The sequence below is a fragment of the Anabaena sp. UHCC 0399 genome (assembly GCF_034931465.1).
GTDB classification, from domain to species: Bacteria; Cyanobacteriota; Cyanobacteriia; order Cyanobacteriales; family Nostocaceae; genus Trichormus; species Trichormus minutissimus.
On sequence record NZ_JAYGGZ010000049.1, the window covers coordinates 2,306 to 43,614 of the forward strand.

The 41,309-nt window shown below is 42.1% G+C and carries 30 protein-coding genes; 13 read left to right on the plus strand and 17 right to left on the minus strand.

Translation table 11 applies throughout. From position 1 onward, the window contains the following. Nucleotides 1–325: 325 nt before the first annotated feature. Entirely contained in the window at nucleotides 326–1,123 is a 798-nt protein-coding gene (locus VB693_RS22470) for a metal ABC transporter ATP-binding protein (RefSeq protein WP_323268200.1), read from the minus strand. Nucleotides 1,124–1,220: 97 nt separating this feature from the next. Here VB693_RS22470 and VB693_RS22475 point away from each other — a divergent pair, with 97 nt between their 5' ends. Together VB693_RS22475 and VB693_RS22480 are read left to right on the plus strand one after the other, a co-directional pair. After that, on the plus strand, nucleotides 1,221–2,198 hold the full coding sequence (locus VB693_RS22475) for a metal ABC transporter substrate-binding protein (RefSeq protein WP_323268201.1): 978 nt from the start codon (nucleotides 1,221–1,223) through the stop codon (nucleotides 2,196–2,198). A 163-nt stretch (nucleotides 2,199–2,361) separates the two neighbouring features. Then, nucleotides 2,362–2,709 carry a hypothetical protein gene (locus VB693_RS22480; protein WP_323268202.1) on the plus strand — a complete coding sequence of 116 codons (348 nt, stop codon included), beginning with the start codon at nucleotides 2,362–2,364 and terminating at the stop codon, nucleotides 2,707–2,709. A gap of 117 nt (nucleotides 2,710–2,826) precedes the next feature. Here the strand turns inward: VB693_RS22480 and VB693_RS22485 are convergent, their stop codons facing one another. After that, nucleotides 2,827–3,750, minus strand: coding sequence for a hypothetical protein (locus VB693_RS22485; RefSeq protein WP_416233413.1), 924 nt, complete (start codon nucleotides 3,748–3,750; stop codon nucleotides 2,827–2,829). Between the two features lie 497 nt (nucleotides 3,751–4,247). Here VB693_RS22485 and VB693_RS22490 point away from each other — a divergent pair, with 497 nt between their 5' ends. Together VB693_RS22490 and VB693_RS22495 are read left to right on the plus strand one after the other, a co-directional pair. Then, complete coding sequence (locus VB693_RS22490) at nucleotides 4,248–5,456, plus strand: transposase (RefSeq protein WP_323268204.1); 1,209 nt, start codon at nucleotides 4,248–4,250, stop codon at nucleotides 5,454–5,456. Between the two features lie 136 nt (nucleotides 5,457–5,592). Beyond that, nucleotides 5,593–6,081: a GNAT family N-acetyltransferase gene (locus tag VB693_RS22495; RefSeq protein WP_190704292.1), complete on the plus strand. Its 489-nt coding sequence runs from the start codon at nucleotides 5,593–5,595 to the stop codon at nucleotides 6,079–6,081. A 9-nt stretch (nucleotides 6,082–6,090) separates the two neighbouring features. Here VB693_RS22495 and VB693_RS22500 read toward each other — a convergent pair whose 3' ends face one another. The 8 genes from VB693_RS22500 to VB693_RS22535 form a co-directional block, all read right to left on the minus strand. Beyond that, the gene (locus VB693_RS22500) at nucleotides 6,091–6,585 is read right to left on the minus strand and encodes a DUF427 domain-containing protein (RefSeq protein ID WP_323268205.1); all 495 of its coding nucleotides are present in this window, start codon (nucleotides 6,583–6,585) and stop codon (nucleotides 6,091–6,093) included. Between the two features lie 156 nt (nucleotides 6,586–6,741). Further along, nucleotides 6,742–8,310: an HlyD family efflux transporter periplasmic adaptor subunit gene (locus VB693_RS22505; protein ID WP_323268206.1), complete on the minus strand. Its 1,569-nt coding sequence runs from the start codon at nucleotides 8,308–8,310 to the stop codon at nucleotides 6,742–6,744. Nucleotides 8,311–8,364: 54 nt separating this feature from the next. Beyond that, the gene (locus VB693_RS22510; RefSeq protein WP_323268207.1) at nucleotides 8,365–11,379 is read right to left on the minus strand and encodes a peptidase domain-containing ABC transporter; all 3,015 of its coding nucleotides are present in this window, start codon (nucleotides 11,377–11,379) and stop codon (nucleotides 8,365–8,367) included. Nucleotides 11,380–11,901: 522 nt separating this feature from the next. After that, nucleotides 11,902–12,519, minus strand: coding sequence for a PEP-CTERM sorting domain-containing protein (locus VB693_RS22515; RefSeq protein WP_323268208.1), 618 nt, complete (start codon nucleotides 12,517–12,519; stop codon nucleotides 11,902–11,904). A gap of 114 nt (nucleotides 12,520–12,633) precedes the next feature. Then, nucleotides 12,634–19,215, minus strand: coding sequence for a phytase (locus VB693_RS22520; RefSeq protein WP_323268209.1), 6,582 nt, complete (start codon nucleotides 19,213–19,215; stop codon nucleotides 12,634–12,636). A 570-nt stretch (nucleotides 19,216–19,785) separates the two neighbouring features. Next, nucleotides 19,786–20,583 (minus strand): COP23 domain-containing protein, encoded by a 798-nt coding sequence (locus tag VB693_RS22525; protein ID WP_323268210.1) that lies wholly within the window; start codon nucleotides 20,581–20,583, stop codon nucleotides 19,786–19,788. A 162-nt stretch (nucleotides 20,584–20,745) separates the two neighbouring features. Continuing rightward, complete coding sequence (gene gorA / locus VB693_RS22530; protein ID WP_323268211.1) at nucleotides 20,746–22,098, minus strand: glutathione-disulfide reductase; 1,353 nt, start codon at nucleotides 22,096–22,098, stop codon at nucleotides 20,746–20,748. A 263-nt stretch (nucleotides 22,099–22,361) separates the two neighbouring features. After that, a complete protein-coding gene (locus VB693_RS22535; protein WP_323268212.1) occupies nucleotides 22,362–22,934 on the minus strand; it encodes a peroxiredoxin in 573 nt (190 codons plus the stop codon). 219 nt (nucleotides 22,935–23,153) lie between these two features. On the opposite strand from VB693_RS22535, the gene VB693_RS22540 reads away from it, so the two are divergent. The 5 genes from VB693_RS22540 to VB693_RS22560 all read left to right on the plus strand — a co-directional run bounded on the left by VB693_RS22540 (nucleotide 23,154) and on the right by VB693_RS22560 (nucleotide 26,482). Then, nucleotides 23,154–23,570, plus strand: a complete 417-nt coding sequence (locus VB693_RS22540; protein WP_190704323.1) for a Fur family transcriptional regulator — start codon at nucleotides 23,154–23,156, stop codon at nucleotides 23,568–23,570. A 172-nt stretch (nucleotides 23,571–23,742) separates the two neighbouring features. After that, nucleotides 23,743–23,880, plus strand: coding sequence for a hypothetical protein (locus VB693_RS22545; protein ID WP_323268230.1), 138 nt, complete (start codon nucleotides 23,743–23,745; stop codon nucleotides 23,878–23,880). A 772-nt stretch (nucleotides 23,881–24,652) separates the two neighbouring features. Next, nucleotides 24,653–25,375, plus strand: a complete 723-nt coding sequence (locus VB693_RS22550; RefSeq protein ID WP_323268213.1) for a Crp/Fnr family transcriptional regulator — start codon at nucleotides 24,653–24,655, stop codon at nucleotides 25,373–25,375. A gap of 265 nt (nucleotides 25,376–25,640) precedes the next feature. Beyond that, a complete protein-coding gene (locus VB693_RS22555; protein WP_323268214.1) occupies nucleotides 25,641–26,102 on the plus strand; it encodes a response regulator in 462 nt (153 codons plus the stop codon). A gap of 152 nt (nucleotides 26,103–26,254) precedes the next feature. Then, the gene (locus VB693_RS22560; RefSeq protein WP_323268215.1) at nucleotides 26,255–26,482 is read left to right on the plus strand and encodes a hypothetical protein; all 228 of its coding nucleotides are present in this window, start codon (nucleotides 26,255–26,257) and stop codon (nucleotides 26,480–26,482) included. 36 nt (nucleotides 26,483–26,518) lie between these two features. Here the strand turns inward: VB693_RS22560 and VB693_RS22565 are convergent, their stop codons facing one another. Together VB693_RS22565 and VB693_RS22570 are read right to left on the minus strand one after the other, a co-directional pair. Then, nucleotides 26,519–27,565, minus strand: a complete 1,047-nt coding sequence (locus VB693_RS22565) for a DUF1611 domain-containing protein (RefSeq protein WP_190704329.1) — start codon at nucleotides 27,563–27,565, stop codon at nucleotides 26,519–26,521. Next, on the minus strand, nucleotides 27,549–28,616 hold the full coding sequence (locus tag VB693_RS22570; protein ID WP_323268216.1) for a dipeptide epimerase: 1,068 nt from the start codon (nucleotides 28,614–28,616) through the stop codon (nucleotides 27,549–27,551). Before VB693_RS22570 ends, VB693_RS22565 begins: the two co-directional genes overlap by 17 nt. 136 nt (nucleotides 28,617–28,752) lie before the next feature. Between VB693_RS22570 and VB693_RS22575 the strand changes: the two genes are divergently transcribed. After that, nucleotides 28,753–29,304: an NUDIX hydrolase gene (locus VB693_RS22575; RefSeq protein ID WP_323268217.1), complete on the plus strand. Its 552-nt coding sequence runs from the start codon at nucleotides 28,753–28,755 to the stop codon at nucleotides 29,302–29,304. Nucleotides 29,305–29,396: 92 nt separating this feature from the next. On the opposite strand, the gene VB693_RS22580 is transcribed toward VB693_RS22575, so the two are convergent. From VB693_RS22580 to VB693_RS22595, 4 genes are all read right to left on the minus strand, one after another. Next, nucleotides 29,397–31,103 carry a SulP family inorganic anion transporter gene (locus tag VB693_RS22580; protein ID WP_416233414.1) on the minus strand — a complete coding sequence of 569 codons (1,707 nt, stop codon included), beginning with the start codon at nucleotides 31,101–31,103 and terminating at the stop codon, nucleotides 29,397–29,399. Between the two features lie 73 nt (nucleotides 31,104–31,176). Continuing rightward, nucleotides 31,177–32,040: a universal stress protein gene (locus VB693_RS22585; protein WP_323268219.1), complete on the minus strand. Its 864-nt coding sequence runs from the start codon at nucleotides 32,038–32,040 to the stop codon at nucleotides 31,177–31,179. 45 nt (nucleotides 32,041–32,085) lie between these two features. Further along, complete coding sequence (locus VB693_RS22590) at nucleotides 32,086–33,504, minus strand: SulP family inorganic anion transporter (RefSeq protein ID WP_323268228.1); 1,419 nt, start codon at nucleotides 33,502–33,504, stop codon at nucleotides 32,086–32,088. Nucleotides 33,505–34,487: 983 nt separating this feature from the next. Further along, nucleotides 34,488–34,826, minus strand: coding sequence for a P-II family nitrogen regulator (locus tag VB693_RS22595; protein ID WP_190704343.1), 339 nt, complete (start codon nucleotides 34,824–34,826; stop codon nucleotides 34,488–34,490). 283 nt (nucleotides 34,827–35,109) lie between these two features. Here VB693_RS22595 and recQ point away from each other — a divergent pair, with 283 nt between their 5' ends. Continuing rightward, a complete protein-coding gene (gene recQ / locus VB693_RS22600; protein ID WP_323268220.1) occupies nucleotides 35,110–37,266 on the plus strand; it encodes a DNA helicase RecQ in 2,157 nt (718 codons plus the stop codon). A gap of 195 nt (nucleotides 37,267–37,461) precedes the next feature. Here recQ and VB693_RS22605 read toward each other — a convergent pair whose 3' ends face one another. Further along, nucleotides 37,462–37,641, minus strand: coding sequence for a hypothetical protein (locus VB693_RS22605; RefSeq protein ID WP_190704348.1), 180 nt, complete (start codon nucleotides 37,639–37,641; stop codon nucleotides 37,462–37,464). A 1,060-nt stretch (nucleotides 37,642–38,701) separates the two neighbouring features. Between VB693_RS22605 and VB693_RS22610 the strand changes: the two genes are divergently transcribed. Both VB693_RS22610 and VB693_RS22615 read left to right on the plus strand, forming a co-directional pair. Next, nucleotides 38,702–40,702 carry an AMP-dependent synthetase/ligase gene (locus tag VB693_RS22610; RefSeq protein WP_323268221.1) on the plus strand — a complete coding sequence of 667 codons (2,001 nt, stop codon included), beginning with the start codon at nucleotides 38,702–38,704 and terminating at the stop codon, nucleotides 40,700–40,702. Nucleotides 40,703–40,744: 42 nt separating this feature from the next. Then, nucleotides 40,745–41,197, plus strand: a complete 453-nt coding sequence (locus VB693_RS22615) for a YlqD family protein (RefSeq protein ID WP_190698205.1) — start codon at nucleotides 40,745–40,747, stop codon at nucleotides 41,195–41,197. Nucleotides 41,198–41,309 lie beyond the last annotated feature (112 nt).

Below are 41,309 nucleotides of genomic sequence, written 5' to 3' on the forward strand. Positions count from 1 at the left end.
TGTCGATGTAGCAACTTGTCTCACTTTTCACGGGATCTGGAAAACCCCTCTCCAAACCTCTCCCCGACGCGGGGAGAGGCTTTGATTTTTCCCCCTTCCCTGTCTACGACACGCTCCGCGTTCGCGTTAGCGTCCCGCAGGGAACGTAGAGAAGGTAGGGAAGGGGGTTAGGTTTCGCGTTAGCTTTTCCACATAACGTGAAAAGTCATTTTAAGTAATGAGTAATAAGTAGTGGGTATTTACTCATTACTCATTACTTATTACTCATTTAGTTGAAAGGGTGGGGTTCTTGTACCGCACTAAAGCAAGAACCGCTATACAAACTTTAAGCTGCATCAGTAAAATACATGACTTTACCACCGTAAGCACAACGCAGATTTTCTTCTGTGAGTACCTGTTGTCTCGAACCTGTGGCGACGAGTTCGCGGTTGAGTAAGACTAAATCATCAAAGTGGCTGATAGATTCGCCTAAATCATGGTTAACTACCAAGACAATTTTATTAGCCGCAGCTAATTCATGAAAGACATCAAAAACTACTGCTTGGGTTTTTTGATCAATCCCTACCAACGGTTCATCAAAACAGAAAATCTCGGCTTGCTGCGCCAAAGCACGGGCTAAAAATACCCGTTGCTGTTGTCCCCCTGATAATTGTCCTATGGGGCGATCGCAAAATTCTATCATCCCTACTCTTTCTAAAGCACTTTTGGCTACTTGGCGGCTCACACTAGAGAAACTACGTAACCACCCTGTCTTTTTTACTCGTCCCATCATCACTACATCCCAAACGGTAGCGGGATAAGTCCAGTCAATTTGGCTACGCTGGGGAACATACGCAACCTGATCTAATTGCTGCATCAAGGGTTTACCTTGATACAATACCCTCCCACTACTAACGGGAACTAACCCCAGCATCGCCTTCATTAAGGTACTTTTACCCGCACCATTAGGGCCAAAAATCCCCGTCAGTCGTCCCGGTTTAACAATACAGTTAATATCCCTTAAGGCTTCTTGTGTACGGTAGTGTACCCCTAGATGGGCAATGTTAATGTTTGTTGTGGCTGTCACAGTATTAACCCACACTAGATTGGAATTACCTTCTAAGGAAAAATTAGCAGTTCTCATGGTGTGATTTCCGAGACGGGAAGCAAATAATGAAAAGATTATGAAAATACTGTACCTTAAAAAATGAGAAAAATATGAAAACAAAGATAACAAGTTTATGGCAGCAATAACTCATTCAAAAGCCGGATATTTCGGTAAGGCAATATTCGGGGTATTTTTGGGACTTTTGATAGATGGATGTACTCAAGTGGACTCAACCCGCACCGCATCCGTCACCGATGGTAAGCCGCGAGTAGTAGCAACTAGTACAGTGATTGCTGATTTAGCTGGTGAAGTTGGAGGGGAAGAAATCCAGTTAACGGGGATTCTCCAGCCTGGTGCTGATCCTCATGTTTATGAACCAGTTCCAGCAGATAGCAGGGTTTTGGAAGAAGCTGACTTGATTTTGTATAACGGCTACAACCTAGAACCGGGACTGATTAAGTTAATGAATGCGGCTGGTGGGAAGGCGCGAAAGTTAGCTGTCGGGGAAGTTGTTAAGCCATTAGAGTTAGATAAAGGTAAAGGTGAGATTGTCCCAGATCCCCACGTTTGGGGTAGTGCAGAAAATGCGATCGCAATGGTGAAGGCAATTCGAGATGGTTTAATTGAGTTATCCCCTGAAGATAAAGATAAATTTACCCAAAATGCCGCGCAACTGACAGAAGAGTTAAAACAGTTGCATAGCTGGATTAATCAGCAAATCCAAACGATACCCCCCCAGAATCGCCAACTGGTAACAACTCACGATGCTTTTCAATATTATGGACGAGCTTACGGAATTGCGATCGCCGGCACATTAATTGGCATCAGCACCGAAGAACAACCAAGCGCACAAACAGTACAGCGATTAGTCGAGTCAATTAAAAAAATTGGAGTCCCCGCAATTTTTGCCGAAACTACTATTAACCCAGCGTTAATTACCACCGTTTCCCAGGAAGCTGGAGTCAAACTAGCACCCAATGAACTCTACTCTGATTCAATTGGAGCAAAAGGTAGTGATGGCGATTCTTACATCAAAATGATGGAAGCAAATACCCGCACTATTGTAGAGGCATTGGGAGGGAAATATACACCTTTTCAACTCAAGAAATAAATCTATAGTTAGAACTTGCCTCTAATTATTCGAGGCTTACATATAACCTCCGAAGTGTAATTTGTACTTTCTGAATAAGCTCTCTCTCAAGCAAGAACTATTTAGCCATTTTATTTTCTACATTGTATTAGTAAATACATAAAATTTAATTGTGGAAATAGCCATGACTAAAGAATTAGAAAATCAAAATAATCAATCAGCAGAAATTAGGCAACCAGTCAGTGAAGATTGGCATTCTCGTAAAGAACCAAACGTTAAAGAAAGGAACTTAACAGCAAACCCTGGGGATAGAATTTCTGAACAACCCCAATCTGTGGAAGAGAAATCCAAGCAAGTAGCTGTAGATGTACCAGACATTACAGGCGATCAAATTACAGTTCCGACTTATTTTGTTGTGGAATATCCAGACGGTGAAAAAAAAGCCCTCCATCATGTCAAAGATGCTGAAGAAATTTCTGATGTCATTCGCCAAGCAAGAGTAGATGAAGAAGGCAATCGGATTTGGTGGTAATCGTTGAATCAGTAATTAAACATCACACGACTTGAAGATGCGTGATGGAAAGCTTTAACAATCTCCGTCTGATTTCCTCTCTTGTCTTAAAAGTCTCCGGCGCACTGACGGAGACTTTTAATCGCCTCCTTCAATTAATTTAATTTTTTCTCTGCTTGAGCCATATAATTCCACAAATCTTTTAAAAAGCAACATATTTGCTTGCTTTGATACCCGACTTAATTTAAATAACCGTTCTATATCGATTTCAGCCAAATTACGCAAATAAGGTAAATCTTCAAAGAGAGTTAAGCATGAAGCAAAATGCAAGAAGATTTGTAATATTGGCTTAGGCCATTTGAGATCACTATAAATTTCTATAAACAATCGGTGTTCCTTCTCATTTAAGGGAAAAGCATAAAATATCACAATTATTCTTTTGTTATTATAAACTGGAATACTTAATTCAATAGTATGAGGAGTATGTAATATTAAATCGACCTCAACTATAGGTTGCCTCCAAATTTTGAGAGGATTAATAGGAGAATCTAAAAGAGTTTTAAATTTGATGATTCCACCAATATTGGTTGGTCGAAAATCACTAACATTTAAAACTTTTAAGTTATTTAAACTGAAATTGTGAACAGTTTCTAAATGTTTGAGGTTTAATAGATGATAAATTTGGCAAAGATAAGGAAAAGGTAAAATATACTCTTGACTAATCATATGCCTTTTCTTTAAGTCAAACTTATTACCTTGAGTTTGACACAAATATCTTTGATATTGCTTGATATCAGTACGCTCATCAAATTCTTCTTCTGGTTTTAAATACAGCCAAAATAAAAAGAAAAAAGATGTTGTAAAAATTTGCACTATTTCTGTTGCTGATAAATACCCATCAGCAAATGCTGCCATACTTCTGTCCGTGATTCCGAAAAGCCAAGATGGGATACCAAAGAACCAAACACCTGTTTTAAATTTATTGACAAACTGATAGATTTTAAATTCTACAGATGTTGTTTTATCTGGTATTTCTTGTAATTCATGGCTATTTTTAGGCATCTTAATGGACATAGAGAATCCTTTATGAAGATTCATTACTATACCTATAGTAAAGAGAAATAATATTAGAACACTCTACCTTTAGCTGTAAAATAGAGTCGAAATTATTTCTCTTTAAATCACAAGTAAAATTATAAAATCTAGGACTTTAGAGTGAGGAGGTTATCAATTACTTAGAGAATAAATACTCGACAAAGCAGTTGAAGTTGTTTACTGCATCAACCATTGAATTAAACCAGGAAATAATCGATAAGTAGTTGAACCCACAGCAACTAAACCAACTTACTTGATCAATACCGTGATCAGCACCCTTGATAATTACCTAAAAACAACAATTCATCTCGCCGCCAAGTCTGCGACTGTGGCGGCGAGATGAATTGTTGGCTAAAAACGAAACACCCCTTGACTGAATCAAACCGCAGGTTTGACAGGGAGAGGGGTAGTGGAGTTTTTAGCAATATTCGTGATATTATTACATCAGTGAGTTTGACGTAAAGATGCTGGTATTTGAGGCAAAACTTGAAGGAACAAACGAGCAATATCAATCGCTGGATGAGGCGATTAGAACTGCTCGTTTTGTCCGTAATGCCTGCCTGAAATACTGGATGGATAACCGAAACATTGGCAGGTACGATTTGAGTGCTTATTGTGCTGTGCTTGCTGCCGATGAAAACTTCCCTTGGGTTGCCAAGTTGAACTCTATGGCTCGTCAAGCTAGTGCTGAAAGAACTTGGTCTGCGATTGCTCGATTTTTTGACAACTGCAAGAAAAGCAAGCCAGGGAAGAAAGGTTATCCACGCTTTAAAAAAGAACAGACACATGGTTGTGTTGAGTACAAAACCAGTGGGTGGAAGCTTTCTGTTGACCGGAGATACATCACTTTTAGTGACGGATTTGAAGCAGGAACTTTCAAGCTCTGGGGAACTCGTGACTTGCATTTCTACCAGTTGAAACAGTTAAAACGTGTGCGGGTTGTACGTCGTGCCGATGGGTACTACACGCAGTTTTGCATTGACCAAGACAGAGTAGAGAAGCGAGAACCAACTGGTAAAACTATTGGTTTGGATGTGGGATTGAACCACTTCTATACCGATAGTGAAGGGAATCAGGTTGAAAACCCTAGATACTTGCGTAAAAGCGAAAAGTCTCTCCAGAGATTGCAACGCAGATTGTCTAAAACCAAGAAGGGTTCTAGAAACAGAATCAAGGCGAGAAATCGCTTGAGCAGAAAGCACCTCAAAGTAAGTAGGCAGCGTAAAGACTTTGCTGTGAAATTGGCAAGGTGCGTAGTCCGGTCTAACGACTTGGTGGCCTACGAGGATTTGAAGGTGCGGAACATGGTCAATAATAGACATCTTGCCAAGTCGATTAGTGACGCAGCGTGGACGCAGTTCCGGCAATGGGTTGAGTATTTTGGCAAAGTGTTTGGCGTGGTAACAGTTGCAGTTCCACCCCATCACACCAGCCAGAATTGCTCTAACTGTGGTGAAATGGTGAAAAAGTCTCTTAGTACAAGAACTCATGTTTGCCCTCATTGTGGTCATACCCAAGACAGGGATTGGAACGCTGCACGGAACATACTTGAATTAGGACTACGTACTGTGGGACACACAGGATCTCAAGTCTCTGGAGATATCGACCTCTGTATGTCGGGAGAAATCCCTCCAAATAAGCCGAGTCGTGGAAAGAGAAAGCCCAAAGAGTGATCTTTGGAATCCCCCACTGCATTCGGTACTCCGAATTAGTGGTCGGAGGATGTCAATGTGGGAGACATAGAATTGTGGCGATGAAAGCTGTATTATTTTTGAATCTTTGATCAAAATCTTCTTCAAAACGGCAGTAATGACCATCCGTCATGCGAATGAGACTGACTTATCTGCAATAGTAGCAATTTACAATGCGGCAATTCCTAGCCGCCTCGCCACTGCTGATTTAGAACCTGTTTCTTTAGAAAGCCGCCGGGCTTGGTTTCAGGGGCGATCGCCTGGATTACGTCCTCTTTGGGTGATCGAACAAGAGGGTTTAATTGCTGGCTGGCTGAGTTTCCAATCATTTTACGGACGACCAGCTTATCATGCAACTGCCGAAATTAGTATTTATATCGCCCCAAGTTTCCATCAGCGCGGTTTAGGAAAGCAACTTTTAGCTACAGCAATTCATGAAAGTCCCAACTTAGGTTTAAAAACTTTGTTAGGTTTTATTTTTGCTCATAATCAACCAAGTTTAAAACTGTTTCAATCTTTAGGGTTTGCAAAGTGGGGACATTTACCCCAAGTTGCAGAACTAGATGGAGTGGAACGGGATTTAGTAATTATGGGATTGCGAATTTAGGCTTTTGATTCACCATCCCCAACTACCGGGGACACCTTTAAACGGCCCAACAATATCGCTAGTTACCCAACCACCATAAAAGTTTCCTGGTTGCGGTTCTACTTTTTCACCATCGACATAGCAAGTATCCATCATATGGACATAAAAAGCCACATAATCTTTGATGCTGGCAAAAGCTAGTGTAGGACTGGCGTAAAACCAAGCCGCATTTTGCACTTCTTTCTCACCGACGCGGATTGTGTAGTAACCAGCGCGTCCCTTCCACTCACAAAAGCTAGATTGTGGTGTCAACACCAGATGTTCCATTTTGATATCCGCCGGGGGGATGTAGTAAGAGGGTGGATGACTAGTTTCTAAGACACGTTTGGCGTTGTGGGTTTCTGCGATCGCTACACCATTAAAAATTACTTGAATGTGTTTGTTTGTGTCTTCCAAGCGAGGAGGACGGGGATAATCCCACACTGATTCTTGTCCGGGATTGGGTTCAATACGTTGGGGATACATAATAACAATTCAAAATAGCCTACGGCAAGGCTTGCGCCTACAAAATTCAAAAGCAACCACAAGGAGAAGGGTTTGTACCGAGTGCATTAGTATTGAGGAATTTTTACGTGGTTCATTACTCATTACTCAGCACTCAGCACTCACTACTCACTACTCTTATCGTACTTCTTTCAAACTTTCAACTTGGTTAGTGAACAACTCAGTAAACAGACTCATTACTGTCCGTTCTTCTCTGACTTTGATATTAGCACTGAGGGACATACCTGATTGCAAAGAGACTTTTTTACCTTTAATATCTAGGTATTGTTTGTTTAAGCTAATTCTGGCAGGGAATCGATAAAATTTATGGTTTTCATCTGGCGGTAGCGCATCTGATCCAATGTCAATTAACTCCCCTTTAATATCACCAAACTCACTGAATGGAAATGAGTCAATTCTGACATCTGCTTTCATTCCTTTACGTACAAAACCAATATCTCTATTGGTGATAAAAACATCAGCAATAAATTTATCATTGGGTACAATTTCGAGTATCTTTTGGGTAGGGTTAGCTACAAAACCAGGGGTTTTTGCTTGTAAATTAAAAATAGTTCCTGATGCGGGAGCGCGTAATTCTTGATACTTGAACTCTAACTGGGATTGAGAAATTTTACTGTTGATATCAGCTAAATTTTGTTCATTATTTAGCACAATTTTCATAAATTGGCTATCAATATCAGCAATGCGCTTTTTGTTATCGGCTATCTTTTCTAAAATGGTTTTATCAGTAGTAGCAACAGTATTATACAGTTGTTGTCTTCCTTTCTCTATATCAAATTGCAGGCGTTTAATTTCTTCACCTAATTGTTCTACTTCTGCCGTAAGGTTTTGTACCTGTTGTTGTTGGTTGAGGTACTGTAGCTGGGAAATACCGCCTTCTTCAGAGAGGATTTTTAGCTTATCTAAAATCTTCTGCTGAATAGCTAAACTTGCTTGTGTATCTTGGAGTTTGACTACAGTTTGGGATAGTTGTTTTTGAATTTTAGAAACTTCTAATCGTGCGGCAGATGCACGAGTTTCTAATTCTGTTTGAGCAACTTGTAGCTGTTGTCTCTCATCACGATCTAATCCTATCCCTGTAGTGGCGTTTCTTAGTTGAGTCCGCAATAATTCATTTTCTGATACTAAAGCTACTCGACTTTTTAATAAAAATTCTGCATCTCTAGGCAATCTAACTCTGGAAAATGCTAGTTCAGAATTAATTCCAGAACTAGAATTCATTAATTGACGATAAAGCTGATTTTCCTGAATTAAATTTCTGCGAATCTGATTTAAAGAATTTAGTTGGGCAATGGTGGCAACTGTTTCAAAGGTTATTAATAAGTCTCCTTTAAGAACTTTTTCCCCATCTTTGATATGTACTTCTTTGACGACTCCATTGACTGGTGATTGTACTTCTTTGACTGTTCCTTCTGGCTTTAATTGGCCAGTAGCGGGTACTACCTGTTCGATTTTGGCGAAATATGCCCAAGTAATCCCAAAACAAGCTAACGCTATCAATGTGAGCATGATTGTACGTGACCACACAGGAGATTGACGCAGTACAACCGATTGCTCAAATTCTTCATTGTTGGTCTTAATTAATCCTTGATTATTAGCCTTTGGGGAAGATGTTATCACTTGAGCATCGACATCGATCGCTTTGTCGTGCTTGCCGTTACCATTATTAGCGTTAAGTTGAGTCATAGTAGTTTTGCTTGGGGAATGGGGAATGGGGAATCGGGAATGACTAATGACTACTTACAAATTTACTTCTTGTTGTTGATATAGGTAGAAATAATGACCTTTTGCCGCCATTAGTTCTTGATGGCTACCTTGTTCGATAATTTTGCCTGCATCCATCACCACGATCGCATCTGCATGACTGACGGTGTTAAGACGATGGGTAATAAAGAATACTGTATTACCTTTAAAGGCGTTGGCTAGGTTGAGGCAGACTTGGCGTTCGGTGGGATAGTCTAACGCACTGGTGGCTTCGTCTAAAACTAATAATTTTGGTCGCTGGAGAACGGAACGGGCGATCGCAATTCTCTGTCTTTGTCCACCAGAAAGCCCTGCACCCCGTTCTCCAACTCTGGTATTGTAACCGTTGGGTAAGCCCATAATAAATTCATGGGCAGCAGCAACCCGCGCGGCTTCGATAATCTCTTCGGTGGTAGCATCGGGATTTGTTAGGGCAATATTTTCTTGCACTGTACCGTCAAATAACAAGGTTTCTTGGGGGACAACACCCACTTGGCGGCGCAGGGAATAAAGTTCTACTTTGGCGATGTCGTAACCATCAATCAAAATCCTGCCTGATTCTACGTCATAGAGTCTCAGCAGCAATTTCATCATCGTACTTTTGCCAGAGCCACTTTGTCCAACGATGCCGATAAACTTACCTTGGGGAATTTCGAGGTTGACGCTGGATAGTTGCAAAGGGCCACTATTGGCAAATCTAAAGGAGACGTTTTCGTATTTTATAGATCCTTGAATTTCTGGTAGAGGAATGTTGTAGCGATCGATTTCGGCTTCTTGGGGTGTATCGACAATATCACTTAATCGTTCTAGAGATAAAGCGGTTTCTTGGAAGCTTTGCCAGAGTCGTGCTAGGCGTAAGATGGGGCCGGTAACATAACCAGAAATAATTCTAAAGGCGATTAATTCCCCTAGGGTTAATTCTCCTTGGAGTACCAAATAAGCACCCACCCACAGCACCAATAAACTACTGAGTTTGTTGAGAAAGTCGCCTGTGGAGTTAGCTAGGGTGGAGGTGACAACGGTTTTAAATCCAGCTGCTACATACCGAGCATAGCGTTCTTGCCAAGAAAAGCGCGATCGCAATTCGATATTTTGCGCCTTGACTGTTTGAATCCCAGACATCACCTCGACTAAATAGGATTGAGTAGAGGCGTTGCGTTCGGCTTTGGTACGTAGCTGTCTACTAACAGTAGGGGACGCAATTAAGGTAATAATTATAAAGATGGGAATTGTGCCTAAACCCACCAAGGTCAGTTGCCAACTATAAAACAGCATGACGATGATATAAACCACCGAGAAGACGGCATCTAAGCCGACTGTTAAGGCTGTACCGGTGAGAAACTGACGAATATTTTCTAATTCGTTAATGCGTGTAGACAGTTCACCTACAGGCCGCTTTTCAAAATAGCGCAGTGGTAGCCGTAATAAATGGTCAATAATTTGTGACCCCAACCCCATGTCAATGCGATTGGTGGTATCGACAAATAAGTAAGTTCTTAAGGTGGTGAGTACGGCTTCAAATATGCCTACTACTAACAATAAAGTCCCCAAAATATTCAGAGTGCTGATACTATTTTGGACGATGACTTTATCGATAATTAACTGAATAACTAGAGGATTAGCTAACTGTGCTAACTGGACAAAAAACGAAGCGATAAAGACTTCGATCAAAACTCGTCTATAGCGCGACAAGTAGGGAAGAAACCACCGTAAACCAAAGCGTTCTTGTGGTGTTTCTTTCGTGTGAGTTAATAGTAATACCCTAATTTGGGGAGGGAAACTATTTTCTACAGTCTCTAAATGTTCAACTATTTGCGCTGGTTTGCAGCGAACCATACCTTGGGATGGTACACCTAGAACTACCTGATGTACATCGGCTGCGTATAACACTGCAAAACCATCACCATAGCGTACTATTGCTGGTGTCGGGAGGCGAGAGATAGCCGTTGCAGGTACATCTACTAAGTTGGCTTTGAGTCCGATTAACTCTGCTAGGTATGCACAAGCGGGAAAAGAGATAGTCCCTTGGCGTTTAATTTGCTCACTTAACAGGCGACGTACTACTTCCTTGCGAAAGGGGATTTCTAAATGCTTTGTGAGCATTTGAAAACAGGCAAAGGTGGTATTTAATTCGCCTTTACCGCCGAAGAATGGAAATTTCTGGCGGTTTTTTTGGCCTTTCGCTGAGGAATTATTAGACTGGGGATAGTCTTCTTCTGAAGCGTAGGGAATGTCTAGAGTTTCGGTGATATTGGCTTGACTGGGACTCAGAAGCAGTTGAGATTCCTGGCTAGTGCTATTTAGAAATGATAAATCTGATGGTGCTAAACCCAGCAACCGCGCCGGACTTTCTCCTCTGACTATAATTGCTTCTTGTCCATCCTTCGGTTCTACACGAGAACCAACGGGGAACTCGTTGATTTTCCCGCCACCACTAATAAACCAAACGCTCTCTTTATCTAGTTGATGAAAGTAATTTCTTCCGGGCGCAAGATAGTTTATTTTTGCGCTTTGCCAAGCTTGTTCCGCTAGTTCACCAAGATTAGTGATGACGTTAGCTTGGTTTGCTATCTGTGAACCCAGAATATCGAATACTTCTACTATATGACTAGGATTGAGGCGAGCATTGGCAAAGGCGGGATAAGTAGACAACAGCCGCAAGTATTCATTGGCATCTAAGGTTAAACCGATCATTTCATCGGTAGAGGCGATCGCAGTTTCACAACCCACCTGACGCAACAAACCGATTTCGCCAATAATTTCACCTGGTTGCATCAATTTTAGGGTATTGGGCATTTGCGTTTGCGGGTCAAATCCCAATAACCGCACCTGTCCCTCATAGATAATCGTTAACCGTTCGGGAACGACTTCTTTGCCAATAACTTTTTGCCCAATACGATAGCGAAATGCTTGCAGTCGGTCTAGTAAATTACTAATCTCTGTCGTTGGTAACTGGTCAAACCCTTGCAGGGTCACGAGAAATTCTTGAAAGGTATTTTTAATATAAGTCATAGTTAAAAAAAGGGTTTGATTCGATAAATTTATCTATAGGTTTTTATCCGAACAACGACAATATTTTATATTTATGCCATTAGTAATCAAAACTTGCTCATATATGTACTTCAATTGCATAGTTTTTGCTATGGGGGACGTTCTTAAGTATACAAGTGGTAAACCAACTGGCAAGCTAATGATCAATTTGCTTATTTTATACAACTGCTTGACCAAGTTTTGACACAATCATTTATCTATAATGCAGATAATATAGCTAAGGAAACGTCAATATCCTAAATACAGGGCATAAAATACTGTTTAGAATGTAATTCTTAATAAAAAGACATTCAGAGTAAAAATAGCACATTTTTTCACCCTGATGAATACTTAAGATATTCCAAAGAAAATTTAAAACTGCTATGGTACTTAGTCTCATAACGCCTGTAGAGACGTTGTATCCAACGTCTCTACATATCCATAACGTTAATTAGTTATTCTGTTAGCATTGCCGGCAATATTTCAACGGAATGTTAACTAAATTTAAGCGCTGGCTTTGTTCTGGAATCTGCGCTTGATACTTATACTCAGGCCGAAAGCTGCGATCGCACCCAGGGTAGTAGCAGGTTCAGGAACTTGGGTAAAATTAGCATTCCTGACTATTAACTGTGATTCGCCAATGGTATCGTCTACATCGATAACACCAATACCAACGTTATAGTTTCCAGCAGTTGCAAAAACATAGCTGAAGTTAGAACCACCAGTCAGAGGCATAACTAAATCATTGAATGTGACAAAAGCACTATCACTATCGCTGCTGGAAAAACTCCAGTCGAAATTGAAAACAGCACCAGCTTTGACACCAGCAAAAGTGGTTTTGATTGCAGAACCTGCGGTAGCACCAAAGAATGACCCAACAGGATCTAAACTACCGCCAGGAATACTCAGAAAATCTTCTACACTACCAACACTACCACCAGTAATTACAGTATTGAGAGTACCTGAGTTGAGGGTGGCTTGACCTGATGTGAGGCTAACATCACCAATACTATCCCAAGTAGATAAATCTAGATTAGCCGCGTAACTGGGACTAACTACTGCCAAAGTAGTGATACTCAATACACTTGCGCTCAGAATGGAGTTTTTGATGGAATTCAGCATGGGATTTTAATAGTTTGTAAATTGAAGAGTGGGCATTGGGTATGGGGAATAAAAAAATCAAAAGCCAAAAGACAACAAATTTTTGAATTTTGAATTGATTAGTCCCCAGTCCCCTTAAAACACGAAGTTTTGAGGATTGCTCATGGCTTCTGGAGTGACGTTATTCAAAACTAGGAATGGGCGGAAAATACCGGCACCGAGAAGTCCATCGCTATCAATTTGCAGGATGGTGCTGTTAGTAGTGCTACCTTGGACTAGGCGGACATAGCCATCTGCGATCGCATCGCTACCCTGATAGCCACCAGCAACTAAGCTATCTAACAACTGTGTCAGCACAATTTTGTCGCTACCTACCTCAAAGTCAGTGATGGTATGACCTACTTCTCTAATGCTGGTGTAGATAAACTCGTCATTTCCTGCACCACTGCTAATGGTTTTGCCACCAGTACCGCCGACAATACGGTCATTAGCAGCAGTACCAGTTATAGGGTCGCGGCTACCAGTACCATTGAAGTTATTGAAGTCGTTATCAATGATGGTGACGATAGCACTAGCGTTAGTACCCAAATCATAATTACTGTTGTCGATGATATTGAGAACAACAGTTTCATTCCCTTCTACTAAGGCATCATCGACGGGAGTGACGACAATATCAACGTAAGTCTGCCCAGCCGCAATGTTAGCTGTACCAGTGAGATTATCGTAATCGCTGCCGTTGCTAGCAGTACCATCAACGGTGTAGTTAATTGTCAGCGATTTACTGGTATTACCAACACGAGAAACGCGGAAAGTAGCTGCTGTTGTCTCAGCTTCCGTCGCATTTTCTGTAGTAGCAGCAATACTAACTACGGGCGTAGGCAAGTTGAGCGGTTGGTCTAGTTCCAGAACGATGAACTCGTTATTGTCAATCCCTGGAGGGCGACCAACTGAGAAGGGATAGTTATTATCGTTAGCTAGTAGCAGTGTTTTGGCATCTAACACCACTACAGATTCAATGGTGACAAAGGGGAAGGTGAATTTGGTGCTACCATCGCCATTTAAGTCTTTGGGATCAGAAATATTGAGCAGATCACCGATTTCTTCTTTGGCTATAAAACCATTGGCATCTTTCTGGGAGAAGTCAACCTTGAATAACTTCTTGAATTGCGCGCCAGTACCTTGACCACCGTCTCGTTCAATCACCAGAAATTCATTCTCGTTGATGACGGTTATATCACCAATGGCGTAGTTGGGTCTATCTAGACGGTAGAAACCTACTAAACCTTGATACTGCTCAGATGCAACATCAAATTTATAGATCCGTAAAGAGTTGGCTGGATCACCGGTTACAGTCCCTTCCAACATCGGATATAAGGTTTGCTTATCCAAGCTGATAGCCATACCCTCAAATCCACGAGAGCCAGACAGGTTAGGATTAGCTGGTTCTGTGAGGAAATCGGGGTTGTCAGGCGATCGCACAAACTCACCAGTGAGAGTATTGAGATTGGTGATATCGGGTGTAGGAATCGGCGCATCTAGTAACTTACCTGTAGCATCGAAGTGCAGTAGGTAGGGGCCAAATTCTTCACCAATCCAGAGTGTACCATCTTCAGCAATTACCAAAGATTCAATATCGAAATCTGCACCAGTGAGGAGGCGTTCCCCAGTATTTTCATTAACAATTGTGAACGGTACTTTATTATCTGGGTCAGATAGTTGGATAAAATCTAAAACATTGACACTGCGATTCCCATTTTCCACACCTTGGAAACTGGGGTCTAGGCGATAAATCCGCAACAGGTAATCAGGACTATTCGCTTTACTGCCAAAACCATTGTCAGACAAGAACCAGAAAGAATTATCATCGGCGACTTGTACTGCACTAAAGCCTTGAACTGGCTGGTTAGCAAAAGGTAGATCCCTACCGTTGGTGTTACCTGTAACTGCACTACCAGAAGGTATCCCCTCAGCAAAGGTATCAGCCGGGAGGACGGCAAAACCTTTGAGTGTCAATTTCGACCCATCCAAGGTATAGGGTAGTTCTAGTAAGCCAAGTTTTGTCGGTAGACTGGGGGAGGCAACTGTAATCCCGATTGTACCGTCTGGATTGGCCTGCGTGCCGACGATACTAAAATCATTATCGTTAACTATAGCTAGAGTTTTGGAATCTACCAAAGCCAATCCTTCTAGCTTACTGACTCCGGTGTAACCCAGTTCAGCTGCGTTAGCAATCAGGGTCTTGGTGACAGGAACGATATTCACTGCTGCTAACTCGGCAACAGTTAACTGTTCAATGGTTTTATCTGGGGGCAATGTCCCAAAGTTAGTGGAATTATTAATATTGGTCGCCCCTGCCAAATCAATCTGGAAGATCAGTTTGTTCGATGTGTTGTCTTCTAAATCATCTCGCTCGACAACAGCAAATTTACCATTACCCAGAGAGACAGCATCGCCAATTTTGTCTGTTCTCGCATTACCACTGCCGGAAATATCATCAAGACGATAAAGATATTCACCCGTAACCTGTTTGGAAATGATATCAAATTCCAGAATCCGCAGATTTAGAGAACTTCTAGAATTGGCATCGTTACCCACATCTGGGTTATCAATCGCACTTTGAATAAAGGCATACAGTTTATTACCTTCTAGTGCTACAGCTTCAAAGCCGCGATTATTCCGCCGTTGGGCATAAACCGCAGGGAACACAGGTGTACCAAAGAAGTTACCGCCGTTTTGGCTAGAGTCAGTAGCATCACCGACAGGAATGAAGCGATCGCGCAATTTACTGTTACTATCAAAGTGGTAAATCGCTGGACGATACTCATCCACCATCCACAAATCACCATTAGGTGCAACTACAATTCCCTCTAAATCTGCACCCAAGGGGTCATTCGGTAGAGGTTGGTTATTTAAATCCACTGGATTTTCATCGGTGTAGGCTGTACCGCTAGCACCTGCTTGTAGGTTGGCTAGTCCCGTCAACGGGGTGACACCATCGGGACGGAATAAGCCAGTTCTCTGGGTGATGGTAATTTCCCCTGTGGCGCGGTTAAGTTCAAAGCTAACCACTTCTGGTTGGAAGTCTGGTAAAACGAATGGTCTGTTACCACCGATGGGTTCTCCGTTGGGGCCTCTATCGGTGTGAGCGACAAACTGCAAGTTACCGTTAGCAGCAATCCCTTGGAAGTAAAGCCCAGAGAAACCACCTAAGAAGATATCTTGACCAGTGATGGTTGTCCCTAATTTGGGTAGATCATTAAATTCGTAGACAGTCAGCTTTGGTTGTGCCATTGGAGTACGCGGATTGTAACTGGTTGTATCAATCTCTAGGGGTTGGGAAAAAGCATGAGCGATGTTTTCCCAAGGGACAAATTTAAAGTTAATGTTGACGTTTTCGAGTTCACCGTCATCTTCAACGAGTCTGGGGGGATCGTTAGAACCGTCTTGTGTCACAAATAACCCAAAGGGGAAATTTGCCCCTAGTGGGACGTTGACGACATCTGCGCCGTCAGACTCCTGTACGCTATCTATTGCGCCATTATTACCAACGGCAAAGCTACCTAAATATTCGTTATTACCTTCACGGCTGTAGACTGCAAAGGTGTTGTCGCCTTGACTCGATACTAGTAAATAGCCCTTACCATCTTGGCCGTAGTAAATAGTCAAGCCTTCGACATCACTGGTGAGATAAGAACCACCCAAGGCTTTTACTTTATCTATCAGCTTGCCAGTGTTACTTCCGTCTGGTTCTGCTGAGAACTTCCAAATACCAATATTTTCCTGTCCGATGTAAAGGAAGCCTGTTTCTTGGTCTGCTACCATCCCCTCAGTTTGGGGATCAATGCCCTCATCTGCGGGGATAGTAAACTCTCTGACTCTTTCCGCTCCAATTTTACCGTTACCTTGGTCAATGAGTTTGAACTGAGCTATATCACCAGTGTCAGCACGATTAGTAAATACGTAGTAATCATTAGTTACGGGGCTACGATATAAAGCCAAACCGTAAGCACTACGTTCGTCTGATATGTAAGGCGGTGCAAAGGGAGGGGCTTGGAAGAGAGTCCCAATACTGCTATCAGTGATGTCTTCTAAATACTCACCGGGGGTAGTGGGATTGGGGTTAATTTTAAAGATTACCAGTTTATCGTTTTCGCGATCGCTGGCTACGGCAATATCTACAGATTCACCACCCAAGTTAAACCCATATTGTACATCTACGTTGTTGTAGCGGATATCACCAGGGTTAACGGTTTGGAGAAGATTTCCAGACAGGTCATAAACCCGCATTCCAGCATTTTTCACTGCTGTCAATACGAGGCTGGCTGAGGAGTCGCTAGCATTCACATAAATTGCTGGGTCATCAGCATCCGCATTTCGATCAACTGCTGGGATGCTGACATCATCATCATCAAATAAATCGGGGCGGGTTTCAACGGTGGGAGTAGCTGTAGGAATTATATCTGCACTCAAAGTCAGAATTTGCGTAAATTGGGTGGCGTTGAAGTTGTTGTCACTCACCAGCACAATTGATTGACGACCATCAGCTAATTTGGGGCCGAAAGTAATCCCTTCGATGTTATCTGTACCGGTTGGTAAGTCGAGGTCGTTTAAATTCAATAGTAGTTTCTTGCTAGCAGGTCTGAGGGCTGCTAATTCCACTTCACTCAGGTTTGCTAAGGAGTCAATGGTGCTAATATCCGTTGCACCTTGCAAAGAAACCTCATAAATTTTGATGGTGTTACCCACACCCACAGCAAAGGAACGTTCGACCGCGAGGAAAGTACCTCGGTTATCAATTGCTAATAAATCCACCAAACCGTTATCTGCAAAGCCTGTGGCTGGATTGGGGACATCAGCAATAGCATCGGTGATATAGAGATATTCTTTTTCTGGCTGACCGCTAACTAAGTTGTATTGCAGAATCCGGGAAGGACTACCACTCGTTAAAGAAGCCCTCGCGCCATCTTGCAAAAGAGCGTTTTCGGTGGCTGTGTAGAGGGTTTTCTGGTCGGGTGCAATGGTGAGGCTTTCAAACGCTAAGTTATTTCGCACCCCTGATGTCTGCGTATCACCTGCATCAACAATCCCATTACCGTTGGTATCTTCTACAATAGGTAAGAATTTCACAGGGACAGGAAGCGATCGCAATTCTTGACCAGTAGCTATGTCAAACTCTTTAATAAAGGGATCACTAACACGCCCAGCATTCGGATTTGCTTCCCCCTCTGAGGAAATAAACACCGTCCCATTTTTGGTTAAAGCAATCCCTTCTGGGTCAATACTATTTAATGGAAAAGTATTACTATCGCTATCTTTGAGGGTTGTAACATTGGTAAATGTGACTTCTCCTGCTTCCGTCGTGTAGGTATAAAAACGAGCCGGGGCAAATTGAGAGCGATCGTCAGAAATCGCATAATAGAGATTGTTAACAGCGTCATAGGTGACACCAGATAACCCACCCATTTGAGTGGGTACACCATTTACAAGTCCGGCTACACCTTCAGGGATAAAGCCTGTAGGAAAGGTTTCTTGTTCGGCAAATGCAGCATTGGTAACGGTTTTCCCTGCTGGCGTTGCGCCTACTTCTACATCTACCCACACCAAACGATGGTCAGAACTAGGGAAAGGGAAAGTACCCACAGCCGCAAATTCCGGGTCAGTATTTTCAGGCCAAAATACTGCTGAGTTGGTAATTTGCAAATCGGTGGAAGGTAGGACATAATCTGCTCGCAAGTTACCTGGCGTACCATCAGCAAAATCAGCCGTGTCAAAGTAGGGATTGCCTTGGTGATTAGCGTTTGCACCACCTTGTAAAGCCGCCTGCTGGGGTGCGCCTGGACTTGTAGGGATGGAATTAGTGTTGATATTGGGGTTCTGCAACAGTTGGAGAATGGCGTTGTCAAAACTGTCCCCATCGAAAGGGTCAGCATTTTGATCACCCATAATCACAAAACTTGACCCAGCAGCTAAACCGCCTGTATTACCGGCATCATCATATATATAACCACCTTTGTCGGTAGTGATATAGTCTGCCCAAAAGCGGATTTCGTCATGGTTGCGTTTGCCGTTGCGGTCTTCTGCACCATCAAAGACTGGGGGTGTGGGATGACTTGCCAAAACATGGATTGTTTCACCATTCACCTGAATTGGTATGTCCCAGTGACTCTTGGAAGATAAACGCAAGATTGCTTGCTCTTCTGGAGAATACCAAGGAGTGTCTGCATCAGGAGTTTTGATCGTAGGTAAAAGAGAATCGGGCATATCCTTCCACAAAAAATTCTGGAAGGTACGTATATTTGCTGTGTCAATCGGGTATTTAGACAACAGCAACATCCCAAACTGACCGGGGAAAATGCCAAAGCCGAAGGCATCGTTACCACCACCAACTGAGCCATCATTATCTAAGTCAAACCCCGAAGCAACTCCTGTGTTAGAGGGTGCAATGTAAACATAAGGATACTCAACGGAAGTTGCACCGTTTTGACTAACAGATAAGTAGTTTTGTTGAAATAGTTGAACTGGTTCTAAAGGATTGCCGGCAACGTAGTCAAACTCATTAATTAGCAGCACATCTGGGTTATTGCGCTGAATAATTTCCGCAACAGCTTTAGCCTGAGCATTATCAGGAGTAGAAAGATCAGTTACTAATTGACCTTCAGCATTACGGTTAAGAGAAGCATTGAACTGAGAAAAGCGGATTGTAGGGTTAGTCGGCATAGGTTAGTTGCGAATTACATCCAGAGTGAGCGAAGATGAGTATCGGTATGAGTAGACACTTTGATACAGTTAAATTTCTAATGCTTGTGCTGGTTGAGTCGCGCTATTTTATAGATCACATTTAGAGCGATCGCTAGATAGTCACTGTAAATTGAGGTATGTGCCAGAAAACAGCCACATACCTTAATTCAGTATTTATTCGGATTGTTAAATTTCAAACTATCCCAGTTAGTTTAAGAAACAGCTAGCAAATGGTTAAAAGTAGATAGTTATTAGTAGGACTTACGCAACTGGCATATTTTTTCTGTAGGGGAGGCAAAAAGCGGTGTGGATTTTCCTCCCGCTTTATTGCCGTTGCGTGACGCAGCGAGAATATTTGAACGTAGTCATGAGACTTATAGCGTCACGCACCAACCACCAATTGTGACTCTTGCGTCAATCCTGATTAGTTAGAAAAATTAATAAGGGTGAGCCTATAGCCCACCCTAGAGTGCGTATATTCAATTAGTGGAAAACCTAACCCCCTAACCCCCTTCCCTACTAGGGAAGGGGGAATATGTAGAGACGCGATTAACGAAATTTATCAGGATTTAGGCGTGTGCGGACTTGTGGTTGCGATTGACGGCGAATTGCTACCCCATTTTTCAGATTTCTACCTGTTCCCCCATCCCTAGTATCGAGGTAAGGCTTGAGATCAATACCGCTTCTTAAAGAATTGACTTGATTACCGCTACCTAACAGAGTACGACCTAAATTATAAAGTTCGTTTCCTCCATTATTGCGATTAGTATAGGTGTTGACGGCTGTAGTTTGCTGACCACTATCAGCAGACATCAGGTTCTGGAAAATACTATTGCGGACAGTGTAGGGGTCTTTATTACGGGGTACTGTTAGGACAATCCGACATTGAGAATTAGCATCGGTTGTCACACAAACAATATTTTCGTTATTTTCTACAGAGGTTTGTAGTTCTTGTAACCCATCTGGGCGATATAATTCTAAGCGGCTAGCGATCGCTTGACAACGGCTTTGTGCATCCCAACCACCACCTAAAGCCGCAGGAGTAGCCCAAGGAAAGTATTGCCCTGGTTGGCTTTGGGGTTGATACATGACAGTGTGTTGGCCGTTATTCTGTTGACAGAAAAAGCGTGCGCCACCAACATTAGTAGGTGAATTAGTTGTATTTGCTGATGTGTTTGTAGGAAATGGTGCAGGTGTGTTTGTTGGTGTTGATGAACCTGATGGTACAGTTGGGACAACTACGCTATCAGAAGAATTATCAAATTGAGCCAGTGCAGCCCCATTACCCAAAAATAAAGATAACCCCAGACCGCCCAAACAAGCTAACTTCCAGCTTTTTGACAACATAAACGCTCCTCCAGTGGACACAGAGTGGAAAACTGATATTTCTATTGACGCAAAATTTTGTCTTTTGATTCTTTGGATATCTCCAAAAATGAAATATGCGTTATCCAGTAGAGACGTAGCATTACTACGTCTTTAACCCCGTACCCAATTTTTCCTATTGAATCACCGCATAGTAACAAATTCTTCGGCAGAACTGGGGTGAATCCCAACTGTGGCATCGAAATCGGCTTTTTTCGCACCCATTTTCAGCGCGATCGCAATTCCTTGGATGATTTCTCCAGCATGATCGCCTACCATGTGCGCCCCTAAAACTTGATCGGTTTCTTGATTTACCACCAGTTTCATGAGGGTTTTTTCTTCTTTGCCTGCTAGGGTGTAATACATAGGACGGAAGCGACTACGATAAACTTTAATGCGATCGCTACCATGTTCTTCAATAGCTTCTGCTTCCGTTAACCCAACTGTTGCAGCTTCGGGAGTAGTAAAAATCGCTGTGGGAATATTTTCATAGCTCATCACACGGGACTTACCACCAAAAGCTGTATCTGCGAAGGCTCGTCCCTCATTAATTGCTACAGGAGTGAGTTGAATTTTGCTAGTACAATCGCCTAGAGCATAGATATTTTCTTCCTCGGTGCGGCTATAGCGATCGACTACAACCATGCCCTCTTGATCTAGTTTTACAGAAGTATTCTCTAAACCTAAATTATCAGTATTTGGTTTCCGTCCTAACGCTGCCAAACTGATTGCGTCTGCTAATATATTTTCTTCGGTGTCATTTTTAATCATCATACTGACACCAGTGTCTGTTTTCTCAATGCTCACAATATCGGCATTATTAATAATTCTGATGCCGTGACGAATCATCCCCTCTTGAATTTCTGTCCTCAAATCTTCGTCAAACCCGCGCAAAATTTTATCTTGGCGAATCACCTGAATTACTTCTGTCCCTAACCCATGTAGAATGCAAGCAAATTCAGAGCCAATATATCCACCACCAAGTATGACAACCCGTTTAGGTTGGGGCTTCATTTCAAACAAAGCATCAGAAATCAGCGCGTGTTCAATACCAGGGATATCAGGACGAACTGGTGTCCCACCCACAGCAATTAATATTTTATCGGCGGTGACTTTAGTCTCGCCAACTTCAACTGTATGATTATCAATAAATTTAGCCCGCCCCTGAAATATCTGCACCTTGGAGTTATCTAACATCCTTTGGTAGATACCGTTGAGGCGTGTCACTTCATTATTAACACTGGTAATCATATCTTCCCAGTTCAGGGAACTTTGGACGGCACTCCAACCATAACCTTGTGCTTCTGCAAATATCCCAGGGAAGCGGGAAGCGTAAACCATTAATTTTTTCGGTACGCAACCACGGTTAACGCAAGTACCGCCGAGGCGATCAAACTCTGCAATCCCAACTTTTGCGCCATATTCTGCCGCACGGCGAGCTGTCGCTATCCCACCAGAACCCGCACCAATTACAAACAAATCAAAATCGTATGTCATATTAATTCAATATACTCCTGAGAAAAAACAAGCTACAAAATTCAAAATGAAATCAAGCATAACGTAATTACAAATTAGGAACAAAACAGGCAAAGGAAGTAATAATCAGCTCCCTTTGCCTGAAAACCAACAAGCGCAGAATAATAAACAATAAACTAGTAAAAACAAGTTAAAGAGTTATGGGTGCTGAGTTTTTCTCCTCTGCTCCTCTACCGATTTGGTGAGCCTGTCAAACTACTACACCCCTACCTTACCTTCTTCAACTAGCCGACGAATGACAACCGAGGTGCAACTTCTTTGGAGCGTTCTACACCCTTTAAGTATGCCAGCACTGTATCGGCATCGGATACTTCAAAAGGATCGGTAGGACAGTTGTCTTCATAGCCAGGCTCAACGAACATTTTTTCAATTTCGCCGTGGTTAACAACCATTGAATAACGCCAAGAACGCATCCCAAAGCCGATATTAGATTTGTCTACTAACATCCCCATCTTGCGGGTAAATTCGCCGCTACCATCAGGCAGCAAGAATACGTTTTTAGCTCCTTGTTGCTTACCCCACTGGAACATGACAAACGCGTCATTGACTGATAGGCAAATAATTCGATCAACGCCTAGAGCTTTGAATTCATCATAAAGTTCTTCATAACGGGGCAGGTGGGTGGAAGAACAGGTAGGTGTAAATGCCCCAGGTAAAGCAAATAAGACTACTTTTTTACCGCCGAAAATTTCTTGAGTTGTCTGGTCTTGCCAACGGTAAGGGTTGGGGCCAGCTACAGACTCATCCCGAACACGAGTTTTAAATACAACATCAGGAACGCGAGTAATAGCAGTCATAAATACCTCGTTTTTAGATGGAAAAATTAAACTTTTGTGGCAGTTTGATTATTTGGTAGTGGTAACTCACCACTTGTAAACCAGAATAATTCTGATTTAGGAATTAGTCAATAGTTAGAAATACTGGCTTGTTTTTATATCTCCAAGAAAAGTTAAATCCTGGGAAAAGAAAGGTTATAATATCGGTCTAGGCTTATTTACCTCGGTCAAGTAAATCCTATGCAGCAGCAAGCTGATGAGATTATCAAAATACTAAAAAGTAAAGGATTGCGAGTCACCCCTCAGAGGTTCGCAGTCTACGCAAACCTGCTGGCAAGAAAAGACCATCCTACCGTTGAGCAAATTTTGACGGATTTAAATAAGGATGCACCAACTTCATCGCAGGCGACCGTATATGCTGCGCTTCAGGCATTGCGTGAGGTGGGTTTGGTGCGTGAAGTGTTATTAGAAGAAGGGGTTTCTCGTTACGATGCCAATGTTGCACCCCATCATCATTTCCGGTGTAACTGCTGTCGCACTATCGAAGATATTCAATGGAACACCTTCGGCAATATTGATTTAGGTCAACTCCGTTCCGGGCTAAAAGCAGAACGTTTCGAGGTGATAGTTCAGGGAATTTGCGATCGCTGTCAGTAGGGAGTGCTGAGTAGTGAGTGCTGTTAGCGGTAGCGCGGCGTTTAGCCGGTGCTGAGTGGACATAAAAAAAGTAAGAAGTAAAAAGATTCTTGCCTTTTACCTTTTTACTTCTTTATCTTCCCTAAACTCGCACTAATAAAATGAAAATACATTTTGCGAAGGAATCAATCCGATGGAATATTCCATTGCTCTACCCCAACTGCCAACAGCCGCAGAACTGCCGGACTCTGATGATACTCCTGTGGATAACGAACTGCAAAATCTCATTCCTAACTTACTGACTTGTAAAGAAAATAAACTTCTGAACTGAAATAGCATAGGTATATGCCTCTCGAAATAAAACTGTTATTGTTCAGAATTTATGATTTATTCCCTTAAGATTACTGCTTTATAACTTCTATATTACCTCAGAATTATTTTCATCTTATCTGTACGAAATGGTACAGATGAACTTTAGTTGTTAGATTTAATCTTTAATAACAAGGTTCATCTAATTTAAAACTGGAAAAATTAAGATGATGTTTAACATTGATGAATATGTACTAAATTCCCAAACCGGACAGGTGGGGAAGGTTATTGGTTACGGACATGAAATAATCAATAATGTGTATACTGTAACGCTAAAAGTATTGATAGCTAAAACTGCTAATTCTTCTAAGAGATTATTTGTTTTAGAAGATACAATTTCAGCCTGGAGTCTAATATCATAGCTGAAGAATTCTCATGATTGAGGAGCAATAAAATTGCACATTGTCTTCTCCATTTTTTCAGATATAAACTAAATAAATTTACATTTTGACGACAAGGTTAACTAGAACAAATTAATCAAAAAAAATCAAACCAATCATCGTAAAGCACAATGGTACGAAACAAAAGAAATAAGCGTCTTAGAAAGCGTTAATATTAAGGAGGGCATCAAGCTAAATTTATCACTGCTGTATGCGCTAATGCTCCTGTTGTAAGTTGTTAAGCTTGCAACTAAAGAAAGTAATTCACCTTTTGACGTATTGGGATTAGCCCTAACTCCTCTCAAGCTGCCATCAGTTGCTGAACTACGCAAAACAGCGTGCTTAGGGGTTTTAATGTCTATATCTAAAGTGCCTCATCTACCAAGAGAAAATAAGATACTCGCTGCACTGTCCGAGGCTGAGTATCAACGCTTCGCTCCCCACCTGGAGCGAGTACATCTTCCAGTTAAGCAAGTCCTTTACGAAGCAGGCGAACCAATCACACACGTCTATTTTCTCAATCAGGCAATAGCTTCTTTAGTTTGTAACCAAGAAGACGGCTCGACCGTGGAAGCAGGTATGGTGAGTAATGATGGCATGGTGGGCCTTCCTGTAATTTGGGGCGGTAACTCAACAACTACAACCGCGTTTGTACAGGTTCCAGACAGTGGTATGAGGATGAAAGCAGAGCTATTAATAGCGGAGTTTAAGCGAGGAGGAGAGCTTCAAACTTTGCTGTTGCGTTACACTCAAGCACTGTTCACCCAAGTCACACAAACGGCAGCCTGCAACCGCCTGCATACGATAGAAGAGCGACTCGCCCGTTGGCTGTTAATAGTTGCTGACCGCGTGCAATCTGATACATTTCCTTTGACTCAAGAATTTATCGCCCAGATGTTGGGCTGTCGCCGGGCTGGTGTAACGATGGCTGCTGGCACACTTAGCCAAGCTGGAATGATTAGCTATAAGCGTGGAAATATTACCATTCTGAATCGGTCAGACTTGGAAGATACATCTTGTGAGTGTTATTCCATCATCAAAAACGAGTATGCTCGGTTGCTAGGCACACAGAGCTAGCTGTGGTCAACTGTGGTCAGCATAAAACCAATACCACGCAAAGTTCGTTGTAAGTCTATGGAGCTAGCCGTGTTTAAGAAAAGCTTTGCACTGAAGAGCTTAATGTGCGGAACCGTACCGACTCTTTAGATGAAGCGGGTGTAAATTTAAAGCTATGTAGATTAATTTCATGTTGATTTTTTAATGAATATGTTTAAAAGCAGAGCAATAACTATCTGTTTTTAAACATATTCATTGTGATGACTAAATAGGAGGTTGAGCTATTTTGTCAAAAATTTCTTTCAATTTATCTTCAGAAAATAGAGTGCTTTTAGAGCAAATACCCTTGAGAAAATCGCCATCTCTTAATGGTTTAAAGATACTTGTTGTAGATAATAATGAAGATTCCTTGTACATAGTGACGTTGATTTTTGAAGATTGCAAAGTAGAAATCAAGACGGCTAAATGTGTGGATCATGCCATACAGATAATAGAAGAGTGGAAACCGGATGTTATGATCAGCGATATCGGTATGCCTGAGAAAGATGCTTATTCACTAATTCGCTTCATTAGAAATAAAGAAATCTTTTGTGGTGGGTTTCTTCCTGCGGTGGCTCTTACAAGTTACGTATATCCAGAATACCTTAACGAAGCAATGGATGCAGGTTTTCAGGAGGTTATTTGTAAGCCTTTTGAGCCTGATGAATTAGTTGCAACAGTGGCAAATTTTACCCCATACTGGTATTGAGCCGAGATGCGGATACTGACTTGAAAATCTAACCGCAGCTAATAACTTGGGTAGGGTTTTGAGATTCAAGAGTAACACGATAGCCCAGTTGCTCCAGTCGCTTGGCCAGTCTTTTAGTCATTGTTTCTGGACGCTGTTGATCTGAGTTTATTTTGCGATCGCAAGAACGGTTTCGGATACCCCAATTGCTAGTTGCAATTGGGGTGGATTTGGGTATCTACGGAGGCTGGGAGAGGGAATGGCTGTTTTGGTTTAATCAGGATGGTGAGCGATTCCCCAGTCCTGATGAACGAGTAGAACAAGCTCAACAAGCTCAACAAGAACTCGAAGACTTACGAAATAGGCTCAAACAGCACGGTATCGATCCCGATAGTTTTTAGCTAAGGGAGTGGTGAACCCTCTCCCTGCTCCCTGCCCTAATTCTGCATGACTGCATCTAAAAGGACATCTGCACCAAATCGGACTACATCGGTGCAGGGTAGACCAGTTTCGGCTGTGGTTTGTGCGATCGCATTTTTTGCAGCAAATTCATCTAAATGGGCAGTGTTTAAGGCTATCCCCGCTACAGGTACTTTACCAAATGCCCCGCCAGCACTGGCGACGGTTTCATACAGCTTAATCACCTCTGGTAAAGGTGGAATGGGTACATGGGGATTATTGCGATTATGAGTTTGTCCGGCTTTATGTACCAAGACTAATTGAGTCGGTTGAGAACCACGAATTAGGGGTAGGGTTGCCGTTGAACCAGGATGTAATAAAGAACCTTGTCCTTCTATATATAAGATGTCGTAATTTTTCCCATAGCGCATCACCATCTGTTCTACTGCACCAGCCGCAAAGTCTACCCGCACAGCATCTAAGGCTACACCGTCCCCTTCTAACATCACCCCAGTTTGACCGGTAGCCAAAAACTTAGAACGCCAACCCCGAAGTTTTGACAACCAATGTAGTTCTAAACTCGTGGACATTTTCCCAATGGCCATGTCAGTCCCCACGGTTAACACTCGCCGACAGGGGAGAGTCCGCGCGATTCCACTGGCAACATCTAAATTAGCTGGTTCTTTTCGCACGTCCCAAATTAACTGCCCTGGTTTGAGGAGTGCATTTAAATCAGCCATATTGGACAACGATGTGTGTAACCCATTCACCAACGACATCCCAGCTTCCAGGGCTGTTTTAATTTCGATCCAGTAATCATCAGGTACACCACCACCTTTGGGGGCAATTCCAATCACTAAGATTTGGGGCTTGTATTCCAAGGCTGCTGCTACCGATGCCACGATGGGGACATCCCGCTTAATACCTGTGATTTCTCTTAAAGATTGTCCCGGACACTCCTTATCTATAACTGCCACAATTGGGGCTTCACTGTAGCGTAAAAGTGCTAGGCCAGTTTTGCCGACAGACCCCTGAGTTCCTTCATGCAATAAAATAGCAACTTTTTGATTAAGTGGCAGACGCACTATATTTTACTCCCAAGCCTGGTAAATCGTTTGGTAATACTCTCCCTTCTTGTACCACTGCACCGGTGAAGGGATCATCACTTAAATTTAAGTGACTATCTAAATCTAAATAATCAGCTAGCGGCGATAGTTGTGCAGCTGCGGTATTAGATAGCGAACTGTCAGAATAGCAGCCAAACATAACTTGTAACCCATAAGCACGGGCAGTATATACCATCCGCATAGCCTCAGTTAAGCCCCCAGATTTCATCAATTTAATATTGATGCCATCTACATAGTTTGCCAGATGGGGAATATTGGAGCTATTAAAGCAGCTTTCATCCACAAAAATCGGTAAGGGTGATTTTTCTTTCAGCTTGACTAAATTAGTTTCCTCTCCCCGTGGCAATGGCTGTTCCACATACTTTATACCTAAATCCGCCAACCAATTGCACATCTCAATGGCATCTGCTAGACTCCAACCCCCGTTAGCATCGACAAAAAATTCTTGAGCTGGTGCTTCTTGTTGCACTGCCAATAGCATTTGTCGATCTGCTTCTATCCCTTCTGGACTACCTAACTTGACTTTAAATAAACGCACATCGGTAAATTGTAACCAATCCCTAGCCCTTGCCTGAGCGGCGGCTGGTGAACTAATGCCGATAGTGACGGAAGTTGGGACTATGGCGTTACGATTCAGTCCCCAGATTTGCCACAAGGGTAATCCTACATACTTACCTAGCCAGTCATACAATGCCATATCGAGTGCTGCCCTCGCTGCCGAAGGCACTTGGTGTTGGATTAACACTTGCTCGATTTCCTGTCTTTGCAACGGGTGAAAGGCTTGCAACACTGGTGCGAGTTGTTCTAAGGAGTTCTTAATAGTATCAGTTGATTGTGCATGATTGCCCACACCAAACGGCGATGCTTCACCCCAACCTTCGATGTTTTCTGCATCTTTGTTAGAACTGACAATCTTTACCCAGACATTAGTTGTTTTTGCCGTTGTCCCGCGACTAATAGTTAAGGGGAATCGCTTGTTAACTGTAAATAGATGAACTTCTATCTGCATAACTATGCTCAAACTCTGGTGAGAGCAAAAATAGTGTAAGTGCAAATTTTAGCTGATTTGGGGTATCAGTTATACTTTTTTACATTCTTTATTGATAGCTAAAATATTAAATAATCCTTCGTAAAACAAAGAGTGTATGAGCAAATTACAAAAATGGCAGATATTAAACTCCAAAATGGTCTTAGATCATCCTTGGTGTCAAGTCAGGCAAGATGAGATTAAATTACCCAATGGTCAGATAATAGATGACTATTTTGTGAATATTAAGCCAGATATTGTCCTAGTTCTTCCTGTTACTGCCACTAGAGAAATTATTTTTGTTCGGCAATACAGACATGGGGCGGAGGATTTTTTTATAGAACTGCCAGCCGGGAGGTTTGATCCAACACAAGAAAGTCCAGAAGATGCAGGTATGAGAGAACTGCAAGAAGAAACAGGTTATGTAGCTCAAAAACTGCAAAAAATTGCCACATTATATGACAACCCCAGTAAAGAGAATAATCAAATTCATTTATATTTAGCAGAAAATGTGATCAAGGTTGGAGAACAAAAGTTAGATATTACAGAAGAGATTGAAGTAATTTTAATTCCTTTAGAGTCAGTATTAGAGAAAATATCTCAAGGGGAAATTTCGGTGGTGGGAAGTATTGCAGCCTTGTTGTTAGGATTAAAGTTGATCACTGATTAATTCTGGGTAGCCTACGGTAAGCAAGCTACAAGTCTCTACTCCCAAATATTGAGTCTCAAATTTTGAATTATAATTTCACCTTGCGGCACTTTTCAGACAATACTTTCTGGCTGAATTAGGTTAGATGCCGACGTTAATGCCTGTAAGCGGCTTTCTACCTGACTAATTTGGGCTGACGACTTGACAGAAGACTTATCCTGTGTATGGGAAGGATTACAGAATCGCTGCAATTGAAGCTGGGTAATCCGTCTCTCCACTTGCCCAGGGGTGACGACCATCCAGACATGACGATGATGTGCGATCGCATCTTCTACTATAGATTCAATGGCCAGTGCCGCCGTAATTCCAATATTGGAGACTTCACTCAAATCTAATACTATTGCTTGATAGTTCTGTACGAATGACATCCGGCGAGAGATGCTTTTAGCTGCACCAAAGCTCATTGGCCCTCCCAATTTAAGTAGCAAAATATCCCCTCCGGCTTGGGTGAGGATTTCTTGCTCGGCGAGAGTAAGATTGTGATTTCCTGTAGAGTCAGTAATGACTTGAATATTATCACTTTGGACATCACTTAACCGTTTAATAGTTAGGACATTGGCAATAAATGCGCCTACTAGTACCGCCGTAATTAAGTCTACAAATACGGTGAGAAACAATACCAAATACATTAATCCCGTACCTTTCAAAGAAAGACGGGGCGCACGTTTGATAAACCCCCAATCGAGAATATCAATGCCTACCTTTAATAACAGTCCCGCCAGCACTGCATTAGGAATCTGTGCAGTTAATGGACTTGCCCAAAACACAACTAACAGCAGTACCAGGGCATGAATCATCCCGGATAGGGGCGTTTTCCCTCCAGCTTGGACATTTACGACTGTCCGCATGGTTGCGCCTGCACCGGGTAATCCACCAAATAACCCCGCCAACATATTGCCAATCCCTTGCCCAATCAACTCTTTGTCAGAATCATGCTGAGTACGGGAAATATTATCAGCCACCAAGGAAGTTAACAGCGAATCGATAGCCCCCAACACCCCTAACATCAGCCCATACCTGAGCATATCGGCTAACTCGCGGATATTAAAGGTAGGCATTCGGAAGGTGGGTAATCCGCTAGGAATCTTACCAATGCGCGACACATTGGCATCTTTGAAGACCACCACTACCACCACTGAGACAATTGTTACCACCACCAATGCCAATAGGGGGGAAGGTAAAAACCGATTTAGTTTGGTGGGAGTGGCAAAGACAATCAGCAAGGTGAGTAATCCCAACCCTATAGCAACCCAATTGGGATCACTTAGATAGGTGGGTAGTTGTTGTAGGGTTGTGACCACGCCACCTGTGCCGGCATGACCTAGTAAGGGGGGCAATTGCAGCAAAATGATAATTACGCCAATCCCTGACATAAAGCCAGAGATGACGGTGTAGGGTAGGAGGGTGATATATTGCCCTAAGCGCATCACCCCAAACAGGATTTGCAGTAGTCCACCCAACATGACAACGGTAAATGCAATTTCTAACCCCGTATCGGGATAACGCGCCATCAAGGTAGAAATTACTGTTGTGACTACCACAGTCATTGGCCCAGTAGGGCCAGAAACTTGGGCTGGTGTTCCGCCAAATAGGGCAGCAAAAAAACCGACGATGATAGAACCATAGAGTCCAGCGATCGCCCCTGCACCAGAAGCAACCCCAAAGGCTAGGGCTAAAGGTAGAGCCACAATGGCAGCAGTTAAGCCTCCAAACAGATCGCCGCGCCAATTGCGAAAATGAATTTTGTTAATTAGGTTGATGGACACTGTATTACTACTTTTAATTAAACAGATTTGAACACAATCACACTAAGTATTTAAACAAAACTTGTAATCAACGAAATACCAGTACGGGAATATTGCTGCTGCGAATGATTTGAGTTGTGGTGCTACCAATAATCAGGTTACGAATCCGGCTATGTCCGTAAGCCCCCATCATCAGTAAATTAATGTTGTTTTCTTGCACATATTGAGCTATGGCTTGTTCTGGTTCACCTTCTAGGAGGCTAAAGACTGGCTCAAATCCTACTGTATACAACCATTCTTGAGCCTCATTCAGTGTGACTATTGCTGTTTGATCTGAGTTACTTTTAGCCACCGTCAGCAGATGTATCTCTAAACTTTGAAAGACAGGAGAATTTTCTAAAAATTGCAGGATCTTTTTCCCACTTAGACTACCGTCATAGGCAACCAAAATGCGCTCAATTGGTTTAAATTCGCGGGGAGTAACTAAGCACGGCTTACTACTACTACGAATAATTCGATCTATATTGGCTCCTAAATGTCCCGATGCAAAATCGGCTGCTTCTCCCCGTTTACCTAAAACAATCAAGTCGGAATTTTCTGCAAATTCATGAAAACAGTCCACTAGGAAGCCTGTTTTATTAGTTAACTTAAAATATTCTATGCCTTCAGCTTTCAGAGTTGCGGCGGCATTTTGTAAAATCAATCTTGCCCGTTGATTGTTCAGCTTGGCTTTTTCATGTTCTAGGTTAACTAACTCATTTAGCAAGTTCTCTGAAGCACCTAGTCCAATACTACCGCTTAAGTTACCAGTAGAAGCGACTTTTTGGCTGCGAATATCGGTGACAAACAAAACATTAATGTGGGCATGGAATTGATTAGCAAACCAAGCTCCATATTTATAAACATTTTCCGCAAAAGATGAACCATCAGTACAAAGTAAAATATTTTTCATTATGGTTTTAGACCCTGCTAATCAAAGGGTTGAAAGACAAAAATTCTACTGTTTTTTCAAAGCATCGGAGTTTTGAGAAATCGCTAATTTATTCAGTAAGGTAGCACTAGCTGCATTCAGTCCAACTAGTTCTACTTCTGCACCATTGCGGCGAAATTTCAGCACTGCTTTATCAAGTACCTCCACTGCCCCTTGATCCCACAGGTGAGCATGAGTTAAATCAATGGTGACGCGCTCGACTAGTTCTGTAAAATCAAAAAACCCTAGAAATTCATCTCTAGATAAAAAGAAAATTTGTCCAGCTACTTTATAGATGCGATGCAGACCATCTTCACCCAATACTTTATCCACAAATACTAATTGGGCAATCTTGTTAGAGAAAAATACTGTACTCATAACGATGCCTGTCACTACACCCAGGGCAAAATTACGGGTGAAAATTGTCACAAACATCGTTGTTAACATGACGGCGGTTTCAGTGCGGGGGATGCGGGGAAGATTTTTGATGGATGACCAACGAAATGTACCGATGGACACCATAATCATTACGGCTACTAATGCCGCCATTGGCATTTGCTTGACCCAATCTTGCAAAAACAAAATGGCAAATAACAGGAAAACCCCGGATGCCAGGGTTGATAATCTCCCCCGTCCGCCAGACTGAACATTAATCACTGATTGACCAATCATCCCACATCCAGCCATACCTCCAAAGAAGGCAGTAATAATATTAGCAATGCCTTGTCCGTTGGCTTCTTGGTTTTTATTGCTGGGGGTATCTGTGAGTTCATCCACCAATGAAGCGGTTAAGAATGAAGCTAACAAACCAACGATCGCCAAGGTCAAAGAATAGGGCAGAATAATCTTTAATGTTTCTAGAGTCCACGGCACTTGGGGTAGGGCAAAACTGGGTAGCGCAGTTGGTAACTCTCCCATATCCCCAACGGTGGGAACTTGAAGTTTCAGGGCGATCGCTGCGATCGTCATTACTGCTAAAGCGACTAGGGGCGAGGGAACTGCTTTTGTAAAGCGAGGCAGAATGTAAATAATCCCCAAGGAAAGGAGAGTCAATATATATACGGTGGGCGGTACGTTCGTCAGTTGAGGTAACTGGGCGAGAAAAATCAACACCGCTAGGGCATTAATATAGCCAATCATCACCGCCCTGGGGACAAATCTCATTTGGCGACCCAGTTTTAGCAACCCAAACAAAACTTGAAAGACCCCTGTTAAAAAGGTGGCCGCGAATAAATATTGCAAGCCATGATCTTTAACTAAATCAATCATCAACAAAGCCATCGCGCCTGTAGCGGCGGAGATTGACCCCGGTCTACCGCCTAAAAACGCCGTTATAACGGCAATAATAAATGAGGCATACAGGCCGACTTTGGGATCAACCCCAGCAATAATCGAAAAGGCGATCGCCTCTGGAATCAGGGCTAGTCCCACGACTGCACCCGCCATAATGTCTCGCTGAGTGTTAAAAAACCACTCTCGCCTCAGAATTGTTCCGTTCAATTTCCCTCCTATCTCCGCTTATCCATCCAAAATTGGCAGTGGGTAATTCACATCCAAAATAGCCGACTTGTCAATATAATTCGGTAATTAATAATTCGTAATTTTCTGCCGTAAGCTCCTCTAGGTCTGCGTAAAATCCGTGTTTACTGGTGTTTTTATAATTCCGAATTAGTAATTTTCAACACATACCAATCCACAGGCTAAACTCTTTAGCGATCACCTACGGTGGAGCGTAGCTCATCGCTTCCAGCCGGCGGGTACGCCATCGCGCCAAAGCTGAACTAGAGTTGACGTGGATTCCTGTACGGATAGTTGCAAAGACTTCTAATAACTGCAAGGCTGACGCTGCACCTTAAGGTGGATACTCCCAACTATGTAAGGCTACCGAAGAGATCGTTACCTGGAACATTACCAGAACCTGCTTACTATTAGATAATTACAAAGGCATTTATTTGGTAACGAAAGCATATCACAGTGTTCTTACAATTTGCAATAAAAGTACAATAAACCGTGACATATAATATTATCTCTATATGAAGAAGCGGCAACAAAGAAAAGAGAGTTTTAATCACAAAATATGCTGATTTTGTCAACTCCTTTTTAACTATTCAAAATTCAAAATTTAATTAAGCACAAGTTTGCCTATCTTAACCAAAGGCGAAAGAAAAAATACTCCAGGTTCAAGATTCCAAACAGCATCACGATTAACTTGGATAATTATCAATCAGTGGGGGCTTGAGACTCCACTGACTGATTGAAACTGCGAATTGGTTTGACTAGTAGGCATTGCTGATTGTATTGAATTGAAAAACTCTTTGAAAGTTAGCTGGTTCGATATACTTCATCCTATCTAGTCAGCAACGCCTACTTTACGCATAACTCAGCACGCTGCTCAAAGCCCCGCTATTGCTTTCAGGGCTTTACAGCACTTACACTGCTTCTGTGTTCTTTTCGCCAGTCCGAATCCGAATCACTTGCTCTACTGGTGAGATAAAAATCTTACCATCACCGATTTCTCCAGTGCGAGCTGCTGAGATGATTTTGTCAACCACCATATCAACTTGGTTATCTTCAACTACAATCTCCACCTTGAGTTTTTGCAGAAATTCAACGGTGTACTCAGAACCGCGATAGCGTTCTGTTTGCCCTTTTTGCCGTCCGAACCCCCGAACTTCAGAAACCGTCATACCCACAATACCAGCGTTGACTAAAGCGATTTTTACTTCGTCTAGCTTAAATGGACGGATAATTGCTTCTACTTTTCTCATGTCATCGACTCCTAATTTTTAGAAGGTGTGTTTATATATCTAACCAGATCAAATGTCTGATACTTTCACTATTCGCCTTATTTTAAAGACAGATGTGAGAATTGCAACTTTTTTTAATCGCATCTGACCCAGATTTTATTGTGTCTCTGTGGTGAAAAATCATTTTTTAACCACAGAGACACAAAGACACAGAGAAAAATCTATGCCGTCGAGGCGAGAGATTGTTAAAATCCTGTTATCCTCGTAACTACTCACGCAGAACGCAATCAGAAAAGCGATCGCTATGCTTCAGTATCCCCATCTCGAACAGGCGTTAAAATATCACTTCGGTTATGATCAGTTCCGTCCTGGACAACGGCAAGTTATTGAAGATGCGCTGCAAAATCGGGATTTGATGGTGGTGATGCCTACGGGTGGTGGTAAGTCGCTGTGCTTTCAGTTACCTGCTTTGATGAAATCGGGACTCACTGTGGTGGTATCACCGTTGATTGCTTTGATGCAAGACCAAGTGGAAGCACTGCGAAATAATAATATCTCGGCTACGTTCCTTAATAGTAGTTTGAATGCGTATCAGGTGCGATCGCGAGAAGAGGCCATCCTCAATGGTAAGGTAAGATTACTCTACGTCGCCCCTGAACGTCTTTTGAGTGAAAGGTTTCTCCCGTTTCTCGATTTAGTCAACGAAAAAATCGGTATATCTATTTTTGCCATCGATGAAGCGCACTGTGTTTCTGAGTGGGGACATGACTTTCGTCCAGAATATCGTCAGTTGAAATCTCTGCGGAAGCGTTACCCGAATATTCCCGTCCTCGCCCTTACCGCTACAGCCACAGATCGCGTCCGGGCTGATATTATTCAACAATTAGGATTAAAACAGCCGAGTATTCACCTGGCTAGCTTTAATCGGCAAAATCTTTATTACGAAGTTCGTCCTAAAAGTAAACAAGCTTACGCTGAATTATTAGAATTAATTCGAGATAGTGAAGGTTCAACTATTATTTATTGTTTAACTCGTAAAAAGGTCGAAGAACTTACCTTTAAACTGCAAAATGATAAAGTGTCTGCTTTATCTTATCATGCCGGATTACCTGATGATGAACGTAGTAAAAATCAAACGCGATTTATTCGGGATGATGTGCGGGTGATGGTGGCAACTATCGCCTTTGGGATGGGGATTAATAAACCTGATGTGCGCTTAGTTGTTCACTTTGATATTCCCCGTAATTTAGAGAGTTACTATCAAGAATCAGGTAGGGCTGGTAGAGATGGTGAACCGTCACGTTGTACCATCTTTTTCAGTTTTGCTGATATTAAAACCATTGAATGGAGTATTGAACAAAAGACTGACTCCCAAGAGCAATTGATTGCTAGGCAACAACTCCGGCAGATGATAGATTATGTTGAAGGGACAGATTGCCGCCGCACAATTCAACTAGGTTATTTTGGGGAACGGTTTGCGGGTAATTGTGGTAACTGTGATAATTGTCGCCATCCCAAACCTTTAGAAGATTGGACAATTGAAGCTATGAAGTTTTTATCTTGTGTGGCGCGTTGTAAAGAAAGATTTGGGATGTTACACGTTATAGATGTGTTGCGCGGGGCAAAAAAAGATAAGATTCTTCAATATGAACATGATAAGCTTTCTACCTACGGTATTGGTAAAGATAGAACTGTAGATGAATGGCGAGTATTGGGGCGATCGCTTTTACATCAAGGTTTATTAGAGCAAACTAGTGATGGCTATTCTGTACTGAAATTAAATGCTTTAAGTTGGGAAGTCATGCGGCGACAACGCCAAGTTATGTTATCTGTTCCTGTGGTGCAGAAGCTTAGTGTAGTCCCAGAGAATCCCAAGGCAGAAGTCGCAGAAGCATTATTGCACAGATTGCGATCGCTGCGTAAGCAATTAGCTGATGAGCAGTCTGTACCGCCTTATGTAGTCTTTCATGACTCGACTTTAAAATTGATGGCGCAGGTACAGCCGAAAAACATAACTGAATTTGGTAAACTTTCGGGTGTAGGTAGTCACAAACTAGCCCAGTATGGGGAAAAATTTCTCACAGAAATTCGCGCCTACCGTCAAGAAAAAAACCCGACAGATCAACACGTAAATTCTACGTCTTCATCCAGTTCAGTTTCTGGTAGTGAATTACACACATTACAGTTACATCAACAAGGTTTAAATATTGCTCAGATAGCCCAAAAACGCAATCTGAGTCCATCTACTATTGCTAGTCATTTAGAAAAACTCATTGAGAAAAATCAGTCTATAGATTTAAATCAATTAGTCCCTCTAGAACATCAGCAAAAAATTTGGCAAGTTTTGGAAGTGTTGGGTGATATTGCTTTGACACCAATTAAACAACAATTGGGCGAAAGTTATACTTTTAATGAGATTCGCCTAGTTAGAGAAAAGTGGCGGCGACAAAATCGTAAGTAATTGAAGGGAATAGGTGACAGCTAACAGGTGATAGGTGACAGTTCTTAAGAAAAATAGCTGACTAGCGATCGCATTAATTGAAGGTTACTTTTTATTAATTTTGTAGCTTTTTTTGAGTATTTGTGATTTTAAATTTCTATGTCAAGTATATGCAATCGCCCCCGATGGGGCGCAGCCGATAGCTTGCTGCTTTAATTAAGAAACTACATCCACATAACTAGGAATATTAGCCCTAGTATCTTGTGATTCCATCGTAGGCTGTGCTGACACAATATTCTTTGTTTTCATAGCCGAAATTACAGACAGCAACTTTGGTAGCCCAAGACAAACAACAGTATTGACAATAGTTAAGAGGATACCATCAATGAAACTCATAGACTTACCCTTGGTTTAAAATTTTTGATCCATCCTTATCTTAGTGTGAATTACAAATTGCATCATTGATCACATATTTTGATTTTCTTCTGCTATCCATAAGTTTAGTCTATGTATATTTTTATTAAGCGAAAGTATTTTTATACCTCCCTCTGAAGAAATAACACCAAAATCTATTTTTATCTGTATATTCATCTCACTGAATAACTTAAAATCTTTGTATATTAAAATCAAAAATACCTTACGAAAAACACTTCATTAGAACTGAAGATAACAGTCTAATTTTGAAGTTTTCGCAAGGTTGCAACAAAAACTAATAATCAAGATTCATCGAATTGATATAAGTACAAATTCGGTCTTAATTGTGCAGAGAAAAAAACCAGAAACAGTCAATCAATTCGGAGAACATTTGGCACAAAAATGTGGGCTGAATTTACAAAACTCACTACCCGTTAAGGTGTAAGTCGTGCAGTAGGGAAAACTAGTCATACCCCTACCTGTTTCTCGCCATTTTGCAACCTTGGGTAGTCTGTGATTCTGTTTGCTTTGAGGTGGTGAGAGAATCAATGATAAAAGCTTGGGTAACGCCAAACAGGCTAAAACATTGATCAGAGTTAGTAAGAAAGCATCTAGTAAACCCATAGGTAATCAACCCCATGCAATAATTAGGTGGCCGCTATTCATATTTGCAGAGTGGATTTAGCAGTCAGAATTTAAGAGTCAGACCTATTACCAAAATCGGGAGATTACTCCACTTATGAATCTATCAACGATACCAAACACTGATAAATCATAAGTTCCGACTTCTGTGTTCTGAATTCCTACCTAAAAACCATAGATTTTGGTTTATATAAATTTACCTTAGCATAGAGTCACATCATAATCATGTCCGATTGATTACTTTATTGCCGATCTCAACAGGCTTCTTTTTGGTTTAGCTAAATGTTAAGGTTGCGAAACTGACTACATAGTGAGTGATGTAGATATAGAGAAGCGATATTGTAGCGTAATAGCAGAATCAATTTAGACAGAGCCAATTTTGAATTTGAGGTGATATGTGATGATAACCATCCAACCGGGGTCTTCTCTTTTAGCCAATATTAGCAAGCAAGAAAGTCTATCAATACAGCGTTTGGTAGATTATACCAACGTAGAGTCACTGCCAGAAATTTGGCCATTGGCAGCGCAAAAATTTGGTGACATTGTGGCTCTGCACAATCCCCATGCTAAACCAGAGGTAAAAATCACTTATAGCCAGTTAGCAGAAAAAATTCAGCAATTCGCGACTGGTTTACAAGTCTTGGGAGTACAAGTAGGCGATGGCGTTCCGCCCACCGGAGGTGATCGCCTTTCCTTAATTGCAGATAATAGTCCACGTTGGTTCATCGCCGATCAAGGCATACTCACAGCCGGGGGAGTAAACGCGGTGCGGAGTTCCCAGGCTGAACGGGAAGAACTGCTGTATATCGTGGCTAATAGTGGTAGTAAAGCTTTAGTAGTCGAAGATTTAAAGACACTCCAGAAACTCCGCGATCGCCTTAACGATTTACCAATTGAGTTCATTATCTTACTTTCCGATGAAACGCCACCAGCCGAGGAAACTATCAAAATCCTCAACTATAGCCAATTACTAGAACTTGGTACTAACCATACCCTAGTGAAAGTCAAGCAAACCTCAGAAAATCTCGCCACCTTGATTTACACCTCTGGGACTACAGGTAAACCCAAGGGAGTGATGCTTTCTCATGGCAACTTATTACACCAAGTCAAAACCCTGGGAACAGTAGTACAACCCCAACCAGGGAATATAGTTTTAAGCATTCTTCCCACTTGGCACAGTTACGAACGCAGTGGTGAGTATTTCTTGCTTTCTCAAGGTTGTACGCAAGTTTATACTAATTTGCGTTCCGTTAAAAAAGATTTAAAGGACTTCAAACCCCATTACATGATTGCCGTTCCCCGGCTGTGGGAATCGATTCATGAAGGTGTGCAGAAGCAGTTTCGCGAACAACCAGCCAAAAAGCAACGCCTCATCTATTCATTACTAGGTGCAAGTGAGAGATATATCAAAGCCAAGCGAATCGCTCAAGGCTTAAGTTTAGATCATCTCCATGTCTCCTCTATGGGACGTTTAGGGGCAAGAATATTAGCATCGGCGTTATTTCCTCTCCATGCCCTAGGGGAACGTTTGGTTTACGCCAAAGTCAGGGAAGCCACAGGAGGACGCATTAAGCACGTCATTAGCGGTGGTGGTGCATTACCCCGACATATAGATAACTTTTTTGAAATTGTTGGTGTAGAAATTTTACAAGGTTACGGTTTAACAGAAACTTCCCCCGTTACCAACGCCCGTCGTCCTTGGCACAATTTGCGTGGTTCATCCGGACAACCAATTCCCGGTACAGAAGTTAAAATTGTAGACCCTGAAACTCGCAGACCTTTAGCCGATGGACAACGAGGTTTGGTGTTGTTGCGAGGGCCACAAATTATGCAAGGCTATTACCAAAATCCTGAAGCTACAGCCAAAGTCATTGATGCTGAAGGTTGGTTTGATAGCGGTGACTTAGGCTGGATAACACCATATAATGACCTAGTGCTGACGGGAAGGGCAAAAGATACGATTGTCTTGACCAATGGGGAAAATATCGAGCCGCAACCCATCGAGGATGCTTGCTTGCGATCGCCCTACATTGACCAGATTATGCTAGTTGGACAAGACCAACGCTGTATCGGTGCTTTGATTGTCCCCAACCTAGAAGCTTTGGAAAAATGGGCTGAGGGTCAAAATCTTACCTTAGTTACGCAGGATGATAATTTAACCTCTTCATCCAGTGAAACCATCACCCTGGAGAGTAAAATGATCCAGGATTTATTCCGGCAAGAATTAAATCGGGAAGTGCAGAACCGTCCGGGTTATCGCTCAGATGACCGTGTAGGGCCGTTTAGACTGATTCTAGAGCCGTTTTCGATGGAAAATGGCTTAATGACACAAACGCTGAAAATCCGGCGACACGTTGTCATGGAACGCTACCACGATATGATTGCCGCCATGTTTGCCTAATAATTCCAGACTGCAAAATACAAGAGTGAACGTGAAATTTTTATGACTGATGTCTCCAATCCTAATCTGCTTTTAAAGCGCGTCGTTAACGTCAAAGTTATTGTCACTCCCCTCTGGAAAGAGGAAGTGCAACAACAACTGCAAGCGCAAATCAACCAACTTGATCAGCAATTGCAACAGTTAGACGTTGAAGGACAAAGAGCGATTTCCGCCATTCAAAAGCAAAGTCTCCAGCCACCTGGCCCCCAAACCCTCCAACAAATTGATAATATCCAACAGCAAATCAATCAAAAGAAAACCGAATTCCTAGAGCAGAAAAACCAAATGCTGCAAAATCTCCAACAAGTACAATTGCTGGAGTTGGATCAAGAAGTGAATCAATTCCAAATGGAAGGCTTTTTCCGTGTCGAACGGGGCGATAACTTAATTAGCAAAATGCAAGTTGAAATCGTTCTCCGAGATGGAGTTGTCGAAGAAATTCGTGGCGATCTTTAATTAAAGTTGCGAATTCTCAAATTATTAAATGTATGATACCCCGCCCCTCGTGGGCGGTCTTTTAATTCAGGACGTTGCCCACGCCCCGCTACCGCTAATAGCACTCCACACA

Excerpts from the sequence above, each read along its gene's own strand:
- VB693_RS22490 (WP_323268204.1), top strand. The coding sequence starts at position 4,248 with ATGCTGGTATTTGAGGCAAAACTTGAAGGAACAAACGAGCAATATCAA.
- VB693_RS22610 (WP_323268221.1), top strand. The coding sequence starts at position 38,702 with ATGATAACCATCCAACCGGGGTCTTCTCTTTTAGCCAATATTAGCAAG.
- VB693_RS22545 (WP_323268230.1), top strand. The coding sequence starts at position 23,743 with ATGGAATATTCCATTGCTCTACCCCAACTGCCAACAGCCGCAGAACTG.
- VB693_RS22615 (WP_190698205.1), top strand. The coding sequence starts at position 40,745 with ATGACTGATGTCTCCAATCCTAATCTGCTTTTAAAGCGCGTCGTTAAC.
- VB693_RS22570 (WP_323268216.1), bottom strand. The coding sequence starts at position 28,616 with ATGCAGATAGAAGTTCATCTATTTACAGTTAACAAGCGATTCCCCTTA.
- VB693_RS22595 (WP_190704343.1), bottom strand. The coding sequence starts at position 34,826 with ATGAGAAAAGTAGAAGCAATTATCCGTCCATTTAAGCTAGACGAAGTA.
- VB693_RS22505 (WP_323268206.1), bottom strand. The coding sequence starts at position 8,310 with ATGACTCAACTTAACGCTAATAATGGTAACGGCAAGCACGACAAAGCG.
- VB693_RS22475 (WP_323268201.1), top strand. The coding sequence starts at position 1,221 with ATGGCAGCAATAACTCATTCAAAAGCCGGATATTTCGGTAAGGCAATA.
- VB693_RS22495 (WP_190704292.1), top strand. The coding sequence starts at position 5,593 with ATGACCATCCGTCATGCGAATGAGACTGACTTATCTGCAATAGTAGCA.
- VB693_RS22500 (WP_323268205.1), bottom strand. The coding sequence starts at position 6,585 with ATGTATCCCCAACGTATTGAACCCAATCCCGGACAAGAATCAGTGTGG.
- VB693_RS22535 (WP_323268212.1), bottom strand. The coding sequence starts at position 22,934 with ATGACTGCTATTACTCGCGTTCCTGATGTTGTATTTAAAACTCGTGTT.
- VB693_RS22540 (WP_190704323.1), top strand. The coding sequence starts at position 23,154 with ATGCAGCAGCAAGCTGATGAGATTATCAAAATACTAAAAAGTAAAGGA.
- recQ (WP_323268220.1), top strand. The coding sequence starts at position 35,110 with ATGCTTCAGTATCCCCATCTCGAACAGGCGTTAAAATATCACTTCGGT.
- VB693_RS22585 (WP_323268219.1), bottom strand. The coding sequence starts at position 32,040 with ATGAAAAATATTTTACTTTGTACTGATGGTTCATCTTTTGCGGAAAAT.
- VB693_RS22520 (WP_323268209.1), bottom strand. The coding sequence starts at position 19,215 with ATGCCGACTAACCCTACAATCCGCTTTTCTCAGTTCAATGCTTCTCTT.
- VB693_RS22525 (WP_323268210.1), bottom strand. The coding sequence starts at position 20,583 with ATGTTGTCAAAAAGCTGGAAGTTAGCTTGTTTGGGCGGTCTGGGGTTA.
- VB693_RS22470 (WP_323268200.1), bottom strand. The coding sequence starts at position 1,123 with ATGAGAACTGCTAATTTTTCCTTAGAAGGTAATTCCAATCTAGTGTGG.
- VB693_RS22550 (WP_323268213.1), top strand. The coding sequence starts at position 24,653 with ATGTCTATATCTAAAGTGCCTCATCTACCAAGAGAAAATAAGATACTC.
- VB693_RS22510 (WP_323268207.1), bottom strand. The coding sequence starts at position 11,379 with ATGACTTATATTAAAAATACCTTTCAAGAATTTCTCGTGACCCTGCAA.
- VB693_RS22605 (WP_190704348.1), bottom strand. The coding sequence starts at position 37,641 with ATGAGTTTCATTGATGGTATCCTCTTAACTATTGTCAATACTGTTGTT.
- gorA (WP_323268211.1), bottom strand. The coding sequence starts at position 22,098 with ATGACATACGATTTTGATTTGTTTGTAATTGGTGCGGGTTCTGGTGGG.
- VB693_RS22480 (WP_323268202.1), top strand. The coding sequence starts at position 2,362 with ATGACTAAAGAATTAGAAAATCAAAATAATCAATCAGCAGAAATTAGG.
- VB693_RS22485 (WP_416233413.1), bottom strand. The coding sequence starts at position 3,750 with ATGCCTAAAAATAGCCATGAATTACAAGAAATACCAGATAAAACAACA.
- VB693_RS22590 (WP_323268228.1), bottom strand. The coding sequence starts at position 33,504 with ATGGCGGGTGCAGTCGTGGGACTAGCCCTGATTCCAGAGGCGATCGCC.
- VB693_RS22575 (WP_323268217.1), top strand. The coding sequence starts at position 28,753 with ATGAGCAAATTACAAAAATGGCAGATATTAAACTCCAAAATGGTCTTA.
- VB693_RS22515 (WP_323268208.1), bottom strand. The coding sequence starts at position 12,519 with ATGCTGAATTCCATCAAAAACTCCATTCTGAGCGCAAGTGTATTGAGT.